Below are 54,437 nucleotides of genomic sequence, written 5' to 3'. Positions count from 1 at the left end.
CGCGCTTTGCAGTTCGGCAAACACCGTGGTGGCGCCGACGATCAACACCACCACGCTGATGGCCCCGGCAATCAGTCCGCGAGACGGCTCGTTGGCGCTCTTGACCAGGGCCTGCACCGCCTGCGCACCCTCCTGGCCGATCAGTCCCGACAGCTGCGCGGCAATCTGGCCTTGCACGGCCTCGGTGCCGAAGAGCGCGCCTGCCACGGCAATGACGATCACCAGCAAGGGCGCGAGCGAGAACATCGTGTAGTACGAGATCGCCGCGCCCATGCTGGGTGCGAAGTCGTCGACCCAGGCCATGGCCGCCTCTTTGCAAAGGCGGGGGAGTTGCTTGAGCTTGTTCATGGTGGGCATTCGCCGGGCCCCGATCAATGTCGATGTTGGATGCCAGGCGTGCCCTCGCCCGCCTGCAGGCTGAACGTGGCTCTTTCATGCAGGCTTTGTTGTAGGTAGACACCGCGTCGGTGTGCTGGCGCAGTCGCACTCCCGCAACTGCGCCAGCGCAGGCAGCAATGCCCGCCTCACCACTTCACGCGCACACCCACCGATGCATTGATCGAGCTCTTCACCCTGGTGTCGCCGCCCGAGGCCCACAGCTTGCCCACTTCGCCGTAGACGCTCGTCCTGTTGCCGAGCGCGAGGGTGAAGCCGCCGGCCAGCTCGGTGCTCGTGCCGCCGGTGGACGATGCGATGTCGGTGCGGCTCGCGCCGTTGACGAAGCGCGCAATGTCCGCGCCGCTCGAGCTCCGGTAGACGTTGAAGCGCCCGTATGGCTGGAGCGTGCCCAGGCCGGTGGCAACCGTGCCCTTGACCCGCACCCCTGCGCGCACGATCCAGCCGCTGTCGGCGTCCGGCTGCACGATTGCGCCGGCGATGACCGAGTTGTCCAGGTCCAGTTGCTGGTGCACCAGTTGCAGCTGCGGCTCGACGCTCCAGCCGCTGGCGCCCAGCGGAAAGGCTTGGCCCACTTCGATGGAGCCCAGCAGGCTGCGGCCCTTGCCTTCGACTCCCGCACCCAGCACCGGCTCCACCGTGTAGCGGTGCCGGCCCGACTGCACCACCGCGTCGGCATAGAAGCCGCCGTTGCCGGTGTAGGTGCCGTAAATGCCGAAGTACTGGCTGCGCAGGTCGTTGCGGCCCACGTGCTGGTTTTGCAGGCCGCTCGCAAAGCCGCTGACTCGCCCGTCGCCGTCGAGCTGGCCCACGTAGAGGCCGGCGCGCCAGTTGGTTGCGGCCATCAAATCTGTGCCGGCCTGGAAGCCCGTAAGGCGGCCCTTGCTGGAGGGCGAGACGGTGCCGCCCTGGCGAATGTCGATGTCGGTGGAGAGCACGCGGGCCCAGGCGCGGCGCTCCGAGCCCGCGGGGCTTGTCGAAGTTGCAGCGGCGCCTTTTGCATCGTCATCGCCTATGCGCTTGTGCAGGTCGCCGATCATCGCAAGGTTTCCCTGGCGCAGTTGGCTCGGCAGCGCCGCATACAGCGAGGCTTCGGCGCGGTAGGTGGGCACGATGATGCCGAGCACAGGTTCGGGGGCGGCAAGGCCCTCTCCGCTCGGTGCGGCAGCGCCCCCGCCTTCGGTCGGCGGGGTGCCGCCGCCGTCGCCCGGAGGAACGACGGTCGTGGTCGACCGCAAATACCAATTCTCCCCCGCCCCCGAGGCATCCCCCGCATGCAACCGGTACTCGTAGGCCCCCGCATCCACATGCCCGCCGGCCAGGCGGAACGCATCGCGCGTGGTCTGCGCCGTCGTCGTGGCCCCGTTCATCGCCGTCACCACCTCGATGCCGCTGCCCACCGTCAGCGCTCCCAGCCCGCCCAGGTTCGTCACCTGGATGTTCGTCGTGCCGCTGGCAATCGCCGTGCAGCCGCTCAAAATCAGCCGGTCGCTCAGGCTGCCGCTGCCCCCCCCAGCGCCGTACCCAGGCGCAGCGTGCCGCCGTTGCCCACCCAGGGCCCCTGCACCGTCAGCGTCGCCCCCGGCGAGCCGCTCAGCAGCGACACCGTGCCCGCGCTGGCCATGCCCGCAATGGTCTGGCTGTGCCCCGCCAGGTCCAGCACCGCCCCCGCGTCCACCGTGAACGCGCTCGCGCTGCTGAAGCTGCCCGCCGCCCCCGCGCGCAGGCTGCCCGCCGCCACCCGGGTGGCGCCCGTGTACGTGTTCGCCCCGCTCAGGGTCAATGTGCCCGCGCCCACCTTCACCAGCTCGCCCGCGCCCGAGACCGGGCCCGACCAGCCCAGCCCGTGGCCGTTGCTGTCGATCGTGCCCGTGCCGCCCAGCAGCAGCGCATTGCCCAGGTCCAGCCCGTCCGCGCCGGCCACGATGCGCGCGCTCGCGCCGCTGTCGATCGCCACCGCGCCCAGCAGCGTGCCGCCCGCGTTCAGCACCAGGCGGTTGCTGCTGCCGCCGGTGAAGGCCACCGCCGGCGCGCGTGTGAGCCCGTCGCCGCCCAGCCCGCCGGCCAGGGTGCCGCTGTTCTGCAGGTCCAGGTCGGCGCCCCTCACCCCGGCGCCGCCGGAACCCGGAAGACCTGCGGCCCCGCCGTTGCTGCTGGCTCCACCGGCACCCCCCGCCCCGCCGGCGATGGTGCCGCTGTTGATCACGATTGCACCCCCTGCGCCGACCGAGGCCAGCCCGGCCCCGCCGTCGCCGCCGTTGCCCGGCGTGCCGGTGCCGCCACCCCGCCGCCGCCGGCACCGCCCGCGCCCCCGGCGCCGCCCAGGAGCTGGCCGGTGTTGACCACTGTCACTGCCGCGCTGCCCGCGAGCGTGAGGCCCGCCCCGCCGGCGCCGCCGCCGCCGCCCGAGGCGTTGCTGCGCGCCGGCAGCGATTCGGATCCGCCCGCGCCGCCGGCGCCGCCCGCCGAGGTGCCGTCGTGGGTCAATGTGAGCCCCGGGGTGGCGCTGCGCAGCCACAGCCCGCTGCCGCCGCCGCTGCCGCCGCCGCCGGCCTGGGAGAAGGCATCGCCGCCCGCACCGCCGGCGCCGCCGGTGAAGACGCCGCTGGCGGTCACATCGGCCAGGGGGTCGAGCAGCGTGGCGCCATGGCCGCCCGCACCGCCGCCGCCCGCGGCCCAGTAGCCATGGCCGCCGGCGCCGCCGGCACCGCCGGTGGCGGAGAAGCCGGCCGCGGTGGTGGCCGGGCCCATGGCATTGCCGATCTGGCCGCCGCCGCCCCCGCCGCCGTAGCCGTTGCCGCTGGCGATGTCGCCGGTCTGGGACTGGCCGGCGGCACCCGCGTCGCCCTGCCACACGCCGGGCGAGACCTCTGTGGTGGCGGCACCAGCCGCACCGCCTGCGCCGGGGGTGGCGCCGCCGAAGCTGCCGATGTCGGCGGCGCTGCCGGCGCTGGGGCCGGCCTCGGTGGAGGCGCCGCCGTCGCCGCCGTGGGCGTTGACCGTCGTGTCGTTGATCCCGCCGGTGCCGCCCTGGCCGTCGCTGCCGCCGTCGCCGGCGCGCAGGGCGGTCTCGCCCACGGGCTGGCCGCCGCTGCCGCCGGCGGCGCCTGCGGGCAGGGCCAGGGCTGCGCCCAGAAGCAGCACGGACAGGGCGATGGCGTGCAGGCGGTGGTCGGCCACGGTGCCCACGATGTCGACCGGGGACTTGTCGATCGGAGAATTCCAAAAAACACGAATAGTCTTGTTCACAGCCTTTTCCTTAATGCTTAAGTTCTTTGCGACCGCATCCAGGCAGGCGTTTGAAAAGTTGCCTCCACTGACCCGGATCCCGTTCCGCAAGGTCAATGTAAACAGACGTACTAACTCGTGACATACCCCATCGGGTACCTCGTTTGAGGCAGGCCAGGGAGCGCGGGAACGCACCTTGTCGATCCATTCGACAAAGGCAACCGCACGCAAATTGCGCCGCGGCAACAGAAAAGACCCGGCCAAATACCCCACCTTGCGTCGAGATGTAATTAATGTTTCCTCAAGGAAAGCGATCGTTTGGCGGCGCCGCCAAAGAAGATGCCGGCGCGGCACCGATTGCGAAATCCCGTGCTGATTCACCGGCCCACTTCGGTTCGAACGGATCCACCGGCGCTCCTATGCTCATCGACGAACGGCATCTCTTGCCTTGTCCGCACCGATTGGAGCTATTCGCATGTCCCTGCAAGATTTCAAGGTTCTTACGTTCGACGTGGTCGGCACGTTGATCGACTTCGAGGGCGGCATGCTCGCCTACCTTCGCTCGGCGGTGCCCGATGCGCGCGTGAGCGACGAGGAATTTCTGGCCGCCTACCGAAAGGCCCGCGCCGACGGCAATGCCGGCTGGTACCCCGACGACCTGGAGCGCTGCTGGCATGCCATCGCACCCGCGCTGGGCCTGCCTGACAGCGATGCGCTGGCGCAAGGCCTGCGCGCTTCCGTTGCGCAGTGGCCCGCGTTCCCGGATTCAGTGGAAGCCCTCAAGCGGCTGCACAAGCGCTTCAAGCTCGTCACCATGACCAATGCGCAGCACTGGGCGCTCGCCCATTTCGACAAGACGCTGGGCTCGCCCTTCGACATGCTGCTGAGCTGCGACGATGCGCTGTGCGAGAAGCCCGATGCGCGCTACTTCGCCTACGCTCGCGGCCGCTTCGAAGGCGCCTGGGGCTACAAGCAGGCCGACAACCTGCACGTGGCGCAAAGCCAATACCACGACATCGGCATCTCGAAGGAACTGGGCATTGCCACCTGCTGGATCGAGCGGCGCCACGCGCAAAAAGGCTCCGGCGGAACCATCGAATCCAAGCGCACCGAACCCGACTACCACTTCCGCACGCTCGCCGAACTGGCCGATGCGGTAGACGCGGGGCGCTGACCGCGCTGCGCCACGAGATCGATCTCGATGCGCGCGCCCTTGGCCGGGCCGACGGCCAGAAGCCCGGGCAGCACAATGCCCAAGTGCGGCAGCGCGTTGTAGAACAAGATCAGCTGCAGCACCAGCGGCGTGCCGCGGAAGATCGACCGCATAGCCGCGGGGAACGCGGCCGAACCGCGACGAGGCCGGCGCAAGCCCCGGCCTTCTACACGCGATCAGCGCGGGTGTGGAAACAGCCGCTCGATCGGGCAATGCGTCTTGATGAACGGCGACTTGATGACGATGTAGCTGAAGTACTTCGAGATGCCGATGTTGCGCTCGAGCAGTTCCTCGATCACTTCCTGGTAGTGGTTCACCCCGCGCGTCAGGAAACGCAGCAGGTAGTCGTAGCCGCCGCTCACCAGGTGGCATTCGAGCACCTCGTCCACCTCGCGGATCGCGGCCTCGAAGCGCACGAAGTCTTCGCGGTGATGGTCTTGCAGCGTGACCTCGGTGAACACTGTGAGCGTGTCGCCGAGCTTTTCGAGCCGTAGATGCGCACCGTAGCCGGCGATGTAGCCGGCCTGTTCGAGCCGCTTCACGCGAATGAGGCAGGGGCTGGGCGACAGGCCGACGGCATCGGCCAGGTCGACGTTGGTCATGCGCCCGTTCTGTTGCAACTGGGCCAGGATGCGCAGGTCGAGTCGGTCGATTTTGAAAGCTTCAGACATGGCGGTCCTGAAAAAGCGGAGAAGTCCGATTCTGCTTTGCCGGCGGAGCCCTGAGGCAGTGCTTTCCCGGTCAGCCAGCCAGCGCTGCGCGCACTTCGGCGGCGTCCAGCACGTCGTCCAGCGTTTTCTTCAGGCGCACGAACATCTGCGTGAACTCGTCTTCGGTGAAGGTGAGCGCCGGCGCAAAGCCCAGGATGTTGTCGCCAAAGGCGCGGAACACGAGTCCGTTGCGGTAGCCCGCAGCAAAGACGCGGTCCGCCAGGCCGAGCGATGCATCGAAACCGCGCTTGCTCTGCTTGTCGCTCACCAGCTCCAGCGCGCCCAGCAGGCCGCGGTGCCGCGAATCGCCCACCAGCGGATGCGCGCGCAGCGCATCGAGCCCCGCCGCAAAGTCGGCCGCCACGCGCTGGCCGTTGGCAAGCACCCCGCCCTCTTCGTAGAGCCGCAGCACTTCGAGCGCGACCGCCGCGCTCACCGGGTGGGCCGAGTAGGTGGCGCCGTGGCCCACCAAAGCGCCGGCGGGCGCCCCGTCGGCAATGCCGGCATAGACCTTCTCGGACATCATGGTCGCGCCCATCGGCACGTAGCCCGATGTGAGGCCCTTGGCCATGGTCATCAGGTCGGGCTCCACGCCTTCGGCCTCGCAGGCAAACATGGGGCCGGTGCGGCCGAAGCCGGTAATGACTTCGTCGACGACAAAGAGAATGTCGAGCTCGCGTGCCGCATCGCGCATGGCCTTGAGCCAGCCCTTCGGCGGCACGATCACGCCGCCAGAGCCCTGGATCGGCTCGCAGAAGAATGCGGCCACGTTCTCGGCGCCGAGTTCGGCCACCTTGGCGCGCAGCGAGGCCACCGAGGCGGCGATCAGCGCCTGCGGGTCGGCCCCTTCGGCGTGGCGATACGGGTTGGGCGACGGAATGTAGTGCTGCGTGGGCAGCGGCAGGTCGAAGCCCCGGTGAAAAACCGGCAAGGCCGTGAGCCCCGCGCCGGTCGACGAAGAGCCGTGGTAGCCGCGCTCCAGCGCAATGAACTGCTTTTTCGACGGTTTGCCGATGGCGTTGTAGTACTGCACGATGAAGCGCACGGCCGCATCGACGGCTTCGGAGCCGCCGAGCGTCATGTACACGCGGGTCAGCGAAGCGGGCGTGATCTGCACCAGCTTTTCGGCCAGGCGAATGGCCGGCTCGCTGCTGAAGTGAAAGTAGCCGGTGGCATACGGCAGGCGCCGCATCTGTTCTGCCGCCGCCTGCACCACGCTTTCCTGGCCGTAGCCCACGTTCACGCACCAGAGGCCCGCAAACGCGTCGAGCAGTTCATGCCCGTTCGCATCGGTAAGCCATGCGCCGCGCGCCGAGGCCAGCACCGTAGGGCCGCGCTGCTCGTGCTTGCGCCATGGCGAGACGGGGTGGATGAGGTGGGCGCGGTCGAGGGCGTCGAGCGCGGCGAGTTGCGGCAATGCGGTGGGATGCGTCATGGCTGTGTGGGGTTAAGCGAGAGCGAAGGAAGCTTCCGAATGCCCTCAGCTTAGGCGGCGTGCCGCATGCCGTGGTGCTGCTTTGGGGGGTCTGCGCGAAGCACGCTGCGGTAATGCGCCTTGCCACAGCACATCATGCGGCGGGCTTTTCAATAGCCCTCAGTAGCCCTTGGCGCGGTCCACCCGGCCGACCATGGACTCGCCGGCTTCGAAGCGGCGCAGGTTGTCGAGCAAGGCTTGCGCGGCGCTCAGTGGCTGCGTCATGCTCGCGATGTGCGGAGTGAGTTGAATGCGCGGATGGCGCCAGAAGGCATGCTCAGCCGGCAGCGGTTCGGGGTCGGTCACGTCGAGCACGGCATCGCCGATGCGGCCGCTGGCGAGTGCCTCCAGAAAGTCATGTTCGACCAGATGCGGCCCGCGGCCCACGTGCACCAGCCCCGCGCCCATGGGCAACATGGAGAACAGCTTCGCTTCGAGAAAGCCGCGCGTCGAATCGGTGAGCGGCAGCAGGCACACGAGGATGTCGGTGCGCGCAAGAAACGCAGGCAACTCGTCGGCACCCGCATGGCACTGCACGCCCTGCACCTCATGCCGCGAGCGGCTCCAGCCGGCGCAGTCGAAACCCAAAGAGACAAGCTGCGCCAACACTGCCTGTCCGAGCGAGCCGAGTCCCAGCACACCTACGCGCCGTTCGCTCGCAGGTCGCACCGGCAGCGGCTTCCATTGGCCTTCCTGCTGCTGCCGGCGGTACTGGGGCATGTCGCGATGCAGGCCGAGCACCGCATGCGCCACGTACTCGACCATGCCGTTGACGATGCCAGGCTCGACCATGCGCACCACGGGCAATGTCGGAGGCAATGCGGTGAAGTCGAACTGGTCGACGCCCGCGCCAGAGGAGAACAAAACCTCCAGGTTCGGGAACAGTTCGGCAATGTCCTTCGGCGGCTCCCAGGCCGCGAGAAAGCGCACCTGCGCCGGGTCGCCTATGTCTGGCCAGATACGGAAGTCGATGTCGGGGCGGCGTTGGCTGAACACTTCGGCCCATTGGCGTCCGCGTACGGGGTCTGATTTGTAGAGGAAGGTGGTTTTCATGATTCAGGTGTGTTTTGTGTTTTTCACATTGCTGTTCAGGGCGGGCGCACAGGCCACCGGGTACTCCCCTCCGCGAATGTCCCCCGGGCTTCGCCCTCCTCCTTTATTTCGCTGCGCGGAGCACCCGATGCCCTGTGCACCTGGACACGCTGCTGGTGCACCGCTGATAAACCACCGCTCTTTGCAACGCACCCGCTGGCGGGGTGCCTTGCGCAGCGAAATAAAGGAGGAGGCCGCAGGCCGGGGACATTCGCGGAGCAAGGTACCCCGTCGGCGGGTGCGCACCACGAACCGAACAACCTAACCCACAGCCTGCGTAACGATGGCAAACAACGAAGGCGAGCCCACAGGCGCAGCAGCCGCCCCACCCCGCACCATCGTTGTCGGCGCATCCACGCGCAGCAGGCCGACGCTCTCCAGCCATTCAGCCAGGCCGCTGTCGAAGTCGATATCGATGCGCGTGAAATTGCCGGCATTCATGCCCGCAAGATGCGCAATCAGCGCCTTTGCACCCTCGACGTCGGGCGCGACCACCGGGCCGATGGAATGGCCGCGGCCAAAGCGCCGCAACATGGCGAAGCCCTTCGGCTCGTTGTCATGGTCGAGCACCACGCAGGCGTCGGCGGCTTGCAGCAGCTCGGCGACGAGGGCGTCGCGCGGCATGCCTCGAGCCGCCGCGTCGAGCGATTGAAGCGCGGGCAATTCGTTGAGGCCCGCGGGCCGCAGGCGCCAGCCGGGCTGCAGCGCAATCAGCGGTGCCGGCTGTGCAAGGCCCTGGTGCTGCCGCATCTCGCCGGTGCGCACAAAGCCGAGCCGCTCATAAAGCCCTCGCCCTTCCGCAGTGGCATGCAGCAGCACCGTGCGATCGTCCAGTCCATCGAGCAATGCACTCATGAGCCGGTGCCCGATGCGGCGGCCCTGGCAGGCGGGCGAGACGATCACGAGGCCGATGGTGGCGTGGGTCTTGCCCCAGAGCCAGCGCAGGCCTGTAGCAATGACTTCGCCGTCGCGCTCGGCCGCAACGCCTTCGGCATGCGAGAACATCTGCTCCCAGTCGGCGGGACGGTGCGGCCAACGCAGTTCGGCCGAAAGCGCATGCGCATGCGGAAGGTCGGCGGCCGTCATCGGTCTGAGCACCACGCCGTCCATGGCGGGTGCGTTCGAAGTGGGTTCAGGCATAGGGAAAACTCTCAGTTTCGGCGGAATGGCGCATCCATCTTGGACGACATTGCGGCGCCGCACCAGACCGAAATCGGCCCGTTTCGCAACTTGCAAGCTTCGGTTGCCGAGCACCCCGGTTTTGCAATTCGCTGCGGCGGAGCGGCTGCATACGCATACAAATGCTGGGCCATCGTGCCTAGGATCGACCGCCACTTCCTATGACCTTCGCCATGCACGCCCTTCAATCCGCCAAGCCAGCCTGCGCTTCAAAAGTGTGCTTGCAGACTTTGCCGCGATGCACCACGGTGCACGGCCGCACGTCCGCAGGGCACACCGCACGGCATGCCGTGGCCGGCACCGCAAACCGCAGCTTCGCTTCGCCAGGCGCCTTTTTTCCCTACATACCTCGAGCGAGGGCGTGCTGCAATCGCTTCGTAATGAGTTCGTCGCATTTGCCACCCTTTTGAACAGGAACCGAGACCATGACTTTCCGTCCCAAATACGTGACCTTCGACTGCTACGGCACCCTCACCCGGTTCCGCATGAAGGAGCTGACCGTCGACCTCTTTGCCGACCGCATCCGGCCCGAGCAGATGGAGCAGTTCGTCACCGACTTCACCGCCTACCGCTTCGATGAAGTGCTGGGTGCGTGGCAGCCCTACGAGGTGGTGCTGAAGAACGCGGTGCGCCGCCTGTGCAAGAAATGGAAGATCCAGTACTTCGACAGCGACGGGCAGAAGTACTACGACGCCGTGCCCACCTGGGGCCCTCATGACGACGTGGCCGCGGGCCTTGCCAAGGTGGCCAAGGAAATCCCGCTGGTCATTTTGTCGAACGCCTCGGACGACCAGATCCAGAAGAACGTGGCCATGCTCGGCGCGCCTTTCCACCGCGTCTACACCGCGCAGCAGGCCCAAGCCTACAAGCCGCGCCTGCAGGCCTTCGAATACATGCTCGACTCGCTCGGCTGCAACCCCGAAGACGTGCTGCACGTGTCCTCCAGCCTGCGCTACGACCTGATGTCGGCCGACGACATCGGCATCGTCAACAAGGTGTTCGTGAACCGCGGCCACGGCCCGGGCAACCCTGCCTACCGCTACACCGAGATCAAGGACATCGGCGGCCTGCCGGGCGTCGTCGGGCTCTGATTTTCCAGCTTGCAATGCCCCACGCCATGAAGCTCGACTCCTATTGGACCGATTCCGCGCCGGCCTTCGCTCCCGCGGTGCATGCACTGCCGGCGCAGGTCGATGTCGCGGTCGTGGGCGGCGGCTTCACAGGCCTTTCGGCAGCGCTGGCGCTGGCCAAGCGCGGTGCCAGGGTGGCGGTGCTGGAAGCCGGCACGCGCGTGGCCGCCGAAGCATCGGGGCGCAACGGCGGCCATGTGAACAACGGGCTGGCGGTGGACTATGCCGATGTGGCGGCCAAGGTCGGCATTGAAAAGGCCCGCGCCTGGTACCGCGCCTACGACGACGCGGTGGACACCGTCGCGCGGCTGGTGCGCGACGAAGCCATCGACTGCGACTTCATGCGCCACGGCAAGCTCAAGCTCGCCACGCGCGCCAACCAGATGGCGGCGCTTGAAAACAGCGCGCGTCGCCTCATAGGCGACGGCGTGGACACCGACGTCGAAGTCCTCGATGCGGCGCAGGTGCGCAGCGAAGTGCAGAGCGAGCGCTTCCACGGCGGCCTGCTCTACAAGCGCAGCGGCCAGATGCACATGGGCCGCTTTGCCCAGGGGCTGGCTTCGGCCGCGCAGCGCCACGGCGCGCAGATCCACACCGGCACACAGGTGAACCGCATCGAGCGGCTGGGCCAGGGCCATGCGCATCGCCTTCACACCGCCGGCGGCACCGTCACCGCGCAGCAGGTGCTGCTGGCCACGGGCGCCACGCGGCACGGCGGCTACGGCAGCTTCGGCTGGCTGCGCCGGCGCATCGTGCCCATCGGCAGCTTCATCGTGGTCACCGAGCCGCTGGGCGCCGAGCGCGCCCAGGCCCTGCTCGCGGCCCGGCGCACCTACACGACGGTCGCGAACATCCATCACTATTTCCGGCTCACGGCCGATCACCGGCTGGTGTTCGGCGGACGCGCGCGCTTCTCTGTGTCCAGCCCCCAATCGGATATGGCCAGCCGCGAGATCCTGCGCGCCGGGCTGGCCCAGACCTTCCCGCAGCTCGGCGCGGTGCGGCTCGACTATTGCTGGGGCGGCGTGGTCGACATGACGCAAGACCGGCTGCCTCATGCCGGCGAGCGCAACGGCCTCTACTACGCCATGGGCTACAGCGGACACGGCACGCAGATGTCGGTGCACATGGGCGAGCGCATGGCGGCCGTGATGAACGGCGACGCCGACGCCAACCCCTGGCAAGACCGCGACTGGCCAGCCATTCCCGGCCACATCGGCCCGCCCTGGTTCCTGCCGGCGGTCGGGCTCTATTACTCGCTCAAGGACAAGCTGGCCTGAGCGCCGCGGAGTCCGCCGTTTTCCGTTCCGTGTTTGTTCTTCAATCTTCAGTCACCGGCCCACAGGAGTCCCCCACCATGAACGACAGCAGCAACAAGAGGTTCGAAAACCTCGTCGGTCCCGACGAAAGCGTTCGCGTGATGGCGTCGCTGAAACGCGGCGCATCGCGGCGCGACATCCTGGCAATGCTGATGGCCGGCGGCATGCAGGCCACGCTCGCCGGCAGCCTTGCGGGCATGGCGGTGTCCGCCCATGCGCAAACGCCCAGGAAGGGCGGCCGGATCCGGGTGGCGGGCGCCACCGCCGCCGCCACCGACACGCTCGATCCGGCCAAGCAGTCGAACCAGACCGACTACTCGCGCTGCAACATGATCTACAACGGCCTGACCTCGCTGGACGGCAGCCTCACGCCGCAGCCCGCGCTGGCCGAATCGTTCACCACCAAGGACGCCAAGACCTGGGTCTTCACGCTGCGCAAGGGCGTGACCTTCCACGACGGCAAGGCGCTCACGCCGGCCGACGTGGTGTTCTCGGTGATGCGCCACAAGGAGCCGGCCACGGCCTCCAAGGCCAAGGTGCTGGCCGAGCAGATCGAAAGCGCCAAGGCCACCGGCCCGAACGAGATTACCTTCGTGCTCAGCGCGCCCAACGCCGACCTGCCGGTGATCCTGGGCACCTTCCACTTCCACATCGTCAAGGAAGGCACCACCGACTTTGCCGCGGGCATCGGCACCGGCCCCTACAAGCTCAAGGAGTTCAAGCCCGGCGTGCGTTCGCTGATGGTTCGCAACGACGCCTACTGGAAGCCCGGCAAGCCCTACCTCGACGAGATCGAATTCGTGGGCATTACCGACGAGAGTGCGCGCGTCAACGCGCTGCTGTCGGGCGGCATGGACCTGGTCGGCTCGGTCAACCCGCGCTCGGTGGAGCGCGTGAAGGGAACGCCCGGCTTCGGCATCCTGGTCACCCAGTCGGGCCAGTATTCCGACCTGGTGATGCGCAAGGACGTGGGCCCCGGCGCCAACCCCGACTTCGTGCTCGCCATGAAGCACCTGTTCGACCGCGAGCAGATGAAGAAGACGATTGCGCTCGACTACGCCGTGGTCGCCAACGACCAGCCCATCGACCCGACCAACCGCTTCTACTTCTCGGGCCTGCCGCAGCGCCCCTTCGACCTGGACAAGGCGAAGTTCCACCTGCAGAAGTCCGGTATCACCGGCAAGGTGCCGATGGTGGCCTCGCCCGCGGCGCTGTACTCCGTGGAGATGGCCCTGTTGCTGCAGCAGACGGCGCAGCGCGCGGGGCTGGAGATCGACATCAAGCGCATGCCGGCCGACGGCTACTGGTCGAACCACTGGCTCAACAGCCACGTGGGCTTCGGCAACGTCAACCCGCGTCCGAGCGCGGACGTGCTGCTGACGCAGTTCTTCCAGTCCGGCGCGGCGTGGAACGAGTCGCGCTGGAAGAGCGAGAAGTTCGACCAGCTGCTGCTGGCCTCGCGCGCCGAGACCGACCTGCCCAAGCGCAAGCAGATGTATGCCGACATGCAGACCATGATCCATCAGGACGCCGGCATCGGCATCCCGCTGTTCCTTTCGAGCCTGGACGGCCACACCTCCAAGCTCAAGGGTTTGTCGCCCATTCCGCTGGGCGGCCTCATGGGCTACAACTTCGCCGAGAACGTATGGCTGGACGTATAACGCGTCCGCGCCCGTTCGCCTCGTCTCCAGGAGCATCGACATGAACCATGTGATCCTGAAGCTTCTGGCCCAGCGCATCGCGCTGGCGCTGTTGTCGCTGCTGGCGGTGTCGGTGGTCGTGTTCTCGATCACCGCGGTACTGCCCGGCGATGCCGCGCAGGAGCAGCTCGGCCAGGACGCCACGCCCGAAGCCGTGGCTGCGTTGCGCGCGCAGATGGGCCTGGACGTGCCCGCGCCTGAACGCTATGCCAAGTGGCTCGTCGGCATGCTCAAGGGCGACCCCGGCCGCTCCGCGACCACGCAGATGCCGGTGGCCGAGCTGGTTGCCAGCCGCCTGCCCAACTCGCTCCTGCTGGCCGCCGTCACCGCGCTGTTCTCGGTTCCGATTGCGCTGACGCTCGGCATCGCCTCGGCGGTGTGGCGCGGCTCCTGGTTCGACCGCGCTGCATCGACCACTGCCGTGGGCGTGGTGTCGGTGCCGGAGTTCCTGGTGGCAACGCTGGCGGTGCTGGTGTTCGCGGTGCAGCTGCGCTGGTTGCCGGCGCTCTCTTTCGTCAGCGACATCGATTCACTGGGCCAGATGCTGCGCGCCTTCGCAATGCCGGTGCTGGTGCTGTGCTGCGTGATCGTGGCGCAAATGATGCGCATGACGCGCGCCGCGGTGATCGACCAGCTGGAGGCGCCCTACATCGAGATGGTGCGGCTCAAGGGCGCCTCGCCCATGCGCATGGTGCTGGCGCACGCGCTGCCCAATGCGGTGGGGCCGATCGCCAATGCCGTGGCGCTGAGCCTTTCGTACCTGCTGGGCGGCGTGATCATCGTCGAGACCATCTTCAACTATCCGGGCATTGCCAAGCTGATGGTCGATGGCGTCTCGCAGCGCGACATGCCGCTGGTGCAGACCTGCGCCATGATCTTCTGCTGCGCCTACCTGATCCTGGTGACGACCGCCGACATCTGCGGCATTCTCGCCAACCCGCGGCTGCGGCATCGCTGAAGGAAGGAAGCTTCATGGAAACCTCCACTTCTTCCACGGTCGCGGCCGCGGCCTTGCTGGCGCCGGTGCCGAAAAAGCGCCGGGGCGGACCGCTGCGCTGGCTTGCGGGCTTCGGCCCTTCAGGCCTGCTGGGCCTCGCGGTGCTGCTGTTCTGGGCGCTTGCGGCGCTGCTCGGCCCGTGGATGCTGTCGCACGGCACGGCGGCCGCGGGCACCTCGAACGTCTTCGAGCCGATCAGCGCGAAGCACTGGCTGGGCACCGACTACCTCGGCCGCGACATGCTGGCGCTGATCATCGAGGGCGCGCGCTACACCATCGGCGTTGCGCTCCTGGCCACGCTGCTGGCCAGCGGAACCGGCACCGTGCTGGCCCTGCTGGCCGCTGCCAGCGGCCGCTGGATCGACGCGGTGCTGAGCCGCGGGCTCGACACGCTCACCGCCATCCCGAGCAAGATGTTCGCGCTCATCATGGTGGCGGGCTTCGGCTCGGCGGTGCCGATGCTGGTGATCACGGCGGGCATCATCTACGTGCCGGGCGCCTATCGCATGGCGCGCTCGCTGGCCGTCAACATCAACGCGCTCGACTACGTGACAGTGGCCCGCACGCGCGGCGAAGGCACGCTCTACATCATGCTGCGCGAGATCCTGCCCAACATCCTGGGCCCGATGCTGGCGGATCTGGGGCTGCGCTTCGTCTACGTGGTGCTGCTGCTGGCGAGCCTGAGCTTCCTGGGCCTGGGCATCCAGCCGCCGGCGGCCGACTGGGGCTCCCTGGTGCGCGAGAACATCGGCGCGCTGGCCATGGGCGGCGCCTCGGTCATCGTGCCGGCACTGGCCATTGCGAGCCTGACCATCGCGGTCAATCTGGTGATCGACAACCTGCCCGGCCGTGCCGCGCGCGAACGAGGAGCACGCTGATGGGCGCACCACTCACTGTCCAGGGCCTGCACATCATGGCGGGCGCCAGCACGCTGGTCGACAACCTGAGCTTCTCGGTGCAGCCCGGCGAAGTGCTGGCGCTGATCGGCGAGTCGGGCTCCGGCAAGACCACCACCGCGCTCGCACTCATGGGCTATGCACGCAGCGGCTGCCGCATCTCGGCCGGCCGCGTGCAGATCGGCGACACCGACGTGCTGGCGCTCGACGCGGCACGCCAGCGCAGCCTGCGCGGCCGCACGGTTTCCTACATTGCGCAGAGCGCGGCTGCTTCGTTCAATCCCTCGCGCACGATCATGGACCAGGTGGTCGAGCCGACCGTCATCCATGGCCTGTGCAAGCGGGCCGAGGCCGAAGCCAAGGCGGTGCAGCTGTTCCGCGAGCTGGCGCTGCCCGATCCGGAAAACATCGGCGCGCGCTATCCGCACCAGGTTTCCGGCGGCCAGCTGCAGCGGCTGATGGCGGCCATGGCGCTGATCGGCGACCCCGACCTGGTGATCCTTGACGAGCCGACCACCGCGCTCGACGTGACCACGCAGATCGAGGTGCTGCGCGCCTTTCGCCGCGTGGTGCGCGAGCGCCGCGCCACCGCCGTGTACGTGAGCCATGACCTCGCCGTGGTGGCGCAGATGGCGGACCACATCCTGGTGCTGCGCAACGGCAAGATGAGCGAGTTGAACGCTACCGAGCAGATCCTCTCAACCCCGGTGGACGACTACACCAAGAGCCTGCTGGCGGCGGCGCGGCCCGCCGTACGCGCCTCGGGCCAGGCTTCGGGCGACTCGGCGCTGCTGCTGCACGTGAACGAGCTTTCGTGCGGCTACGGCGCTGTGGACTCCAAGGGCCAGCCGGCCAAGCTCATCCTCGAGGACATCAATCTCAAGCTCTACCACGGGCAGGCCATTGGCGTGATCGGCGAATCGGGCTCGGGCAAGACCACGCTGGCGCGGGCCGTTGCGGGCCTGCTCAAGCCCTGCCATGGCAGCATCATGTTCGACGGGCACGCGCTCAAGCCCACGCTGCAACAGCGCACCCCGGAAGAGCTGCGCCGCATCCAGATCGTGTTCCAGATGGCAGACACCGCGCTGAACCCGTCGCAGACCATATGGCGCATCCTGGCGCGGCCGCTGCAGTTCTACAAGGGCTTGCGCGGCGAGCCGCTCAGGCAGCGCATCTTCGATCTGCTCGACCTGGTGAAGCTGCCGCGCACGGTGGCCGACCGGCTGCCGGGCGGGCTCTCGGGCGGGCAGAAGCAGCGCGTGAACCTGGCGCGTGCGCTGGCGGCCGAGCCCGACCTCATCCTGTGCGACGAGGTGACCTCGGCACTGGACACCGTGGTGGCCGCGGCGGTGCTCGACCTCATGGCCGAGCTGCGGCGCGAACTGGGCGTGTCCTACCTCTTCATCAGCCACGACCTGCACACCGTGCGCTCGGTGTGCGACGAGATCGTGGTCATGCAGCATGGCCGCAAGCTCTCGCAAGTGGCGCGCGCCGACTACGACCGCGGCCCGCACCACCCCTACTACCAGCTGCTCGCGCGATCGGTGCCCGAACTGCGCCGCGGCTGGCTCGACGACATGGACCACGCGGCCGTGGCAGCGGCCCCCGTCACCAGGGAGGTACACGCATGATCCCCACGTTCCGGATTGCGCTGATTGCCGGCGACGGCATCGGCAAGGAAGTATTGCCCGAGGGCCTGCGCGTGGTGTTGGCCGCGGCCGAGCGCTTCGGCTTCGAGCTCGATTGCCGCACCATCGACTGGGCCAGCTGCGACTACTACGCCGAGCACGGCCAGATGATGCCGGACGACTGGAAAGAGCAGCTGCGCGGCGTGGACGCCCTGTACTTCGGCGCCGTCGGCTGGCCCGAGACGGTGCCCGACCATGTGTCGCTCTGGGGGTCGCTGCTCAAGTTTCGCCGCGAGTTCGACCAGTACGTGAACCTGCGCCCGGTGCGCCTGTTCGAGGGCGTGCCCTGCCCGCTGGCCGGCCGCAAGCCCGGCGACATCGACTACCTGGTGGTGCGCGAGAACACCGAAGGCGAATACACCTCGCTCGGCGGCGTGATGTACGAAGGCACCGAGCGCGAGATCGTGATCCAGGAATCGGTGTTTTCGCGCCACGGCACCGACCGCGTGCTGCGCTACGCCTGCGAACTGGCCAACAGCCGCACGCGCAAGCAGCTCACGGTGGCCACCAAGAGCAACGGCATCGCGATCAGCATGCCGTGGTGGGACAGCCGCGCGGACGCCATAGGCCGCGACTACCCCGAGGTGAAGCTCGACAAGCAGCACATCGACATTCTTTCGGCGCGCTTCGTGCTGCAGCCCACGCGCTTCGATGTGGTGGTGGCAAGCAACCTGTTCGGCGACATCCTCTCCGACCTGGGCCCGGCCACCACCGGCACCATCGGCCTGGCGCCGTCGGCCAACCTGAACCCGGACCGCAAGTTTCCGTCGCTCTTCGAACCGGTGCACGGCTCGGCGCCCGACATCTACGGGCAGAACATTGCCAACCCGATCGCGATGATCTGGTCGGGCGCGCTGATGCTCGACTTCCTCACGCAGGGACAAGGCGCCGGCCGCGCCGCGCACGACGCCATCGTCGGCGCCATCGAGGCGGTGCTGCGCGACGGGCCGCGCACCCGCGACCTGGGCGGCACCGCATCGACCACCGAGATCGGCATGGCGATTGCCGAACGTGTCGCCGCCGCCTGAGCCTCCACAACCCCATTCACGACCACTTTTCTCGAACATGACTCTGACACTTGAACGCCAGGACCTGCTGCCCGGCCGCCAGCTCATCGGCGGTGAATGGCGCGACGCCAGCGACGGCCGCCGCCTCGAGGTGACCGACCCCGCCATCGACGACGTCTTCGCGAGCGTGCCCGACGGCACGGCTGCCGATGCGCGTGCGGCGGTAGCTGCCGCGCACGCCGCCTTCCCCGCGTGGCGCGCGGTGCCGGCCAAGCAGCGCGCACAGATTCTCAAGCGCTGGAACGACCTGATGCTGTCGCACCAGGAAGACCTGGGCCGCCTCATCTCGCGCGAGCAAGGCAAGCCATTGGCCGAGGGCCGTGGCGAGGTGGCCTATGCGGCGAGCTACGTCGAATGGTTTGCCGAAGAGGCCACGCGCGCCAACGGCGACGTGATTCCCGCGCCGGTCACAGGCCGCCGCATGCTCGCGCTGAAGGAGCCCGTGGGCGTGGTCGCCGCGATCACGCCGTGGAACTTTCCGGCCGCGATGATCGCGCGCAAGATTGCACCCGCGCTGGCCGCGGGTTGCACCGTGGTGTGCAAGCCGGCCGAAGACACGCCCCTCACCTCGCTCGCGCTCGTGAAGCTGGCCGAGGAGGCCGGCGTGCCGCCGGGCGTGCTCAACATCGTGACCGCCTCGCGCGAGCGCACGCCCGAAGTGGTCGACGTGTGGCTGGCCGATTCGCGGGTGCGCAAGATCAGCTTCACCGGCTCCACGCCCGTGGGCAAGCACCTGGCGCGCGCCTCGGCCGACACGCTCAAGAAGCTGTCGCTCGAGCTCGGCGGCAATGCGCCTTTCATCGTGTTCGAAGACGCCGACATCGATGCCGCGGTCGAAGGCCTCATGGCCGCCAAGTTCCGCAACGGCGGCCAGACATGCGTGTGCCCGAACCGGGTGTTCGTGCAGTCCAGCGTGCACGACGCTTTCGTCGACAAGCTGGCGGCACGCGTGGGCGCGCTCAAGGTCGGCCCGGCCACCGAGCCCGATTCGCAGATCGGCCCGATGATCAACGCCCGCGCGGTCGAGAAGATCGAGCGCCATGTGCGCGACGCCGTGTCCCGCGGCGCGCGCATCGTGGTGGGCGGCGAGCGGCTGCGTTCGACGCGCTGCAACGGCCCCAACTACTACGCACCCACCGTGCTGGCGAATGCCGATTCGTCCATGGAGTGCAGCTGCGAAGAAACCTTCGGGCCCGTGGTGCCGGTCACCCGCTTCGAGACCGAAGCCGAAGTGGTTGCCGCCGCGAACGACACGCCCTTCGGCCTGGCCGCCTACTTCTATTCGACCGACGTGCGCCGCATCTGGCGCGTGGCCGAGGCGCTCGAATCCGGCATCGTCGGCATCAACGAAGGCGCGCTGGCGGCCGAGGCCGCGCCCTTCGGCGGCGTGAAGGAGTCGGGCTACGGCCGCGAGGGCTCGGTGCATGGGCTGGACGACTACATGCACACCAAGTACCTCTGCCAGGGCGGCCTTTGAGCGTGCTCCCGCGGGTGGCCTCGGCGCCCCCGCACAATTGATCCCAGGGGGCCTTCCGGCCCCGGCGATTCGGCCTTGTATTTTGAAGCACCGCTTCAAAAGGCATGCTGCATTGGCCACTATCTCTTTCAGACCCCCGTCTCTAAAGTCGCGCATCACACGATGAGCGCCGCAACACAAGGGGCCTGAAAGAAATGAACGAAGACCGGAAACCGCACCGCCGCTCTGGCCGCACCACCGCCATTCCGCGCGCCTTTCTGGCTTCGCTCGTGGCCGTGCCGTGCATTGCCGCTGGCATCGCCTGGCCCGCGCCCGCCGCGGCCAGCCAGGCGCTGGCCCAGAAATATTCATGCGTTGCATGCCACCAGGCCACGGCCAAGGTCGTGGGACCCTCCTGGAAAGACATCGGCGCGAAGTACGGCGACGGCAAGGGAACGGCCGCGCAGCTGGCGGCGAGCATCAAGGCCGGCAGCTCCGGAAAGTGGGCCCCGATGCCGATGCCCGCGCAAGCGCAGGTTCCCGATGCCGACGCACAGCTGCTCGCGCAATGGCTGCTCGACGGCGCCAAGTAGTCGCAAGAAATCACCACCCCCACCTGCGGAGAAAAGAACATGAGCGCGCTCCACATCAATGGCCGTGAACACACGGTCGACGCCGATCCCGGCACCCCCATCCTCTGGGCCCTGCGCGACACGCTGGGCATGACCGGCACCAAGTTCGGCTGCGGCGCCGCGCTGTGCGGCGCCTGCACCGTGCACCTGGACGGCCAGGCCATCCGCTCGTGCATCACGCCGATCTCGGCGGCCGAAGGCAAGAAGATCGTCACCATCGAAGCCGCCACCGACGGCAGCGACCGCGTAGGCGCGGCCGTGCACGCCGCGTGGGTCAAGCACGACGTGGCGCAATGCGGCTACTGCCAGAGCGGCCAGATCATGAGTGCCACGGCGTTCATCAAATCGCTCCCGCCCGGCAAGCAGCCGAGCACCGACGGGATCGACTCGGCCATGGCCGGCAACATCTGCCGCTGCGGCACCTATGCCCGCATTCGGGCCGCGGTGGCCGACGCCGCCAAGACCCTGGCCTGAAGGAGCACGCTACATGTTGCCCACCCATATCGTTCCGAGCGAACTGCCGCGCGCCCTGCAACGCCTGATGGCCGCAAGCCAGCCCGATGCAACCGCCGCCCTGCCCCGCCGCAGCTTCCTGAAGCTGGCCGGCGTCGGCGGTTTTGCAATCGGCGCGTTTCCCCACATGGCCATGGCGCAGGCCGACGGCGCGGCCAAGCCGGCCGGCGGACTCAAGCCTTCGCAGCAGCCGCTCGCCTTCGTGCAGATTGCCCCCGACGGCGAAGTCACCGTGACCCACAACCGGCTCGAATTCGGCCAAGGCGTGCAAACGGGCCTGCCGATGATCCTGGCTGAAGAGCTCGATGCCGACTGGAGCCTGGTGCGCAGCAAGAGCGGCACCAACGACCCCGCCTATCACGACCCCGTGTTCGGCATGCACCTGACTGGCGGCTCCAACTCCATCAAGAACAGCTTCACGCAATACCGCGAGCTCGGCGCGCGCGCACGGGCCATGCTGCTTTCGGCCGCCGCCGCGCGCTGGAAAGTCGACGTGGCCACGCTGCGCACGCAGGCCGGCACGGTGCTGGGCCCGGGCGGACGCAAGCTGGGCTACGGCGAACTGGCCGAAGCCGCCATGGCGCTGCCGGTACCCGAGAAGGTCACGCTGAAAGACTCGAAGGACTTCCGCATCATCGGCCGCCCCACCACGCGGCTGGATGCACGCGCCAAGAGCAGCGGCCGGCAAGACTTCGGCATCGACGTCAAGCAACCGGGGCAGCTCACCGCGGTGGTGGCCCATCCGCCGGTGTTCGGTGCGCGCCTGAAGTCGGTGGACGACGCCGCGGCGCGCGCCGTGAAGGGCGTGAAGGCGGTGCTGCGCGTTCCGCTCGATCGCGGCGCGGAGGGCGTGGCCGTGGTGGCCGACGGCTACTGGCCGGCCAAGATGGGCCGCGATGCGCTGAAGCTGCAGTGGGACACCTCCGCCGTCGAGAAGGTCGACAGCGAAAAGCAACTGGTGCAGTACCGCGAACTGGCCACCAAGCCCGGCCCGCGCAAGTTCGACGCCGACATGGCGCCGCTGGCCAGGGCGCCCAGGCAGCTCGAAGCCGAGTTCGTGTTTCCCTACCTGGCCCATGCGCCCATGGAGCCGCTGAACTGCACCGTGAAGCTGTCGGCCGACCGCGCCGAGCTCTGGGTCGGCACGCAGAGCGCCGGGCTGGACGCCGCTGCGGCGGCGCGCACGCTGGGCCTCAAGCCCGAGCAGGTGAGCGTGCATGTGCAAATGGCAGGCGGCGGCTTCGGCCGGCGGTTCGTGGGTTCGAGCGACTACGTGGTCGAGGCCTGTCAGATCGCCAAGGCCGCGCGCACCGCGGGCCTGGCTGGGCCGGTGCGCCTGCTGTGGAGCCGTGAGGACGACATCAAGGGTGGCTACTACCGCCCCATGCACCTGCACCGCGCACGCATCGGCTTCGACGAGCGCGGCAAGATCCTGGCGTGGGACCACGTCATCGTGGGCCAGTCGATCCTCACGGGAACGGTGTTCGAGCCGTTCCAGGTCAAGGATGGCATCGACGCATCGGCCACCGAAGGCATGCGCGAGCCGTATCCGCTTCCGATGCGCCTGACCGTGCACCATCCCAAGGTCAACGTGCCTGTGCTGTGGTGGCGCAGCGTGGGTTCCACGCACACCGCCTTCGTGATGGAAACGCTCATCGACGAAATCGCGCACAGCACAAAGCAGGACCCGGTGGCCTACCGCATGCAGCTCTTCGGCGACAAGCACCCGCGCCATCGCGCCGCGCTGCAGCTGGCGGTCGACAAGAGCGGCTACGGCAAGAAGCAGTTGGCGCAAGGCCGCGCCTGGGGCGTGGCGGTGCACGAGTCCTTCGAGTCGGTGGTGGCCTATGTGGTGGAGGCGTCGGTCAAGGACGGCCAGCCCGTGCTGCACCGGGCGACCGCCGGCGTGCATTGCAACCTGGCCGTCAATCCGCGCAGCGTGGAGGCGCAAGTGCAGGGCGCCGCGGTCATGGGCCTGTCGATGTGCCTGCCGGGCGGCGCCATCACGCTGAAGGACGGCGAAGTGCAGCAGAGCAATTTCGGCGACTTTGCCGTGGCCCGCATCACCAGCATGCCGGAGTTCGACGTGCACGTGGTGCCGAGCGCCGATGCGCCCACCGGCATCGGCGAGCCGGGCCTGCCGCCGCTGGCGCCGGCGTTCGCCAACGCCCTCGCGCGGCTCACGGGCAAGCCGCTGCGCCAGATGCCTTTCAACCTGGCGTGAGCGCCGCGGTGCAGGGAAAGGCTCAGTCCGCCTGCACGCCCGCTGCGCGGATCACCTTGCCCCACTTCTCGGTTTCGGCCGCGAGGTGGGTGCGCAGGGCTTCGGGCGTGACCTTGTCCATGGGCACGGCCTCGGTGCTCAGGTCGGCAAAGCGCTGCTTGACCGTTTCGTCCTGAAGCGCGGCACGCAGCGCCACATTGAGCTTTTGCATGACCGCAGGCGGCGTGCCCTTGGGCGCGTAGATGCCGTGCCACACCTTCACGTCGAAGCCCTTGAGGCCCTGCTCGTCCAGCGTCGGAACGTTGGGCATGCTGGACAGCCGCTTGGGCGTGGTCACGCCGAACACCTTGACGCGGTTGCCGTCCTTGATGACCGGGGCGGTCTGCGTGGTCTGGTCGCACACCAGGTCGACCTGCCCGCCCATCACATCGTTGAGCGCGGGGCCCGCGCCCTTGTAAGGCACGGTGGTGAGCTGCACGCCGATCTGGTGGGCAAAGAGCATGCCGCACAGCTGCGACACCGCGCCGACGCCGGCATTGGCGAGCGTGACCTTGTCCTTGTTGGCCTTCACATAGGCCAGCAGCTCTTGGAAGTTGTTGGCCGGAAAGTCCTTGCGCGAGAGCAGCGTCATCGGCACGTCCATCACCTGGCCGACGTATTCGAAGTCTTTCAGCGGGTCGTAGCTGAGCTTCTTGTAGAGCGCGGGCGCGGTCGCCATGCCCATGTGATGGATCAGGATGGTGTAGCCGTTGGGCGCCGCCTTGGCCACGCGCCCGGGCGCGATGGTGCCGCCCGCGCCGACGGTGTTCTCGACGACGACTGTCTGCCCGAGCGACTTGCCCATGGGAATGGCCAGCATGCGCGCCACCACGTCGGTGGGGCCGCCCGCCGAATACGGCACGACCATGGTGATGGGCTTGTCGGGCCAGGGTGCCTGCGCCGTGGCGGGCGTTTGAGCGGCCAGCAGGCAGGCGCCCAGCGATGCCGCGAGCACGGCCCGTGTCTTCCAGTTCTTTGTTGCTTTCACTTCGTTGTCTCCTTGAGGTTATTGGTCTGAAATGTCCGAAGCCCCGCCGCCTTCAGGGCGGAGCTTGCGATTCGAGTGCCAGCAGGCGCTCGGCGAGCCGCACCACGGGCGCGTCGACCATGCGCCCGTCGAGGCTGACGACGCCACCGCCCGCGGCATGGGTCGCATCGATCACGCGGCGCGCCCATGCGAGCTCATCGGGGTTTGGGCCAAGGGCGGCATGCACGGGCGCGACCTGGTCCGGGTGAATGCAAAGCTTGGCGCCGAAGCCACCGCGCCGGGCGCGTGCCGCGTCGTTGGCGAGCCGCGCCGCATCGCGCCAATCGGGCGTCACGCCGTCGATGGGCGCCGCAAGCCCGGCGCGGCGCGAGGCGAGCACCAATGCCAGGCGCACGGGCACCAGTTCGGCTTCGTTCGAGTCGCAGGCAAGCCCCAGGTCTGCCTGGAAATCGAGATTGCCGAATGCGAGCCGCAGCACCTGCGGCGCCGCCGCGATTTCGCGCGCGGCTTCCAGGCCTGCGGCCGATTCGATCAACGGCACGATCAGGCTCTTGGGCCCGAGGGCCGCACCGAGCTGCTGCAGGTCGGCCGCACGCTCGGCCTTCGGCAGCATCACGCCGGCGATCAAGCCTTGGGCCGCAAGTTCGCCGACCTCCGCGAGGTCACCGCCGTGCCACGGCGTTCCGCAGGCGTTGATGCGCACCAGCAGGCGCTGCCGTTCCACTGCACTCAAGGCAGAGAAAGAAGCTCTCAACTGTGCACGCGCCCCCTCCTTGCGATCGGGCGCCACGGCGTCTTCCAGGTCGACGATCACGCCGCCTGCGCCGCTGGCCAGCGCGCGCGCATGGCGCTCGGGCCGGTCCGCGGGCACGAACAGGAAGGTGCGCGCCAATTCCAGCGGCAGCGCCGCATGCGCCGTGCTCACACCGCCCCCGCCTCTCGCAGCGCGGCGATGTCCGCATCGCCTCGCCCCAGGCTGCGCAGAATGGCTTCGGTGTGCTCGCCGACGGCGGGCACCGGGTCCATGCGGTAGTCGAAAGCGCTCTGGCGACCCGCCGGCAGCAGCGCCGGAATAGCGCCGGCCGGCGAACCCACCTGCCGCCAGCGGTCCCGCGCCTGCAATTGCGGATGCGCCCACAGCCCGGCCATGTCGTTCATGCGCGCGTTGGCAATCTGCGCGGCATCGAGGCGCTCGAGCACCTGTGCAGTATCGAGAGCGCCAAAGGTCTCCACGATGATGGCGCGCAGCGCATCGCGGTTCTCGTTGCGGTGCGCGTTGCTGTCGAAGCGCGCGTCGGTGGCAAGCCCCGCCTGCAGCAGCACCTTTTCGCAGAACGCGCGCCATTCGCGCTCGTTCTGCAGGCCCAGCATCACGGTGCCGCCGTCGCCAGCGGGAAACGGCCCATACGGATAGATGGTTGCGTGCGAGGCGGCGCTGCGAGGCGGCGGAGGGGCACCCTCGTAGGCGTAGTACATCGGGTAGCCCATCCACTCGGCGAGCGATTCGAGCATCGACACGTCGATGTGCGAACCCTTGCCCGTCTTGCCGCGCTGCAGCAGCGCCGCGAGGATGCCGGTGTATGCGTACATGCCCGCCGCAATGTCGGCGATGGAGTTGCCGGACTTGCACGGATCGTCCGGCGTACCCGTCACCGACAGGAAGCCCGCTTCGCTCTGTATCAAGAGGTCGTACGCCTTCTTGTCGCGGTACGGGCCGTCTTCGCCATAGCCCGAGATGTCGCACACGATGAGCCGTGGGTGCCTGGCCTGCAGCGCTTCGGCACCCAGTCCCATGCGCGCGGCTGCTCCGGGCGCCAGGTTCTGCACCAGCACGTCGGCACCGGCCACCAGTTCTTGCAGAACGGCCAGAGCGGCCGGTTGCTTGAGGTCGAGCGTGAGGCTTTCCTTGGAGCGATTCACCCACACGAAGTGCGAGGCCTCGCCGCCCACGCGGGCGTCGTAGGCGCGCGCAAAGTCACCCACGCCGGGGCGCTCCACCTTGATGACGCGGGCGCCGAGGTCGGCCAGTTGCCGGGTGCAGAACGGTGCCGCAATCGCGTGCTCGAGCGAAACCACGGTAATGCCGTCGAGGGGTCTTGTCATGCGCTTGTTCTCCCTGTGTTCATGCGAGCACGGCCGTGGCCTGCATCGTGAGCCAGCCGTCGGCGTCTTCGCCCCACAGGCTGAAGGTCTTGCCGTCGGTGCTGCCTTCGGCCGGCTTGCCGTGCACGCGGAACGGCGCGATGTCGAAGGTCGGCCGCACCGCGCGGAATTCGAAGCGCGCGAGTTGTGCGCCCGGCACGTTGCGGCGCAGCAGGTCGACCAGCAGCGTGGCAATGAGCGGGCCGTGCACGATCAGGCCCGGATAGCCTTCGACCTGCGTCACGTAGCGGCGGTCGTAGTGAATGCGGTGGCCGTTGAAGGTGAGCGCCGAGTAGCGGAACAGCAGCACGTCGTCGGGCACGACCTCGCGGCTGAAGGCGGCGTCTTTGGGCGCGGGTGTGGGCGGCGGGGTTTTCTCGTCGGGCGCGGCCGCGGCACGGTAGACGATGTCGTGCTCCTCGGTGAGCGCAAGGCCGCGCGCGTTTCGTACTTCATGGCGCACGAGCACGAACACCAGCTCGCCGGTGCGGCCTGCCTTGTGCGTGACGGAGGCGATGGTCGAGGTGCGCTCGACCGCGTCGCCGACTTGCAGCGGATTGCCCTTCTCCCACACCAGCCGTCCGCCGGCCCACATGCGGCGCGGCAGCGGCACCGGCGGCAAGAAACCGCCGCGCTTTGCATGGCCGTCTTCGCCGATTTCGGATTGGCGATGGTGCGGCAGGAAGTAGAGCCAGTGCCAGAGCTCGGGCAGGCGCGTGCCGGCGGCGGGCAGCGGGTCGTCGCGGTCCAGCGTGGCCGAGAGCGCACGCACGGGCGCGGCGGTGATCTCGTCGGCCAGCGTTTCGCTGCGGCCCTGCCATGACTGGAGCTTTGCGAGTGTGTCGCCGCCGATCAGTGGAGAGGAATTTTCCGGCGCGTGATTGTTCATGGTTCTTTTTTTATGTCAGTCCATCAGTCCACAGCAGCGCCCGATGCCTTGACGATGCGCGCCCACTTGGCGAGGTCGTCCTGCAGCAGTTTCGAAAACTGCTCCGGCGTGGTGGGCGCTGCGATCTCGACGCCCTGCTGGTCGAGCTTGTCGCGCAGGTCCTTTGCGGCGAGCGCCTTGCGCGTGGCGTCTTGCAGCGTGGCGAGCACGTCGGCCGGCACGCCCGCAGGCGCGAACAGGCCGATCCACAGCGTGCCGTTGTAGCCCGGCACCGCCTCGGCAATGGTGGGCACGCCGGGCAGCACCGGCGAGCGCTTGTCGCCGCTCACGGCCAGCGCGCGCAGCTTGCCGGCCTTGATGTGCGAAAGCGCCGAAGGCAGGCTGGCGAACACGATGGGCAGTTGCCCGCCGAGCACGTCGTTCAGCGCAGGCGCCACGCCCTTGTACGGCACGTGCTGCAGGGAGATGCCGGCCATGCTGTTGAGCATTTCGCCAAGCAGGTGGTTGAGCGTGCCGTTGCCGGCGCAGGCGTACTGGTAGTTGGCGCCCTTCTCCCGCGCGAGCTTCAGGAACTCGTTGAAGTCCTTGGCCGGAAACGAAGGGTTGACCAGCAGCACGTTGGGCACCGCGCCGATCAGGCCGACGGGCTTGAAGTCCTTCACCGGGTCGAAAGCGGCGTTCTTGTAGAGCGCCGGGTTGATGGCCTGGCTGCTGCTGATGGTCACGAGCAGCGTGTAGCCGTCCTTCGGGCCCTTGGCGACGAGCTGCGTGCCGATGTTGCCGCCCGCGCCGGGCCGGTTGTCGACCACCACGCTGGCGTTCATCACCTCGCCGATCTTCTGGCCCACGAGGCGACCCACGATGTCGTTGGTGCCGCCCGCGGCCTGCGGCACGATGAGGGTGACGGGGCGCGAGGGGTAAGGCTGCGCGGTTGCAGGGCCTGCGGCAATCAATGCGGCGGCGAACGAAAGAAAGGCCAGTGCGCGAAATCTCATGTCTTTGTCTCCATGGCCGCATGGTGTTCCGCCCTACCCCTGCGCGCAATCTGCGATTTCGGAACCCAGCCTTCTGATTTACCGAAGGCTTGGGTACGATGGTCCATGCTCTTCGACCTGACCGACCTGCGCCTTTTCGTTGCCACGGCCGAACTCGGCAACCTCACGCGGGCCGCCGAGCGGCAGCACCTGTCGCTTGCGGCGGCCAGTGCGCGCATCAAGGCGCTCGAAACACAGGCGGGCTTGCAGCTGCTGCAGCGCGAAGCACGCGGCGTGCGCCTGCTGCCGCCGGGAGAAGCCTTTCTGCACCATGCCCGCCTGGTGCTGCATCAAACGGAGCAACTGCGCGCCGACCTGCTCGAATACGGCGGCGGCCTGCGCGGCCACCTGCGCGTGTTCGCCAACACCACGGCAGTGACCGATTTCCTGCCCGAAATATTGCCCGGCTTCCTTGCGCACAACCCGCGCATCAACGTCGACCTTCAGGAAAAACCGAATGCTCAGATCCCGCGCGGTGTGCTCGACGGCCGCGCCGACATCGGCATCGTGGCGGGGCGCGTCGATACGCTGGGCCTGGAAGCCATTCACTTCAGCACCGACCGGCTGGTGCTCGTCACATCCCGCAAGCACCGCTTCGCAAAGCGCCGGAAGATTTCATTTGCCGAGACGCTGGACGAAGACGCGATCGGCATGCAGCAAGGCAGCACGCTGCAGACTTTTCTCGCACAAATTACCGACAACCTCGGCAAGCGGCAGAAGCTGCGTATCCAGCTGAGCAGCTTTGATGCGATGTGCCGAATGATCGGCAGCGGCGTGGGCATTGGCGTGGTGCCCGAATCGGCCGCACGCCGCAACCAGGAGAGCATGCAGCTCGCGCTGATCGACCTGAGCGATGCGTGGTGTGTGCGGGAGCGGTACTTGCTGGTGCGAGACCGGGCGGCGTTGCCGATCTATGCGCAAGCGCTGGTCGAAACGCTGTGCCGGCACTATGCGGGTGAGCAGGCTGCCATTTGACTGAAACCCGGTGCCGCAGGCCAATAAAACAAGGACTTGCGAGCGAATTGTGAAGAAGCCGGTGCCGTCCCCATTTTCCGTGGACAACTTTGGGGATAACTGATGTGCTTCCTTGTAAACGCTATTTAAGTTGTTGTTTTACAAGGGAAATAATCAGTTTGCTGAAAATTTGGGCGGTGAACAAGGTGGCGTCTGCTATTCAGGGCTGCTGTTCAGGGCTGGTGCAAAGGCCACCGGGTACTCCCCTCCGCGAATGTCCCCCGGGGCTGCGCCCCTCCTCCTTTATTTCGCTGCGCGGAGCACCCGATGCCCTGTGCACTAGGGCACGCTGCCGGTGTACCGCTGATCAACCACCACTCTGTGTAACGCACCCGTCGATGGGGTGCCTTGCGCAGCGAAATAAAGGAGGAGGCCGAAGGCCGGGGGACATTCGCGGAGAAAGGTACCCCGTCGGCGGGTGCGCCGCCCTGAAGAACGGCAGCGCCCCGAAAGAAAGCTTAGCGCTCGATAGTCAGCGCCACGCCCATGCCGCCGCCGATGCACAGCGACGCAATGCCCTTCTTGGCGTTCTGCCGCTGCATTTCGTGCAGCAGCGTCACGAGAATGCGGCAACCCGACGCGCCGATGGGGTGACCGATGGCGATGGCGCCGCCATTCACGTTCACCTTGTTCACGTCCCAGCCCATTTCCTTGTTCACAGCGCAAGCCTGCGCGGCAAAGGCCTCGTTGATCTCGAGCAGGTCGAGGTCGGCGGCCTTCCAGCCGGCGCGCTGCAGCGCCTTGGTCGACGCGGGCACCGGACCCATGCCCATGATGGCCGGGTCGAGGCCTGCGGTGGCGTAGCTTGCAATGCGGCCCAGCGGCTTCAGTCCCAGGGCGGCGGCCTTCTTGGCCGTCATCACCATCACGGCGGCGGCGCCGTCGTTCAGGCCCGAGGCATTGCCCGCGGTCACGCCGCCGGCCTTGTCGAACGCGGGGCGCAGGCCCGCCAGGCCTTCGGCGCTCGTCTTGCGGTTGATGAACTCGTCCTTGTCGAAGACGAGCGGGTCGCCCTTCTTCTGCGGAATGCTCACCGGCACGATCTCGTCCTTGAACTTGCCGGCATCTTGCGCGGCCGCGGCCTTGGTCTGGCTGCCCAGGGCGAGCTCATCTTGCGCCGAGCGGTCGATGCCGAACTTCTTGGCCACGTTCTCGGCCGTGATGCCCATGTGGTACTGGTTGTACACGTCCCACAGGCCGTCGACGATCATGGTGTCGACCATTTTCCAGTCGCCCATGCGCTGGCCGTTGCGCGAGTTGGGCAGCACGTGCGGCGCCATGCTCATGTTCTCTTGGCCGCCGGCAATCACGATTTCGCTGTCGCCCGTAGCCACGGCCTGCGCCGCGAGCATGACCGCCTTCAGGCCCGAGCCGCACACCGCATTGATGGTGAGCGCCGGGGTTTCCTTGGCACCGCCGCTCTTCAGCCACGCCTGCCGCGCGGGGTTCTGGCCCGCGCCGGCGGCCAGCACCTGGCCCATGATGGCTTCACCGACCTGCTCGGCCGTGAGGTTCGCGCGTGCAATCACTTCCTTGATCACGAGGGCGCCCAGCTCCGTGGCCGCAATGCCGGCGAGCGAGCCGCCGAACTTGCCGACCGCCGTGCGTGCAGCCGAAACGATGACGATGTCTTCCATGAAATTCTCCGTTGAAGTGATTTGAATGAAGCGGGTGCGTGGGATTGTGTGTGCGGCTGTCGGCTGTTGCGTTGAGCTATGTCAGGCGCGGGCCTTGACGTAGCGCCCCGGTGCCGGCTCGATGGCCTTGTAAGCCTTGCCGTTGCCGTAGGTCTTGGGCGCGGGAACCTGCTTGCCCGCATGACCCTTGAGCCATTGGGCCCAGTCGGTCCACCAGCTGCCGGGGTGCTCCGTGGCGCCGGCCAGCCATTCGGCCTGCGTCTTCGGAAACTTGCCGTCCTCGCGGATCCAGTGGCTGCGCTTTTTCTTGGCGGGCGGGTTGATCACGCCGGCAATGTGGCCCGAAGCGCCCATGACGAAGCGCTTCTTGCCGGGCAGCAGCTGCGTGGACGCATAGGCGCCGCCAATCGGCACGATGTGGTCTTCGCGCGAGCCGTAGATATAGGCCGGGATGTCGATCTTGCCGAGGTCGACCTTCTGGCCGCACACCGAAAGCGCATTGGGCTTGGCGAGCTTGTTCTCGTGGTACGTGTTACGCAGGTACCAGGTGTAGAACGGGCCCGGCAGGTTGGTGGCGTCGCTGTTCCAGTAAAGCAGGTCGAACGGCGGCGGGGTTTCGCCCTTCAGGTAATTGCCGACCACGTAGTTCCACACCAGGTCGTTCGGGCGCAGAAAGCTGAAGGTGGAGGCCAGGTCGCCGCCCGGCAGCAGCCCGCCCTTGCCGAGCTGCATTTCGCGGTACTGCACCATCGGCTCGTCCACGAAGATGTCGAGAATGCCCGTGTCGCTGAAGTCGAGGAACGTGGTGAGCAGCGTGACCGACGCCGCCGGCTTTTCGCCGCGTGCCGCAAGCACGGCCAGCGCGGTGCTCAGGATGGTGCCGCCCACGCAGAAGCCCAGCGCATTGATCTGCTTGCTTCCGCTGATTTCCTGCACCGTGTGAATCGCCTTGATAGCGGCGTTCTCGATGTAGTCGTCCCACGTGGCGTTGGCCAGCGATTCGTCGGGGTTGCGCCAGCTCACCACAAACACGCGGTGGCCCTGCTCGTTGGCATAGCGGATCAGCGAGTTTTCGGGCTGCAGGTCGAGTATGTAGAACTTGTTGATGCAGGGCGGCACCAGCAGGAAGGGCCGCTCGTACACCTTGGCCGTGAGCGGCTTGTATTCGAGCAGCTGGAACAGCTCGTTCTCGAACACCACCGCGCCCTCGGTGGTGGCCACGTTGCGCCCCACTTCGAAGGCGCTCTCGTCGGTCATGCTGAGGTGGCCCTGCTTGATGTCGTGCAGCAGGTTCTGAATGCCCTTGGCAATGCTCTCGCCCTGGGTCTCGATGGCTTTTTTCTGCGCCTCGGCGTTCAGCGCCAGCGAATTGCTGGGCGACGACGCGGCCATCCACTGCTCCACGGCAAAGCGCAGGCGGGCCTTGGTTTTTTCGTCGGCGTCGATGGCCTCGGCCATGTTCAGCATGGTGCGGCCGTTGAGCAGGTACACGGCCGCCGAGAAGGCAGCGAGCGGATTGCCGCCCCAGGCGTCGGATGCAAAGCGCTTGTCGCCCTCGGGCTTGGCGGCGAAGCCCTGGCGCCAGAGCTCGGTCGCCTCGGCAACGTATTGCTGCTGGATCGATTGAAGCTTTTCGGGGTCGATGGAGATCTTGGGCAGCTCGGGCATCTTGGCTGCCTGCGGCATTTGCCACAGCGGCGTGCCGCCCACGAAGGCCGAGGCCCCCTGCGCGGCGGATTGCTGGAATGATTCCAGCGCCTTGTTCCATCCCTCTGACAGTGCCTGCTGGAAGGGCGCGAACGCATCGGCCCCCGTGGCTTGTTGCTTCATGGTGTCTCCTGGTCCTCGCCTGAGTCGGTACGGATGGCTGCTCGTGTTTTGAGTATGCTGCATTTCACAAGGCCTTCATAACGCCGCCCACCTACTTACCGACTGAAACCTGTTGTGTTCATCCACCTGATCGTGATCGGCTGGCTCTACGTCGCCGTGATGATGGCCGTCGCCGAAGCCACCAGCACCACGGGCACCGTGCTGGGTGCCATCTTCACATTTCTCATGTACGGATTGGCGCCCGTGGCCTTGGTGGTTTACCTGATGGGAACCCCGGGCCGCCGCCGCGCGATCAGGCAGCGCGAGGCCGAGGCGCAGGAGGCCGCGCGCCGCGCCGCGGCGGCCTCGGCCGAAGCAACAAGCAAGGATTCAGGCCTTCCAGACCAGGGCGGCGAAGCGGCCGCTGACGCCGTCCCGCCGGTGCGAAAAGAACCGTGACGGGTTGCCGACGGTGCACCAGCCGTCGCTGCCGTCGTTGCCATGCACCGCGTCCACGCCGGCCGCGCGCAAGCGCTGGCGTGCGAGCGCCGGCAGGTCGGCCAGCCATTTGCCGGCCGATTGCGAAGGCTGAAAGCACGACGCAGCCTCCGGCGCATGCGTCTCGAATGCGGCCTTGACCTCCGCACCCACCTCGAAGGCCTTGGGCCCGATGCAGGGGCCGAGCCATGCCAGCACCTTGCCAGGCTCGGCGGCGAAACGCCCGGCGGTTGCTTCAAGCACGCCGCCGGCAAGGCCGCGCCAACCTGCGTGCGCGGCGGCCACGCGGCGGCCTGCGGTATCGGTGAAAAGCACGGGCAGGCAATCGGCCACCATGATCGTGCAGGCCAGGCCGCTATCGGCCGTGGTGCAGGCATCGGCGGCGGCGCCATCGGGCAACGAATTGCCGGCGCCCTCGAGCACCACGACCTCGCTGCCATGCACCTGCTGCAAGAAGACCGGCCGCACGCCGATGGCTTGCCGCAGACGCGTGCGGTTGGCCGCGACATGCGCCGGCTCGTCGCCCACGTGGTCGCCGAGGTTCAGGCTTTCATAACGCCCGGCCGATACCCCGCCCGCGCGCGTGGTGCACAGCGCCCGCACTTTCTGCGGCGCCGGCCAGTCGGGCACGAGCCAGCGCGGGTCCATGCCGGGGTTCATACCGCTCAGGCTTCCGCGTCGGGCGCCTGCGAGGGCTGGGCGCGCTGGAATGCGTCGAGCGCCATGCAGGCCTCGAAGGCGGCCATGGTGCGCGGCAGCCCGCTGAAGTCGCAGTCGAAGCGCCTGCCGTTGAAGATCTGCGGCACCAGGCAGCAGTCGGCCAGCGTGGGCGTATTGCCGTAGCAGAAGGTGCTGCCGGGGTGCTGCGCGAGCTGCCGCTCGAAAGCCAGCATGCCGTCGCGCACCCAGTGGCGGTACCAGGTGTTCTTGGCGTCGTCGTCGAGCTTGAGCTCCTTCACGAGGTACTTGAGCACGCGCAGGTTGTTCAGCGGGTGGATCTCGCAGGCAATCGACTGCGCCAGCGCCCGCACATGCGCCCGGCCCACCGGGTCGTGCGGCAGCAACGGCGGCTCGGGGTGGGTTTCGTCCAGGTATTCGATGATCGCCATCGACTGCGAGAAGCGCTCGCCCTCGTCCTCGAGCAGCGGCACCAGCATGTCGGCCGAAATGGCCGAATAGGGGCCCGTGCGATGGTCGCCGCGGGCAATGTGCACCGGCACGTAGTCGTAGTCCAGGCCCTTCAGGTTGAGCGCAATGCGCACCCGGAAGGACGACGAGGAGCGGAAGTAGTTATGCAGCTTCATCATTGCGCAAGCATAGCGCTCGCGAACAACCCTGGTCTGCCTCTGGCACACTGCCGTTTTTCTCCGTTCCGCTGAAAAGGACAGACGCAATGGCTTCCGAGTTTGTTTTCGCCCCGCCCGCGACCGTTTCGGTTCCGGTGGTCGGGCAGCCCGCCCGTTTTCCGGTGCACCGCATCTATTGCGTGGGCCGCAACTATGAAGATCACGCCAAGGAAATGGGCTTTACCGGCCGCGAGCCGCCGTTCTTCTTCATGAAGCCGGCCGACGCGCTCGTGGTGGTCGATGCGGGCCAGACCGGCACCATGGCCTACCCCACGCTGACCAAGAACCTGCACCACGAGATCGAACTGGTGGTGGCCATCGGCACCGGCGGCAAGAACATCTTGGCGGCCGATGCACACAAGCACATCTACGGCTACGCCGTGGGCCTGGACATGACGCGCCGCGACCTGCAGGGCGAGATGAAGAAGCAAGGCCGCCCCTGGGACATCGGCAAGGGCTTCGAGCAGAGCGCGCCCATCGGCCCCATCGTGCCCGTGGCACAGGCCGGCGATGCCGAAAAGGCCGAAATCTCGCTGAAGGTGAACGGCACCGACCGCCAGCGCAGCACGGTAGCCAAGCTCATCTGGAACGTGGCCGAAACCATCGAGCATCTTTCGGCCGCCTGGGAGCTGCAGCCCGGCGACCTGATCTTCACCGGCACGCCCGAAGGCGTGGCGGCGGTGGTGGCGGGCGACACGCTGGTCGGCGAAGTGGCGGGCCTGCCAAAGCTGACCGTCAAGGTCGTCTAAGGGCCTGCGCCCCAACGCTCCATGATCCTGCGCGTACCCATCAAGCACTGCAAGAACTGCGGCACCGCGGTGGTCTACCGCATTCCGGACGACGGCGACACCAAGGAACGCGCCGTCTGCCCCGCCTGCAGCACCATCCACTACGAGAACCCGCTGAACGTGGTGGGCACCATTCCCGTGCTCGGCGACAAGGTGCTGCTGTGCAAGCGCAACATCGAGCCGCGCTGGGGCAAATGGACGCTGCCCGCGGGCTTCATGGAGCTTGGCGAAACCGCGGCCCAGGGCGCGGCACGCGAAACCGACGAAGAGGCCGGCGCCAACTACGAAATGCAGGGCCTCTTCGCGGTGATCAGCGTCGTGCGCGTGGGGCAGGTGCACCTGTTCTACCGCGCCCGCCTGCTGGACGACCGCTTCGACCCGGGCCACGAAACCATCGAGGCCCGGCTTTTCACCGAGGAAGAAATTCCCTGGGAAGAAATCGCGTTTCGTACCGTGCGCGAGGCGTTGGAACACTTCTTCGAGGACCGGCGGCGCGGCAGCTTCGACCGCGTGCACGAACTCAGCATCGTTTGAAACACATGACCATTCAGGCATTGCGGGCCACCGCCCTCTTCCGTGCGGCGCTCGCATCCACCGTTGTCGTTGGCCTGGGCCTTGCGCTGGCCCCGGCGGCGCAAGCGGAAATCGTGGGCGACGTCGACACCGCGTTCAAGCTCATCGGCCCGGATCACAAGATCGTGGTCGAGGCGTACGACGACCCCAAGGTCAGCGGCGTCACCTGTTACGTCTCGCGTGCCAAGACAGGCGGGCTGGCCGGCGCCTTCGGCGTTGCCGAAGACAAGTCGGAAGCCTCCATCGCCTGCCGCCAGGTCGGCCCCGTGAGCATCACGCAGCCGCTGCCCAAGCGCGAAGAGGTCTACACCGAGCGGCTGTCGATTCTTTTCAAGCGGCTGCGCGTGGTGCGCATGGTCGACGCCCGGCGCAATACGCTCATCTACCTTACCTACTCCGACCTGCTGATCGACGGCTCGCCGAAGAACAGCGTGACGGCGGTGCCGATCGACCGCGGCACGCCCATTCCGCTCAAGTAACAAAAGAGCGGGCACCGCCAGTCCCTTAGGCCCCCTTCTCCCAGGGTCCGGCACCTGCCGGCGCCCTGCGAGTTTGCTAGCATGCCGGCGGTAACTCGCCCGGCGTGCCGAGCCGAAGGAACCCTCAGCAACGAATTCGTTCCAAAGAGAACCATGCAGCACCTTCAGACTTTTGTTTCCCGTACCGGCGCCGCGCTACTCGTGGCGGCCGGCCTTGCAGCCTGCACCACGCCCGCACCGCCTCCCCGGGCCGGCGTGAACGTGCCACCACCCGTTCAGCAGCCCCAAGCCATGTTCATCCGGCCCGCCAGCGGCACCACCATTGCCCGCTTCGACGGCGTGCGCAACAAGGGCCTGGACATCGCGGGCAACCTTGGCGACCCGGTCGTGGCTTCGGCAGACGGCCGCGTGGTGTACGTGGGCGGCGAACTGCGCGGCTACGGCAACATGGTCATCGTCAAGCACAACGACACCTTCCTCACCGCATACGCCCACGCTGAAAACATCGTCGTCAAGGAAAACGCGGTGGTGCGCCAGGGCCAGAAAATTGCCGAAATGGGCAAGAGCGGCACCGACCGCGTGAAGGTGCATTTCGAAATCCGCAAGAACGGCACCGCCGTCGATCCCGAGCCCTACCTGAGCGGGCGCCTGCAGCACTAGGCCCCCGGTGGCGGCGCACGCACGCCGCTAGAGCAGGCTCTCGGGCACCAGCGGAGCGAACAGCTCCAGCTTCCAGCGCGACCAGAAATCGGTTTCCGGCTCCACGTGCAGGATGGTGTCGGCGCCGTCGCCCGAGGCCGGGCTCACCCATTCGATGCCGCCGCGCGGCCCCAGCTGCAGCTGGTAGGCACCGTCGAGCCGCATGAAGCCGATCAGGCTGGTGAGCTGCTGCGCGATCTGCGGGCTGAAGATGAAAATGCCGACCTCGGTGTTGTGCAGCATCGAGCGCGGATCGAAGTTCATCGAGCCGATGAAGACGATGTTGCGGTCGATCACGGCCGACTTTCCGTGCAGCCTTCCGCTCGCCGAACCGTAGATGCCGAAGCGCTTGGTTTCTTCCACGCGCTTGGGGCTCAGTTCGTAGAGCGCCACCCCCAGCCGCAGCATCTCGGGCCGGTAGCGGCGGTAGCCGATGTGCACCAGTGATTCGTCGGTGGCCGCGAGCGAATTGGTCACGATGGTGTAGCTCACGCCCTTTTGCCGCACGGTGCGCATCGACTCCATGCCACCGCGCCCCGGAATCAGATATGGCGTGGTTTGCAGGATCTCGTGCTCCGCGCCGCGTATGTAGCGCCGCACGTTGTAGAGCACGCTGTCGGTCGACTCGTCGGCCGGTAGGCCGCGGGCCTCTTCCGTGGGGCCCAGCGCCTTGGCAGGCGCGTCGGCGTAGGCTTCGGCTCGCGCCCACACGAGCGAGAGCGCGCCTTCGTCCAGGTCCTTGGCCAGCGCGTTGTTGCCCAGCAGGTCGGTTGAAGCAAGCGGATCGGGGTGCAGCGTGTCCGGCCCGCCGGTCAATTGCTCGAAGCGGTCACGCAACTGCTGCGGCGTGGCCCAGCCGGTCGACACCAGCGACTCCACGGGGTACACATAGGGGCTGTTCCAGTACATGTCGAACAGCGACGAAAGCCGCGGCACCACGGTACCGGCCACCAGCGTGTCGATGTCGATGAAGTTGGAACCGCCGTCCCGCAGGAAGTATTCGTTGGCGATGTTTCGCCCGCCCATGACCGCCATCACGTTGTCGACCACGAAGAGCTTGTTGTGCATGCGGCGGTGCACGCGGTCGAAGTCGAGCAGCGACGAAGCCCAGCGCGTGCCCAGGCGCTCCCTCCCGGCCGGAAACGGATTGAACATCCGCACCTCGGCATTGGGATGCGCCGCCAGGCCCGCGAACAGCGGATCGGCGCCCGCGGTGTAGAGGTCGTCCACCAAAAGGCGCACGCGCACGCCGCGCTCCGCCGCGTCGCGCAATGTGCGAAGCAGGTAGCGGCCGGTTTCGTCGTTCTGCACCAGGTAGTACTGAACGTCTATGGAGCGCTGCGCGCGCTTCGCCAGTTCGATGCGCGCATGCAGCGAAAACTGCGCCATGGGCAGCAGCCGAAATCCGCTCAAGCCCTGCCCCGGCGGTGAAGCCGCCGTGACAAGGCGCCCCAGCGTCGTGTCGGTGCCGTTGGTGATGGCCATTGACGGCTTGCGTTCCACGCCCGACGGCAGGCCCGCGCAGCCGCCCAAAAGCAGCAACGCCACGCCCAGCACCAGCCAAAGCGGCCAGGCGGTGCGGGCTATTTCTTCGGAAATTCCGGAAATTCTCGGGTTGGAGTTTTCTGCCATCGGACGGTGCGATGCGCGACGCGCGCAGGGTGGCCGGTTTCTACCATGAGCCAGCAAAAACGACCGTTTATGGAGTCCTCCTACACCTTCGGCAAAGGCAAGCTGACGCGTGGACGCAACTGGTGGCACCACATTTTTGAACACGAACGGAAAACCAGGCAGCAGACAGCCCGGCGGCCAGCGCCGGTGCCACTCAGCGAGGTTGCGGATGACCAAGAAGAATGAATTGCTGGCGCGGTTCGACGGCAGGCTCACCATGATCGGCTTCGGCTCCATCGGGCAGGCGCTGCTGCCGTTGCTGTTGCGCCATTTCGGCCTGAAGGTCTCCGACATCAAGATCGTGAAGCCGGGCGAGGACCGCAGCGGCGTTGCCAAGGAACTGGGCGTCGAGGTCATTCCTGCGCGGCTCGAAGAAGGCAATTTGGCCGCCGTGCTCGAGCCGTTGCTGTCCAAGGGCGATTTCCTGGTCAACCTGTCGGTCGATGTTTCGAGCCTTGCGCTCATCAAGCTCTGCCGCGAACGCGGCGCCTTCTACCTGGACACCTGCAATGAGCCATGGCCTGGGCGCTACGACGACCCCGGCGTGCCGCCTTCCCGCCGCTCGAACTACAGCCTGCGCGAAGAGGTGCTGGCCTGGCGCCTCGACAAGCGCAGCGGGCCCACGGCCGTGATCACCCAAGGCGCCAATCCGGGGCTGGTGTCCGCGTTGCTCAAGCAGGCGCTGCTGAACATTGCGGCCGACACTCATGCGCAGCTCGAATCGATGCCCGCGAGCTACGAGGACTGGGCCGCACTTGCGCGGCAGCTGGAAATCAAGGTCATTCACATTGCCGAGCGCGACACCCAGGCGGCAAGGCAGCGCAAGCAGCGCAACGAATTCGTCAACACCTGGTCGGTGCAGGGCTTCGTCGACGAGGGCCTGCAGCCGGCCGAACTCGGATGGGGCACGCACGAGCAGCACTGGCCAGCCGATGCGGCGCGGCACGGCTTCGGCAGCGATGCGGCCATCTACCTCGGCCGGCCCGGCATCGGCACGCGGGTGCGCAGTTGGACGCCGCTCGAAGGGCCCTACCACGGCTTTCTGGTGACGCATGCCGAATCGATTTCCATTGCCGACCACCTGACGCTGCGCAAGGACGGCGAGGTGGTGTACCGCCCCACGGTGCACTACGCCTACCACCCGTGCGACGACGCCGTGCTCTCGCTGCACGAGGTGGCCGGAAAGAACTGGCGCCTGCAGCACCGCCAGAAAATCATCCGCGACGAAATCGCCGAAGGCATGGACGAGCTCGGCGTGCTGTTGATGGGCAATCCCAAGGGCGTCTACTGGTACGGCTCCCGACTCACCATCGAGCAGGCGCGCGAACTGGCGCCCGCCAACAGCGCCACCAGCCTGCAGGTGGTGGCCGGCATCCTGGGCGGCATGCTGTGGGCGCTGCGCAACCCCGACGCCGGGCTGGTGGAGCCCGACGACCTCGATCACCGCGTGGTCCTGGAAGCCGCAATGCCCTACCTGGGAGAGGTGGCGGGCGTGTACGGCGACTGGACGCCGCTCAAAGACCGCAGCCCGCTCTTCAATGAAGAAAAGGATGAAGAAGACCCCTGGCAGTTTCTCAACTTCCGGGTGACCTGATTGCTGCTGCGGAAAGAACTCGGCGTCGTCGAGAACTCCTACTACGAAGCGAGCGTGCAGCGCGCCGAGCGGTTCGAAGCTGCGCGCCCGCTCGAAGGCATTGCCACCGCCGACGTCTGCGTGGTGGGCGGCGGCCTCGCGGGCCTTTCCGCGGCGCTGGAGCTGGCTTCGCGCGGCTACGCGGTGGTGCTGCTCGAGGCGCAGCGCGTCGGCTGGGGAGCCTCGGGCCGCAATGGCGGGCAGGCCATTGTCGGCTTCGGCTCCGACGGCGAAGACGCCATCGAGAAGCAATTCACACCCGAAGACGCTCGCCGCGCCTGGAATGTCTCCGTCGAAGGGCTGAACCTGCTGCGCGACCGCATGGCCCGCCATGCCATCGACTGCGACTGGCAGCCCGGTTACCTGAACCTTTCGGTCAAGCCCTCGAAGTCGCGCGCGCTCCGGCGATGGATGGAGCACGTGGGCCGCATCCACGGCTACCCGCTGCAATGGCTGGGCTCCGGGGAAATTGCGCAATGGGTCGACAGCAAGCGCTTCGACGCCGGCACCTTCGACGCGTTTTCGGGCCACCTGCATCCGCTCAAGTATTCGCTGGGCCTGGCTTCCGCAGCGCGGGCCGCCGGCGCGCAGCTGCACGAGAACTCTGCGGCCCAGGTCATCGAGCGCGGCACGCGGCCGGTGGTGAAGACCGCGCAGGGCGAGGTGTGGTGCAGCTTCGTGGTGCTGGCGGGCAACGTCTACCTTGCGGAATACGGCGACGACGTGGCGCCCGAAGTGTCATCGCGCATCATGCCCGTGGGCACCTACATGATCGCGACCGAGCCAATGGACAAGGCCCGCGCGGATGCGCTCATGCGCGGCCGGCCGGCCGCTTCGGACACGAACTTCGTGCTCGACTATTTCCGCCTGAGCGCCGACCACCGGCTGCTGTTCGGTTCCGGCGACAGCTACAGCGCCCGCACCCCGCGCAACCTGATCGAGAAAATCCGCAAAAGCATGCTCATGGTGTTTCCGCAGCTGTCGGACCTCGGCATCGACCACGCCTGGGGCGGCTTCGTCGACATCACCATGAACAAGGCGCCTGATTTTGGGCGCATCGGCAGCAACATCTATTACCTGCAAGGCTTCTCCGGCCATGGCCTGGCGCTGACTGGCATGGCGGGCAAGCTGGCGGCAGAGGCCATTGCGGGGCAGGCGGAGCGCTTCGACCTGTTCGCCCGCATCAGGCACCTTGCCTTTCCCGGCGGCACCCTGCTTCGCACCCCCGCACTCGTGCTGGGGATGATGTACTACCGGCTACGCGACATGCTGTAGCCCCGCCCGGCTACGAACCTTCGCGCTTGCGCGGAACCTTGCCCTCCGCGGCGAGTTGCATTACGCCTTCGGCGAACTTCATGAGTTCGTCCGACAGCGGTGCCCCCGGCGCAAGCACTCCCACGCGCTCGGCCAGCACCTGGAATGCAGCGCGCGAAGATTCGGGCGCGGACGGCAACGGAATGTTGGTGTCTTCGGGCATGAAGCCGCCCCCTCCAGGTCAGGCGCGTGCATGCCGGCGCAGGTGGCCGGACCGCCGTGCCAGCAGAAGCCCCGCCGCGGCCAGCCCGACCATGGCAATGGCCGCTGTGTTGCCCGAGGCGGCGCGCCCCATGTCGAGAGCGATTTCGCCCGTGCGCGGCCCCGCGAGCTGCAGCCGGCGCTTGGTCATTTGCGCGCCCAGGTCGCCCAGCTTGTCCGCCAAGTGCTTTTCAGCCGCCGGCAGCAAGATGGTTTCCTCGTCGGCCACGTGATGCATCACGTCGCGCATGAGCGCCGACAGGGTTTCGTCATAGTCGCGCGCCTCGGGCTCCATGGTGCGAAGCAGGCCGATGAGCCGGCGCATTTCGGAGTGTTCGTCGATCGCCTCCGCGATGCGTTCATCGTCGATCTTGCGCATCTCGGGGTAGAAGATTTCTTCTTCGAGCTGCGCGTGAATTTCGAGTGCCGTGCAGATGGTGTTGACCAGTCCCTTTTTCACGCGGCTCGGCGCGCTCGCCTTGTACTGGTGAAAGGTGGAAAGCACGTGCGTATGGTCCAGGCGAATCATGTTGGTCGCCGTGGGAAAAAGCCGGGAGACGATATTTGTCATGGTGACCTCCAAGGCCGATGAAAAGCGTGGCACCCGGCCGGCGGGCGGCCGGGTGCCGTGGGGTGAATAGGCTGCGTGAGACCCAGGCGGGCTCAGGCGGCCACGCCGGTGAGTTCTTCCATCAGCTCTTCCTTGCGGGCCGCGAGCTGCTCGCGCATGGCCATCAGGTCGAGCCCCTTGGCGGCGCGCGCCTTGACGAAGATCTCGTTGCGCTCTTCCTTCACGTGATGGTCGATGTATTCACCCAGCACGATGACCTTGGCGTCGAATTTTTCGTCCACGTCGGTAGCGGATTCGATCTGTGCGATCAGTTCCTTGGCACTGGCATGCTCGACCTCGGCTTCGTCCAGGAGATCGGTTTCGCTGAGCGCCTCGCGCAGCGCGGGGTAGAAGATTTCTTCCTCGATTTGCGCATGCACCGTCAGTTCGGTGCAGATCTGGGTCGCGAGTTCGCGCTTCTTCTGCTGCGCGCTGGCAGCTCGCGAATGGGTCAGTTCCTCGTACTCCTTGAACAACTTCTTGACGTTGCGGTGGTCGGAATCGAGAAGGCTGCATGCATCGGGTGCTGCTCGCTTGGTAGAGGTGGGCATCGTGGGGCTCCGAATAAGGTTGGTGGAAGCTGAACGATGGGGGGACTCGAAACACCGCGGCGTAGGAAAGCTGCCTGTGTGCGCGTAGCAGCGCCCACTACTCGCGCCCGCGCTGCGCGAGCAGGCATCCGGCCGCCATGCCCAGGGCGAAGAAGCCGTAGACCACGGCCATGGAGCCTTTGGAAAGATGATGCTCGAAACCCGGCGTGAGCCGGCGCGGCGTGATCGTGTAGTCGATCGTGCAGGCCACCGCCGTTGCGGCGCCGGCACTGGCGAGCGCGGCAGGCACCGATTGCGGCGGGCGCCGCTCGGTATGCAGCCAGGCGTAGAGCAGCGCCCAGAAAATCGCGCTCGCATGGTGGGTGGCATAGCCCAGGGCCGTGTGCCGCAGCGTGGGCCGGTAGACCTGCAGCGCCTGCTCGCCCCATAGCCAATGGCTGGTGGCGTTGGTCGGCGCGACCGCGCTGCCGGCCTCGCGCCGGCCGCACAGCATGAGCGCGGCCGTCGAGGCAAAGCTGGCCAATGTTCCGGCGATCAGGCCGGTTCGTAGCACCGGCGCAAGTCGTTTGCTTGTGTTCATGTGGAAACCTCTATGCGGGGCTTTCGGAAACGGCCCGCGTCATGGCGCCGGTGGCCCTGGCGCCGAGTGTCATTTCCGTCATCCAGGACACCAGGAGCTGCCCATAGGCTTGGCGGGACGACTGCTTCGACAAGGCGTGGTCGGCGCCCGAAATGACGCGGTAGGTGGCGGAACGAACGCGCTTGAACGCGCCCAGATAGTTCTCGATGACCGGGTGCGGCACGATCTGGTCGTGCTCCGATTCGACGATCAGCACGTCGCCGGTGAAGGCTTCGCAGGCGGCCAGCGCGCGGTTGTCGCGCGGGCCCACCAGGGTGCGGCGGTAGGCCACCAGGTCGGACCTGCTCAGTTGGCCCTTGGGCGCCAGCCATTCGCGGTCGCGGTAAAGCGCCGGCGCGCGCAGTGCGAGCCAGCGCACCGGGCGCATGGCACTGACCAGCGCCGCCAGGTACCCGCCGTAGCTGCTGCCGACGATGGCAATCGCGTTCGGATCGACCGTGGGGTGGCTCACCAGCGTGTCGTAGGCCGCGAGCACGTCGCGCAGGTTGTCTTCCCGCGTGACTTCCTTGCGCAGCGCCGCATGGCGCGCGTGGCCGCGCAGGTCGAAGGTGAGGCATACGCAGCCGAGCGCGGCAATGTCGTGCGCGCGCGCAATGTATTGCTCCTGGCTGCCATCCCAGCCGTGCACGAGCAGGACACCGGGCACCATCGTCGAAGCGGCGACCAGCGTTCCGGCAATGTGCTGGCCGTCTACGGGAATATCGATGACGTTATGTCGTGTCGCTGGCATACGGTTGGATCAATGCGTACTTGGTCAGGGGCCCCATCCGATTGTCGATGCCGCGGTAGTGCACCGCCGCCTTCGCCGGAATGGGCGCCGCCGCGCCATAGGTCTCGAAGCAGGAGACGCGCAGGCGCTCCAGCGCCGGGTCGCGCCAGAAGCTCTCGAGCGCCATCATCTCGGCGCCGGTTGCGCCCCCCACGCGCCACGACTGCTCCAGCACGCCCGAGCGCCATGCACCACCCGCACCCACGCCCTGCGCCACGTCGTAGTTCACGCGCGACGCAAGAAAGCCGGGAAAGCAGTCGATCACCGCCTGGTGGTACCGCCGCGCCTGTTCGATGGCGAGGCACAGCGCCGGGCTCGGGCTGGTCTTGGCAAGCAGCGCGTCGAAGTTGCCGCGCACCAGCGTCAGGTCGGAACCACCGTACACGCTCTGGCCCGCGTTGTCGGTCGTCATGCGCTGGCGGCCGAAGTAGCTCACGATCATGTGGTCGACCATCACCTGCCCCACGCTGAAGGTGTCGGGCCGCTCCAGGTTCTCTTCGATCACCACGCCGTGCAGCGCAATCTCGCTCTCGTCCATTGCGGCCAGGCTGCGGTCCAGCGCATCGGCGTCGGTGACCATGGTCTGGCCCCGCCCGCCGGTGGCGCACACCGGCTTCACCCGCACCGGGCCGTTTTCGAGCAGGCGGCGCCCGGCCCATCGCGCATCCTCGGCGGAGAAGGCCGAGAACCCGTCGAGCGCCGCATGCGAAATGTCGGCCGCAAATGCGGACGCCCACCCTTCAGGACAGGCGGCGGCCCGTCCGACCAGCGGATGCGTGATGGCCTTGGTGGCCACGAAAGGGTACGGAACCACGCCCCCGAACAGGTCATGCAGCGTCGAGATGCCGAGCGAACGCGCCAGCTGCGTGCTGGGCACGGTGTCGCTCGGCACAAAGTACAGCGGCGTGTTCTCGTGCGCCCGCGAGGCGTCGTATTCGCCGGCAAAGCGAAACTGCTTCAGCGCCGCAAGGCGCTCGGCAAAGTTGCTGCGCGTGGCGCGTTCGTGTTCGCTGCCGTAGGCCTGCGGATCGGCGCTCCACACCACCACGCTGCCGCCGGTGCTCTTGAGGACGGTGTCCACGAGGGCGACTCCCGAGCTGAAAGAAGTGTCCATGGCACGCGCTCCCGGCCTAGCGTGGGTCCGCCGTTCCGGGTTCGGCCATCCTGCGGTGCTGCTTGGCCAGCAACGCCGATGGCGTGACGTTGGCAACAGCGACCTGGAGCTTGTTCTTCCAGCCCGCGACCACGTCGCCTTCGCCATTCATCATGGCTTCGAAGCCGATCTTCGCCACCTTGGCCGGGTCGGCCTTCTTGTCGTCCTGGCCCACCTTGGTGTCGAGCATGTCGGCGCGGTCGAAAAACTCGGTGTCGGTCGGCCCCGGCATCAGGCAGCTCACCGTCACGCCGCTATCCTTCAGCTCTTCGCGCAGCGCAAAGGAGAAAGAATCCAGGAAGGCCTTGGTGCCGTTGTACACCGCCTGGAAGCTGCCGGGCATGAAGCCCGCAATGGAGCCGGTGATCAGAATGCGCCCCTGCCCGCGCGCGCGCATTGCGCCGCCTATGGCATGGATCAGATACACCGTGCCGGTGATGTTGGTGTCGAGCACGTGCCGCGCGTCTGCAAAGTTCTGGTCGAGAAAGGCGTGGCCGAGACCGCGCCCGGCATTGGCGAGAAGCGCGTTGACCGGGCGCTGGCCAGCGGCCGCCAGCAGGCGGTCGACCCCCTCTGTGGTGGAAAGGTCGGCAAGCACGGGCTGCACCTCCACGCCCAGGCCGCGCAATTGAACCGCGGCGTCCTCGATCTCGGGCTCATCGGCCGCAATCAACAGATCGAAGCCCTCATTGGCGCAGCAGCGCGCCAGCTCCAGCCCTATGCCGGACGAAGCGCCCGTCACGATGGCGAAGGGCCGGGTGAAACCGGAAGTACTCATCGGGGAAGTGTTCATCGGAATGACTCCTTGTGAACGATTGGCGGGGGCGCACGGCGGCGAACCGTGCATTTCGACAGCTCCCGCCCATGGTCGAACACCTCGCGCTCCGGCAGAGCGGGATAACGCGCGTCGTTGTGAAAGAGGCCTCCTACGCGCCGCCCAGGCACCAGAGGACTCGGCGGCGGCTTTCGCGGCCACGCGCAGCTTTCCTACGGGCCCGGCCAGGCGCTTTGGGAATCGTGAGGCCTGCGCTGACTGGACTGACTGGAGCTTTGCCGGCCCATGGCCTCATCTTCTTCCTCCCCGCCCCCTGCCCTCGCCCCCCACGCCCGCCGCCGGCCACACCGCCTTGCTGATCATCGACATGATCAGCTGCTGGGATTTTCCCGATGCGGAAAAATTATTGCCCGGTGCGCATGCCATTGCCGGACGCATTGCGGCCCTGAAGGCGCGATGCACCCGCGCCGGGGTGCCCACCATCTACGTCAACGACAACCGCGGACGCTGGCGCTCCGACTTTCCAAAGCTGGTGGAGATGTCCCTCGCCTCCGGTGGCGCCGGCGCCGAGATCACTTCAGCGCTACTGCCGGGCGAGAAAGACTACTTTGTGCTCAAACCCAAGCAGTCCGCCTTCTTCGCGACCCCGCTCGAGCTGCTGCTCGCCTACCTGAAGGCAAGCCGGCTGATCGTGACGGGCGTGGCCAGCGACCAGTGCATCTGGGCCACGCTGGCCGATGCGGGCATGCGCGACCTGGAAGCCATTGCCCCGCGCGATTGCGTGGCTTCGCAAACGCCCGAGCGCAACGAACGATTCTTGCGCCAGGCGGAAGAAGCGCTGCTGGTTCGCACCACGCCCGGCCCGCGCATCCGCCTGCCTGCAAGGCGCTGAGCCGGCCGGCACCAGGAACTCAAGACGCGCCGCCGCCGCTGGGCCCGCTTGCGGCGGACTGCTTCGAGCGGTCCGGCTCGGCCGGCTGCGAAATGATGTTGAGCGTGTCGCCCGCCTTGCCGATGTCGCCCTTGGCGGCCGTGTCGCCGAGCGACAGCATGCCCACGAGCCGCCGGTCGCGGTCGACCACCGGCATGCGGCGTACCTGGTAGCCGGCCATTTCATTCATCACCGTTTCGACGTTGTCGGTTTCGGTGCACCACTTGACGTCCTTCGTCATCACCTCCGACAGCGAAGTGTCGAGCGGGCGTTTCTGCGCCACCACGCGCAGCACGATGTCGCGGTCGGTCACCATGCCCAGCAGGCGCTGGCCGTCGCACACCGGAATGGCGCCGATGTCCAGCTCGTCCATTGCCTGGGCGGCCAGCGCCACCGGGTCCGCGGGCGCGAGGGTTCGTACGCCGCGAGTCATCAATTCAGAAACTCGAGTCATTGCGGATCTCCTTGATTGCCGGGGTCAGCCGCTGCGGTGCTCAGCATTGCGCTTACGCGTCGCGGCGGCCTTCTTGGCGGATGCGGAACGTTCGGCGGCAGTGCGCGATGCCGCGGCGGCGCCGCCCTTGTGGCCGCCCTTGCGAGATGGCGCGTGATTCTCGGCCTTGCCGCGGCCGCTGCCGCTCTTCTTGCCGCCGCCGGTCTCTGCGTTGACGGTGGCCCAAGCGCGCTTTTCGGCTTCGGCCTTGCCGACACCGCGGTGCTCGTAGCTTTCCTCGATGTGTTCGGCCTTGCGTTTCTGCTTGTCCGTGTAGGACGACTTGTCACCTCTTGGCATTGCTTTCTCCTGAAATGGTGAAGATGCCTTGCATCCTGCGCCTGCCCCCCGCCCCGTGGGTCGGAGGACGCAGGACCTGCGCGTGGGAGCAGTCTGGCGGCGGCGCAACGCTGCGGGGCACTCTCGCGCTGTGGGATTGCGCCGACGCCTCCTGGGGCGGATCGCACGACACCCGCCGTCCGCGGACCGCGGAACATCGCGCAACGTGGACGCCCTTCGCCGCCGAAGGACGCTTCATCCGCAACCGATGGCAACCGCCGGCGCGTCCGGCACATGGAGTTTCAATGAAGCAGACAGTCAGCGATTTCGTGGTGCAACGCCTGTACGACTGGGGCGTGCGGCGCATTTACGGCTACCCCGGTGACGGCATCAACGGCCTGATGGGCGCGCTCGACCGCGCCGACGGCTCCATCGAATTCGTTCAAAGCCGCCATGAGGAGCTGGCCGCCTTCATGGCCTGCGCGCACGCCAAGTTCTCGGGCGAGGTGGGGGTGTGCCTGGCCACATCGGGCCCCGGCGCAATCCACCTCCTGAACGGCCTCTACGACGCGAAGCTGGACCACCAGCCCGTGGTCGCCATCGTCGGCCAGCAGAAACGCAGCGCCCTGGGTGGCGACTACCAGCAGGAGGTGGACCTTGTCTCCCTGTTCAAGGACGTGGCGCATGAGTTCGTGCAGATGGCCTCCAGTGCGGAGCAGGCCCGCCACCTAATCGACCGCGCGATGCGCATCGCACGCGACCGCCGCGCCGTGACCTGCGTGATCTTTCCCAACGACGTGCAGGACCTGCCCGCCGTGCCGGTGCCGCCACGCGAGCACGGCACCGTTCACAGCGGCATTGGCGTCACCGCCACCGCGGTGGTGCCCGAGTTGCCCGCGTTGCAGCGCGCGGCGGAAATCATCAATGCCGGAAGCAAGGTCGCCATCCTCGCGGGTGCGGGTGCCCTGCACGCCACCGACGAATTGATCCACGTGGCCGAACGGCTTGGCGCGGGCGTTGCCAAGGCTTTGCTGGGCAAGGCCGCGGTGCCGGACGACCTCCCCTTCGTGACCGGCGCCATCGGCGTCCTGGGCACGCGGCCGAGCTCGCGCATGATGGAAGACTGCGACACGCTGCTGATGGTGGGCTCGTCGTTTCCGTATGCGGAGTTTCTGCCGCCCGAGGGCCGGGCGCGCTGCGTGCAGATCGACACCGACCCTCGCGCCATCGGCCTGCGCTACCCCGCGGAGCTGGGCCTGGTCGGCGACAGCCGCGCCACGCTGGCCGCCCTGCTGCCGCTGCTGGAGCACAAGGAACACGGCCCGTGGCGCCGCGGCATCGAAGCCGAGGTGGCCAAATGGTGGCGGGTGCTCGAGGCACGCGCCCACGTGGAAGCATCGCCGGTCAACCCGCAGCGCGTGTTCTGGGAACTCTCCCCGCGGCTGCCCGAACAGGCGGTGCTGACGTGCGACAGCGGCACGGCTGCCAACTGGTATGCCCGCGACGTCAAGCTGCGCCGCGGCATGAAGGCCAGTCTCTCCGGCGGCCTGGCCACCATGGGCCCCGCCGTTCCCTACGCCATTGCTGCCAAGCTGGCCCACCCGGACCGGCCCGTGGTCGCGATGCTGGGCGACGGCGCCATGCAGATGAACGGCCTGAACGCGCTCATCACCCTCGCGCGCATGTGGCGCGACTGGGCCGACCCGCGCCTGGTGGTGATGGTGCTCAACAACCGCGACCTCAACCTCGTGACCTGGGAGCAGCGCGTGCTCGGCGGCGATCCGAAGTTCGAGGCCTCGCAGGTGCTGCCTGATTTTCCGTATGCGCGCTTCGCAGAAATGCTGGGCCTTGGCGCCTTGCGCGTCGACACGCCCGAAGCGATCGGGCCCGCATGGGACGCCGCCTTTTCAGCCGACCGCCCCATGCTGCTTGAAATGGTCACCGATGCCGCCGTGCCGCCGCTGCCGCCCGATGTGTCGCTTGCGCAGGGCAAGGCCTACCTCTCGGCCCTTTGGCATGGCGACCCTGAGGCGATGCGCACCATCAAGGCCGCCGCGCGGGAATACTGGGCCAGCGCAACGGCCTGAGCACTGGGCGCGCCGCTACCCGCCGGTCCGGATGCCCGCCCTCGCCTTCGATTCTTCTTCGCTGGCGCGGGAGAGGCATGCGGCCTTGTCGCCGCCCTGCCGCTGGTTGCACTTCTCCCTGGCCACTTCGTAGTTCACCGCCACCCTGGTTTCGGCGAGGCGGCGGGCACTCGCATCGCTGGGGCTGCGCTGATGGTGGAGCTCGGCCGTTGCAACCTTCTCGCGGCCCTGGGCTTCCTTGACGCAGACGGTTCGTGCGGGTTCGGCCTGCGTCTCGCACTGCCCCAGCGCAGCCTCGAGGTTCGCGCCGATGCGCTCGCGCGCGGCGCCGTATTCGACCATGGCCGGATCGATCTCGGCCGGGTGCGGCCGGGTGTCTTGCGCACTTGCCGGGACTACGGCGGCCCACAGGACTTGCGCCCAAGCCGGGAGCGTCAGCATGTGCTTACGGAGGCTTCGCGACGCGTCCTACCGATGCCGCGTGGGCGACTTCTATATTGACTTCAGACGCCGAATCCTTCCTTGCAGAACAACCACCGGCGTCAAGGAGATCATCATGAAGAAGCTGTTAATGATTTGCGCAGCGGCATCGTGCCTCGGAATGGTCCAGGTGCATGCGCAAGTGAACACCACTCCATCGGCGGCCACCGATCCTGCCATGGCCGAGCTCAAGGCGGCCCGCGACAAGATCTCGGCCGACTACAAGGCCGACAAGGCCGCCTGCGACGCCATGAAGGACAACGCCAAGGACGTCTGCATGGAGCAAGCCAAGGGCAAGGAAAAAATCGCCAAGGCCGAACTCGACCAGAAGCAGAAGCCCGGCGACGGCAATGCCCGCAAGGTGGCCGAAGCCAAGGTGGAAGTAGCCTACGCCGTTGCCAAGGAAAAGTGCGATGACCAGAAGGGCGACGCCAAGGACGCTTGCGTGAAGCAAGCCAAGGCCGACCAGGAAAAGGGCAAGGCCGAAATCAAGGCCATGAAGAAGTGACAGCCACGTGATGGCGGGAGTCATTCCACACGCCTGCGCCGGGACGACGAAGCGGTGAAGCGGTGAAGCCCGTGCAAACGCTCGCCATTTCCGAGACCCTGCGCACGCAGTTGTCCGCCGAAAACCTCCTGGCCATCAATTCGCATGGCCAGGAGGTTCTTCATGGGCTGGACTTCGACGAGTCGCAGCTCCTGGTGGAGTGCAGGGAGCAACCGCCGGCGGATGCCTCCATGCAGGAGCGATGCGCCGAGCTCGTCATCAAGCACGAGCGCGCGCGGTTGCGCATCGCCACGGTCGACGACGAACGCACCGCCGCGAAGTTCTAGCCCAGGCAATCCTCCTCAACGCACGGTTGCAAGGTACGCGGCGATGTCGCGCGCGTCCTGTTCGGTCACGCCCAGCTCCGGCATGGCCGTCATCGGATCGACCTCTCGTGTATGCCGCAGCCAGCGCACCATGTTGTCGGGCGTGTTGGCGAGCTTTCCGGCAATGAGGGTGCGCCCTGCTATTCCCGCCAGCGGCGGACCGACGTGCGGCGACGAGCTCGTGACGCCCGGAATGGTGTGGCAGGCACTGCAGGCGTACTGGTGAAGCGCCCGCTTGCCCCGGTCGACGTCACCCGAGCGAACCGCTGCGCTGTCCGGAGCGGCCCCGCATGCCGGCCCTGTGGGCGCGCCCTGCACGCCGGTCGCTTCGACGCGCGTGGCTTCGGCATATTGCTGCGGCGTCAGGTCGGGCAGCCGGGCCAGGAACGCCACCACCGACCACAGCTCTTCCTCCGACAACCGGTACTCCCACGCCGGCATGCCGCTCATCTTGATGCCGTGCTTGGTGAGCCAGTACAGCTCGCGCGGCTCCCAGTGGTGCCGCGCGTCCACCAGCGGCCCGGGCAGCGGCTGCATGCTTTTTCCGATGTCGCCCTGCGCCACGCCGGGCGCGCCGTGGCACTGAACGCACTTGTCGCGAAAGCATGCCGCGCCGCGCATCACCATCCGCTCGTTGTCGAGTTTCGGTGTTTCGATGTTGCGGGCTCGCAGCTTCACCGATTGGTGCATGGCGGTTTCCAGCAGCGAATACACGGGCTGCGTGTGCTGCACCGCGGCGGCCACGTTGTAGAGGCCGCCGTAAACCACCAGCGCGCCCGCCGCCGCGCCTGCAAGGCCCAGCGCGGCAACGGTAAGAAGAACGGTCTTGGGTGCACCCATCGGCAACATTCAATTGGCGGCATTGTCCGACGCGCTCCGGCGCCGCCGTGTCGGCGCAAGCCGCGTTCCCGTCCGCACAATTGCGGCATGTTGGCCGCCCTGCCGTATCGCGCCGTATTGCCGTTCGCCGTGCTGACGCTGGCGTTGCTCTTCGGCGGGTGCATGCCGCAAGACATCCCCCCTCCGTTCGATCGTGCGCCGCATGCGCAGGTAGAAAGAGGAAGGCAACTGCTCGCGCAATACCAGTGCGGCAGCTGCCACGCCATTCCAGACGTGCAGGCGGCCCGCGGGCGCATGGGCCCCACGCTGGCCGCGTTCGGCCGCCGCAGCTACATCGCGGGGCATGTGCCGAACGGGCCCGAGCACCTCGAGCGCTGGATCGTGGCGCCCGGCTCGCTGGTGCCCGGCACCCTCATGCCGGCCATGGGCGTTTCACCCGACGATGCCCGCGCCATGGCGGCCTACCTGCTCTCACTCGAATGAGCGAAGGCCCGCCGCAATCCGCACTCCGGGCCGCAGGGCCGGTCGCCCATACGCTGCTCGAGGTGAGCACTGTGCTTGCGGTCGGCGGCACGCTCATCTTTGCCGGGGTCATGCTGCTGCTGGTGCTGGCAATGCGCCGCCGCAACGGCACCGTGAACCCGCGCTGGTGGCTCATTGGCGGCGGCCTGGTGTTTCCGACGGTGGTGCTGGTCGCGCTTTTCTTCTACAGCGAATGGCACCGGCCGCCATGGCGCCCCATTCCGCCGCCCGACGCGCTGATCGTCGGCGTGACGGGCCACATGTGGTGGTGGGAGGTGCGCTACCGCGACCCCGCCACCGGCGCCGAGGTGGTCACCGCGAACGAAATCCGCATTCCCGTCGGGCGGCCCGTCTACTTCGGGCTTGGCAGCGCCGACGTGATCCACAGCTTCTGGGTGCCTTCGCTCGGCGGCAAGATGGACATGCTGCCGGGCCGCGTGCAACACCTGCAGCTGCAGGCGGACCGGCCCGGCACTTGGCGCGGCCAGTGCGCCGAATACTGCGGCGAGCAGCACGCGCGCATGGCTCTGCATGTGGTGGCTGAGGAACCCGAGGCCTTCGACGCCTGGCTTGCGGCACAGGCAAAGCCGGCGGCCACCGCGGCCACCTCACCCGCGTTGCCGCGCGACGTCGAGCGTGGCCGCGAAGCCTTTCTTGCGCACCGCTGCAACGCCTGCCACACCGTGCGCGGCGTGAGCGAAGAAAGCCGCCTCGGCCCCGACCTCACCCACGTGGGCAGCCGGCTGCACCTGGGCGCCGGCACCGTGCCCAATGAACCCGCCCAACTGGCCGCGTGGGTTGCCCACACGCAGCAGCTCAAGCCGGGTGCACGCATGCCTTCGTCCGCCGAGCGCATCGGCGAGGCCGACCTTCAACTGATCGCGGCCTGGCTCGCGCAACTGAAATGACCCACGCTGCGAACGACGTTGCAAACCTGCCGCCTCGCCCCGAGAGGGAGCGCGAGGCGCTGGAGCGTGCCTGGAAGCCGCCCACTGGCTGGCGGCAGCTCTCGGCGGTCAACAACACGCGCATCGGCGTGTTCTACATTGCCGCGGCCATGCTGTTCTTTGTGCTGGCCGGCATCCTGGCGCTCCTGATGCGTACGCAGCTGGCAGTGCCCGGCAACAGCCTGATCGACGCCAACACCTACAACCAGCTCTTCACGATGCACGGCACCGTGATGATGTTCCTGTTTGCGGTTCCCATCGTCGAGGCCGTGGCCATCTATTTGCTACCCGGCATGCTCGGTGCGCGCGACCTGCCGTTTCCGCTGCTCTCCGCCTATGCGTTCTGGGCCTACTTCATCGGCGGCCTGGCCTTCTTCTGCACCATTTTTTTCGGCGAGTCTCCGGACGGCGGCTGGTTCATGTATCCGCCGCTCACCGGCAAGGAGTTTTCTCCCGGGCGCGGCGCCGACTGGTGGCTGTTGGGCATCGGTTTCATCGAGATCTCGGCCATTGCAGGCGCCATCGAATTGATCGTGGGCATTCTGTTCACGCGCGCGCCGGGCATGAAGCTGATGCGCATGCCCATCTTTGCCTGGGCCATGCTGGTGAGCGCGCTGATGATCGTCATCGCGTTTCCGGCCGTGATTGCCGCCACCATGCTGCTGGAGCTGGAGCGCGCTTTCGACTGGCCCTTTTTCATTCCCGCGCGCGGCGGCGATCCGCTGCTGTGGCAGCACCTGTTCTGGTTCTTCGGCCACCCGGAGGTCTACATCATCTTCCTGCCGGCGGCGGGCATGGTCTCGATGATGGTGGCCACGC

General features: G+C 67.4%; 55 protein-coding genes and 1 pseudogene (2 of these 56 only partly in view). 28 read left to right on the top strand and 28 right to left on the bottom strand.

Annotated elements, in window-relative coordinates; all coding sequences use genetic code 11:
• Together GOQ09_RS10535 and GOQ09_RS26600 are read right to left on the bottom strand one after the other, a co-directional pair.
• Positions 1-348, bottom strand: partial view of a YihY/virulence factor BrkB family protein gene (locus GOQ09_RS10535; protein WP_242631066.1) — the beginning only. It extends 789 nt beyond the left edge of the window; 348 of the gene's 1,137 nt are visible here — the first part of the coding sequence; its start codon is at positions 346-348; its stop codon lies beyond the left edge, outside the window.
• A 176-nt stretch (positions 349-524) separates the two neighbouring features.
• Positions 525-3,645 (bottom strand): annotated as a pseudogene (locus GOQ09_RS26600) (autotransporter outer membrane beta-barrel domain-containing protein).
• Positions 3,646-4,099: 454 nt separating this feature from the next.
• On the opposite strand from GOQ09_RS26600, the gene GOQ09_RS10515 reads away from it, so the two are divergent.
• The gene (locus GOQ09_RS10515) at positions 4,100-4,798 is read left to right on the top strand and encodes an HAD-IA family hydrolase (RefSeq protein ID WP_157613375.1); all 699 of its coding nucleotides are present in this window, start codon (positions 4,100-4,102) and stop codon (positions 4,796-4,798) included.
• Here GOQ09_RS10515 and GOQ09_RS10510 read toward each other — a convergent pair.
• The 5 genes from GOQ09_RS10510 to GOQ09_RS10490 all read right to left on the bottom strand — a co-directional run bounded on the left by GOQ09_RS10510 (position 4,744) and on the right by GOQ09_RS10490 (position 9,253).
• The gene (locus GOQ09_RS10510) at positions 4,744-4,950 is read right to left on the bottom strand and encodes a hypothetical protein (RefSeq protein ID WP_157613374.1); all 207 of its coding nucleotides are present in this window, start codon (positions 4,948-4,950) and stop codon (positions 4,744-4,746) included. The two genes, GOQ09_RS10515 and GOQ09_RS10510, sit on opposite strands and share 55 nt — an antisense overlap.
• A gap of 63 nt (positions 4,951-5,013) precedes the next feature.
• A complete protein-coding gene (locus GOQ09_RS10505) occupies positions 5,014-5,508 on the bottom strand; it encodes an Lrp/AsnC family transcriptional regulator (RefSeq protein ID WP_015865681.1) in 495 nt (164 codons plus the stop codon).
• A 70-nt stretch (positions 5,509-5,578) separates the two neighbouring features.
• Positions 5,579-6,982, bottom strand: coding sequence for an aspartate aminotransferase family protein (locus tag GOQ09_RS10500; RefSeq protein WP_157613373.1), 1,404 nt, complete (start codon positions 6,980-6,982; stop codon positions 5,579-5,581).
• A gap of 159 nt (positions 6,983-7,141) precedes the next feature.
• Positions 7,142-8,074, bottom strand: coding sequence for a 2-hydroxyacid dehydrogenase (locus GOQ09_RS10495; RefSeq protein ID WP_157613372.1), 933 nt, complete (start codon positions 8,072-8,074; stop codon positions 7,142-7,144).
• Between the two features lie 300 nt (positions 8,075-8,374).
• On the bottom strand, positions 8,375-9,253 hold the full coding sequence (locus tag GOQ09_RS10490; protein ID WP_157613371.1) for a GNAT family N-acetyltransferase: 879 nt from the start codon (positions 9,251-9,253) through the stop codon (positions 8,375-8,377).
• 464 nt (positions 9,254-9,717) lie between these two features.
• Here GOQ09_RS10490 and GOQ09_RS10485 point away from each other — a divergent pair, with 464 nt between their 5' ends.
• From GOQ09_RS10485 to GOQ09_RS10435, 11 genes are all read left to right on the top strand, one after another.
• Positions 9,718-10,383, top strand: a complete 666-nt coding sequence (locus tag GOQ09_RS10485) for a haloacid dehalogenase type II (protein ID WP_157613370.1) — start codon at positions 9,718-9,720, stop codon at positions 10,381-10,383.
• A 26-nt stretch (positions 10,384-10,409) separates the two neighbouring features.
• Entirely contained in the window at positions 10,410-11,702 is a 1,293-nt protein-coding gene (locus GOQ09_RS10480) for an NAD(P)/FAD-dependent oxidoreductase (protein ID WP_157613369.1), read from the top strand.
• Between the two features lie 77 nt (positions 11,703-11,779).
• Entirely contained in the window at positions 11,780-13,402 is a 1,623-nt protein-coding gene (locus GOQ09_RS10475; RefSeq protein WP_157613368.1) for an ABC transporter substrate-binding protein, read from the top strand.
• A 40-nt stretch (positions 13,403-13,442) separates the two neighbouring features.
• Positions 13,443-14,399 (top strand): ABC transporter permease, encoded by a 957-nt coding sequence (locus GOQ09_RS10470; protein WP_157613367.1) that lies wholly within the window; start codon positions 13,443-13,445, stop codon positions 14,397-14,399.
• Between the two features lie 14 nt (positions 14,400-14,413).
• A complete protein-coding gene (locus GOQ09_RS10465) occupies positions 14,414-15,316 on the top strand; it encodes an ABC transporter permease (RefSeq protein WP_157613366.1) in 903 nt (300 codons plus the stop codon).
• The gene (locus tag GOQ09_RS10460) at positions 15,316-16,965 is read left to right on the top strand and encodes an ABC transporter ATP-binding protein (protein ID WP_157613365.1); all 1,650 of its coding nucleotides are present in this window, start codon (positions 15,316-15,318) and stop codon (positions 16,963-16,965) included. Before GOQ09_RS10465 ends, GOQ09_RS10460 begins: the two co-directional genes overlap by 1 nt.
• Positions 16,962-18,050 carry a tartrate dehydrogenase gene (locus tag GOQ09_RS10455; protein ID WP_157613364.1) on the top strand — a complete coding sequence of 363 codons (1,089 nt, stop codon included), beginning with the start codon at positions 16,962-16,964 and terminating at the stop codon, positions 18,048-18,050. Before GOQ09_RS10460 ends, GOQ09_RS10455 begins: the two co-directional genes overlap by 4 nt.
• A 37-nt stretch (positions 18,051-18,087) precedes the next feature.
• Positions 18,088-19,566, top strand: a complete 1,479-nt coding sequence (locus GOQ09_RS10450; protein WP_157613363.1) for an NAD-dependent succinate-semialdehyde dehydrogenase — start codon at positions 18,088-18,090, stop codon at positions 19,564-19,566.
• Positions 19,567-19,760: 194 nt separating this feature from the next.
• Positions 19,761-20,138, top strand: a complete 378-nt coding sequence (locus GOQ09_RS10445; protein WP_157613362.1) for a c-type cytochrome — start codon at positions 19,761-19,763, stop codon at positions 20,136-20,138.
• Positions 20,139-20,177: 39 nt separating this feature from the next.
• Positions 20,178-20,651, top strand: coding sequence for a (2Fe-2S)-binding protein (locus GOQ09_RS10440; RefSeq protein ID WP_157613361.1), 474 nt, complete (start codon positions 20,178-20,180; stop codon positions 20,649-20,651).
• 13 nt (positions 20,652-20,664) lie between these two features.
• A complete protein-coding gene (locus GOQ09_RS10435; RefSeq protein WP_157613360.1) occupies positions 20,665-22,914 on the top strand; it encodes a xanthine dehydrogenase family protein molybdopterin-binding subunit in 2,250 nt (749 codons plus the stop codon).
• A gap of 22 nt (positions 22,915-22,936) precedes the next feature.
• On the opposite strand, the gene GOQ09_RS10430 is transcribed toward GOQ09_RS10435, so the two are convergent.
• The 5 genes from GOQ09_RS10430 to GOQ09_RS10410 are packed head-to-tail and all read right to left on the bottom strand — an operon-like array spanning position 22,937 to position 27,967.
• Positions 22,937-23,941 carry a tripartite tricarboxylate transporter substrate-binding protein gene (locus GOQ09_RS10430; RefSeq protein WP_157613359.1) on the bottom strand — a complete coding sequence of 335 codons (1,005 nt, stop codon included), beginning with the start codon at positions 23,939-23,941 and terminating at the stop codon, positions 22,937-22,939.
• Between the two features lie 52 nt (positions 23,942-23,993).
• Positions 23,994-24,866 (bottom strand): HpcH/HpaI aldolase/citrate lyase family protein, encoded by an 873-nt coding sequence (locus GOQ09_RS10425; protein WP_207309944.1) that lies wholly within the window; start codon positions 24,864-24,866, stop codon positions 23,994-23,996.
• Complete coding sequence (locus GOQ09_RS10420; protein ID WP_157613358.1) at positions 24,863-26,044, bottom strand: CaiB/BaiF CoA transferase family protein; 1,182 nt, start codon at positions 26,042-26,044, stop codon at positions 24,863-24,865. The genes GOQ09_RS10425 and GOQ09_RS10420 overlap by 4 nt, the downstream gene beginning before the upstream one ends.
• Positions 26,045-26,063: 19 nt before the next feature.
• Positions 26,064-26,972: an FAS1-like dehydratase domain-containing protein gene (locus tag GOQ09_RS10415; protein ID WP_157613357.1), complete on the bottom strand. Its 909-nt coding sequence runs from the start codon at positions 26,970-26,972 to the stop codon at positions 26,064-26,066.
• A gap of 23 nt (positions 26,973-26,995) precedes the next feature.
• On the bottom strand, positions 26,996-27,967 hold the full coding sequence (locus GOQ09_RS10410; RefSeq protein WP_157613356.1) for a tripartite tricarboxylate transporter substrate binding protein: 972 nt from the start codon (positions 27,965-27,967) through the stop codon (positions 26,996-26,998).
• Between the two features lie 105 nt (positions 27,968-28,072).
• On the opposite strand from GOQ09_RS10410, the gene GOQ09_RS10405 reads away from it, so the two are divergent.
• Complete coding sequence (locus GOQ09_RS10405; RefSeq protein ID WP_157613355.1) at positions 28,073-28,981, top strand: LysR family transcriptional regulator; 909 nt, start codon at positions 28,073-28,075, stop codon at positions 28,979-28,981.
• A 497-nt stretch (positions 28,982-29,478) separates the two neighbouring features.
• On the opposite strand, the gene GOQ09_RS10400 is transcribed toward GOQ09_RS10405, so the two are convergent.
• Together GOQ09_RS10400 and phaC are read right to left on the bottom strand one after the other, a co-directional pair.
• Positions 29,479-30,657 (bottom strand): acetyl-CoA C-acetyltransferase, encoded by a 1,179-nt coding sequence (locus tag GOQ09_RS10400; RefSeq protein WP_157613354.1) that lies wholly within the window; start codon positions 30,655-30,657, stop codon positions 29,479-29,481.
• Positions 30,658-30,738: 81 nt separating this feature from the next.
• Entirely contained in the window at positions 30,739-32,487 is a 1,749-nt protein-coding gene (phaC, locus tag GOQ09_RS10395; protein ID WP_157613353.1) for a class I poly(R)-hydroxyalkanoic acid synthase, read from the bottom strand.
• Between the two features lie 114 nt (positions 32,488-32,601).
• On the opposite strand from phaC, the gene GOQ09_RS10390 reads away from it, so the two are divergent.
• Positions 32,602-32,925, top strand: a complete 324-nt coding sequence (locus GOQ09_RS10390; protein WP_157613352.1) for a hypothetical protein — start codon at positions 32,602-32,604, stop codon at positions 32,923-32,925.
• Here GOQ09_RS10390 and pgeF read toward each other — a convergent pair.
• Together pgeF and maiA are read right to left on the bottom strand one after the other, a co-directional pair.
• Positions 32,857-33,612, bottom strand: a complete 756-nt coding sequence (gene pgeF / locus GOQ09_RS10385; protein WP_157616651.1) for a peptidoglycan editing factor PgeF — start codon at positions 33,610-33,612, stop codon at positions 32,857-32,859. The genes GOQ09_RS10390 and pgeF overlap by 69 nt on opposite strands.
• A gap of 17 nt (positions 33,613-33,629) precedes the next feature.
• Positions 33,630-34,268: a maleylacetoacetate isomerase gene (maiA, locus tag GOQ09_RS10380; RefSeq protein WP_157616650.1), complete on the bottom strand. Its 639-nt coding sequence runs from the start codon at positions 34,266-34,268 to the stop codon at positions 33,630-33,632.
• Between the two features lie 89 nt (positions 34,269-34,357).
• On the opposite strand from maiA, the gene GOQ09_RS10375 reads away from it, so the two are divergent.
• The 4 genes from GOQ09_RS10375 (at position 34,358) to GOQ09_RS10360 (ending at position 36,810) form a co-directional block, all read left to right on the top strand.
• Positions 34,358-35,059, top strand: a complete 702-nt coding sequence (locus GOQ09_RS10375) for a fumarylacetoacetate hydrolase family protein (RefSeq protein ID WP_157613351.1) — start codon at positions 34,358-34,360, stop codon at positions 35,057-35,059.
• Positions 35,060-35,080: 21 nt separating this feature from the next.
• Positions 35,081-35,632 (top strand): NUDIX hydrolase, encoded by a 552-nt coding sequence (locus GOQ09_RS10370; RefSeq protein ID WP_126748626.1) that lies wholly within the window; start codon positions 35,081-35,083, stop codon positions 35,630-35,632.
• A gap of 5 nt (positions 35,633-35,637) precedes the next feature.
• A complete protein-coding gene (locus GOQ09_RS10365) occupies positions 35,638-36,150 on the top strand; it encodes a CreA family protein (protein ID WP_165442075.1) in 513 nt (170 codons plus the stop codon).
• A 153-nt stretch (positions 36,151-36,303) separates the two neighbouring features.
• Entirely contained in the window at positions 36,304-36,810 is a 507-nt protein-coding gene (locus tag GOQ09_RS10360) for a murein hydrolase activator EnvC family protein (protein ID WP_157613350.1), read from the top strand.
• 27 nt (positions 36,811-36,837) lie between these two features.
• Here GOQ09_RS10360 and GOQ09_RS10355 read toward each other — a convergent pair whose 3' ends face one another.
• A complete protein-coding gene (locus GOQ09_RS10355) occupies positions 36,838-38,481 on the bottom strand; it encodes a phospholipase D family protein (RefSeq protein ID WP_157613349.1) in 1,644 nt (547 codons plus the stop codon).
• A gap of 45 nt (positions 38,482-38,526) precedes the next feature.
• Here GOQ09_RS10355 and GOQ09_RS10350 point away from each other — a divergent pair, with 45 nt between their 5' ends.
• The 3 genes from GOQ09_RS10350 to GOQ09_RS10340 are packed head-to-tail and all read left to right on the top strand — an operon-like array spanning position 38,527 to position 41,428.
• Complete coding sequence (locus GOQ09_RS10350) at positions 38,527-38,706, top strand: hypothetical protein (RefSeq protein ID WP_157613348.1); 180 nt, start codon at positions 38,527-38,529, stop codon at positions 38,704-38,706.
• Complete coding sequence (locus GOQ09_RS10345) at positions 38,690-40,114, top strand: homospermidine synthase (protein WP_157613347.1); 1,425 nt, start codon at positions 38,690-38,692, stop codon at positions 40,112-40,114. The genes GOQ09_RS10350 and GOQ09_RS10345 overlap by 17 nt, the downstream gene beginning before the upstream one ends.
• Positions 40,115-41,428 carry an NAD(P)/FAD-dependent oxidoreductase gene (locus GOQ09_RS10340; protein WP_157613346.1) on the top strand — a complete coding sequence of 438 codons (1,314 nt, stop codon included), beginning with the start codon at positions 40,115-40,117 and terminating at the stop codon, positions 41,426-41,428.
• 10 nt (positions 41,429-41,438) lie between these two features.
• On the opposite strand, the gene GOQ09_RS10335 is transcribed toward GOQ09_RS10340, so the two are convergent.
• The 7 genes from GOQ09_RS10335 to GOQ09_RS10305 form a co-directional block, all read right to left on the bottom strand.
• Positions 41,439-41,630, bottom strand: a complete 192-nt coding sequence (locus GOQ09_RS10335; RefSeq protein WP_157613345.1) for an aminoglycoside phosphotransferase — start codon at positions 41,628-41,630, stop codon at positions 41,439-41,441.
• An 18-nt stretch (positions 41,631-41,648) separates the two neighbouring features.
• The gene (locus GOQ09_RS10330) at positions 41,649-42,239 is read right to left on the bottom strand and encodes a hemerythrin domain-containing protein (protein WP_157613344.1); all 591 of its coding nucleotides are present in this window, start codon (positions 42,237-42,239) and stop codon (positions 41,649-41,651) included.
• 92 nt (positions 42,240-42,331) lie between these two features.
• Positions 42,332-42,829 (bottom strand): hemerythrin domain-containing protein, encoded by a 498-nt coding sequence (locus GOQ09_RS10325; protein WP_157613343.1) that lies wholly within the window; start codon positions 42,827-42,829, stop codon positions 42,332-42,334.
• A gap of 97 nt (positions 42,830-42,926) precedes the next feature.
• Positions 42,927-43,409, bottom strand: a complete 483-nt coding sequence (locus GOQ09_RS10320; protein ID WP_157613342.1) for a hypothetical protein — start codon at positions 43,407-43,409, stop codon at positions 42,927-42,929.
• 10 nt (positions 43,410-43,419) lie between these two features.
• Entirely contained in the window at positions 43,420-44,199 is a 780-nt protein-coding gene (locus GOQ09_RS10315) for an alpha/beta hydrolase family protein (protein WP_157613341.1), read from the bottom strand.
• On the bottom strand, positions 44,180-45,352 hold the full coding sequence (locus GOQ09_RS10310) for a DUF3182 family protein (protein WP_157613340.1): 1,173 nt from the start codon (positions 45,350-45,352) through the stop codon (positions 44,180-44,182). The genes GOQ09_RS10315 and GOQ09_RS10310 overlap by 20 nt, the downstream gene beginning before the upstream one ends.
• Positions 45,353-45,368: 16 nt before the next feature.
• Positions 45,369-46,184 (bottom strand): SDR family NAD(P)-dependent oxidoreductase, encoded by an 816-nt coding sequence (locus GOQ09_RS10305; RefSeq protein ID WP_242631065.1) that lies wholly within the window; start codon positions 46,182-46,184, stop codon positions 45,369-45,371.
• Between the two features lie 334 nt (positions 46,185-46,518).
• Between GOQ09_RS10305 and GOQ09_RS10300 the strand changes: the two genes are divergently transcribed.
• The gene (locus GOQ09_RS10300; RefSeq protein WP_242631064.1) at positions 46,519-47,058 is read left to right on the top strand and encodes an isochorismatase family cysteine hydrolase; all 540 of its coding nucleotides are present in this window, start codon (positions 46,519-46,521) and stop codon (positions 47,056-47,058) included.
• Positions 47,059-47,077: 19 nt separating this feature from the next.
• On the opposite strand, the gene GOQ09_RS10295 is transcribed toward GOQ09_RS10300, so the two are convergent.
• A complete protein-coding gene (locus GOQ09_RS10295) occupies positions 47,078-47,551 on the bottom strand; it encodes a CBS domain-containing protein (RefSeq protein ID WP_157613338.1) in 474 nt (157 codons plus the stop codon).
• 24 nt (positions 47,552-47,575) lie between these two features.
• Positions 47,576-47,890 carry a plasmid stabilization protein gene (locus tag GOQ09_RS10290; protein ID WP_157613337.1) on the bottom strand — a complete coding sequence of 105 codons (315 nt, stop codon included), beginning with the start codon at positions 47,888-47,890 and terminating at the stop codon, positions 47,576-47,578.
• Between the two features lie 284 nt (positions 47,891-48,174).
• On the opposite strand from GOQ09_RS10290, the gene GOQ09_RS10285 reads away from it, so the two are divergent.
• On the top strand, positions 48,175-49,956 hold the full coding sequence (locus tag GOQ09_RS10285; RefSeq protein ID WP_157613336.1) for a thiamine pyrophosphate-requiring protein: 1,782 nt from the start codon (positions 48,175-48,177) through the stop codon (positions 49,954-49,956).
• A 15-nt stretch (positions 49,957-49,971) separates the two neighbouring features.
• On the opposite strand, the gene GOQ09_RS10280 is transcribed toward GOQ09_RS10285, so the two are convergent.
• On the bottom strand, positions 49,972-50,397 hold the full coding sequence (locus GOQ09_RS10280; RefSeq protein WP_157613335.1) for a hypothetical protein: 426 nt from the start codon (positions 50,395-50,397) through the stop codon (positions 49,972-49,974).
• 115 nt (positions 50,398-50,512) lie between these two features.
• Between GOQ09_RS10280 and GOQ09_RS10275 the strand changes: the two genes are divergently transcribed.
• Together GOQ09_RS10275 and GOQ09_RS10270 are read left to right on the top strand one after the other, a co-directional pair.
• Positions 50,513-50,944 carry a hypothetical protein gene (locus tag GOQ09_RS10275; protein WP_157613334.1) on the top strand — a complete coding sequence of 144 codons (432 nt, stop codon included), beginning with the start codon at positions 50,513-50,515 and terminating at the stop codon, positions 50,942-50,944.
• Positions 50,945-51,006: 62 nt separating this feature from the next.
• Complete coding sequence (locus tag GOQ09_RS10270; protein WP_157613333.1) at positions 51,007-51,270, top strand: hypothetical protein; 264 nt, start codon at positions 51,007-51,009, stop codon at positions 51,268-51,270.
• Between the two features lie 15 nt (positions 51,271-51,285).
• On the opposite strand, the gene GOQ09_RS10265 is transcribed toward GOQ09_RS10270, so the two are convergent.
• Positions 51,286-52,158, bottom strand: coding sequence for a c-type cytochrome (locus GOQ09_RS10265; protein ID WP_157613332.1), 873 nt, complete (start codon positions 52,156-52,158; stop codon positions 51,286-51,288).
• A 78-nt stretch (positions 52,159-52,236) separates the two neighbouring features.
• Between GOQ09_RS10265 and GOQ09_RS10260 the strand changes: the two genes are divergently transcribed.
• The 3 genes in view from GOQ09_RS10260 to ctaD are tightly spaced (each overlapping or abutting the next) and all read left to right on the top strand, a layout consistent with a single transcriptional unit that may run on beyond the window.
• Complete coding sequence (locus tag GOQ09_RS10260; protein WP_157613331.1) at positions 52,237-52,632, top strand: c-type cytochrome; 396 nt, start codon at positions 52,237-52,239, stop codon at positions 52,630-52,632.
• Positions 52,629-53,579 carry a cytochrome c oxidase subunit II gene (locus tag GOQ09_RS10255; RefSeq protein WP_157613330.1) on the top strand — a complete coding sequence of 317 codons (951 nt, stop codon included), beginning with the start codon at positions 52,629-52,631 and terminating at the stop codon, positions 53,577-53,579. Before GOQ09_RS10260 ends, GOQ09_RS10255 begins: the two co-directional genes overlap by 4 nt.
• Positions 53,576-54,437, top strand: partial view of a cytochrome c oxidase subunit I gene (gene ctaD / locus GOQ09_RS10250; RefSeq protein ID WP_157613329.1) — the beginning only. It continues 1,667 nt past the right edge of the window; 862 of the gene's 2,529 nt are visible here — the first part of the coding sequence; its start codon is at positions 53,576-53,578; its stop codon lies off the right edge, out of view. Before GOQ09_RS10255 ends, ctaD begins: the two co-directional genes overlap by 4 nt.

It is taken from the genome of Variovorax paradoxus, assembly GCF_009755665.1.
Taxonomy (GTDB): Bacteria; Pseudomonadota; Gammaproteobacteria; order Burkholderiales; family Burkholderiaceae_C; genus Variovorax; species Variovorax paradoxus_G.
This window is presented reverse-complemented; position numbering and strand designations above follow the sequence as displayed.

Excerpts from the sequence above, each read along its gene's own strand:
- GOQ09_RS10515 (WP_157613375.1), top strand. The coding sequence starts at position 4,100 with ATGTCCCTGCAAGATTTCAAGGTTCTTACGTTCGACGTGGTCGGCACG.
- GOQ09_RS10510 (WP_157613374.1), bottom strand. The coding sequence starts at position 4,950 with ATGCGGTCGATCTTCCGCGGCACGCCGCTGGTGCTGCAGCTGATCTTG.
- GOQ09_RS10505 (WP_015865681.1), bottom strand. The coding sequence starts at position 5,508 with ATGTCTGAAGCTTTCAAAATCGACCGACTCGACCTGCGCATCCTGGCC.
- GOQ09_RS10500 (WP_157613373.1), bottom strand. The coding sequence starts at position 6,982 with ATGACGCATCCCACCGCATTGCCGCAACTCGCCGCGCTCGACGCCCTC.
- GOQ09_RS10495 (WP_157613372.1), bottom strand. The coding sequence starts at position 8,074 with ATGAAAACCACCTTCCTCTACAAATCAGACCCCGTACGCGGACGCCAA.
- GOQ09_RS10490 (WP_157613371.1), bottom strand. The coding sequence starts at position 9,253 with ATGCCTGAACCCACTTCGAACGCACCCGCCATGGACGGCGTGGTGCTC.
- GOQ09_RS10485 (WP_157613370.1), top strand. The coding sequence starts at position 9,718 with ATGACTTTCCGTCCCAAATACGTGACCTTCGACTGCTACGGCACCCTC.
- GOQ09_RS10480 (WP_157613369.1), top strand. The coding sequence starts at position 10,410 with ATGAAGCTCGACTCCTATTGGACCGATTCCGCGCCGGCCTTCGCTCCC.
- GOQ09_RS10475 (WP_157613368.1), top strand. The coding sequence starts at position 11,780 with ATGAACGACAGCAGCAACAAGAGGTTCGAAAACCTCGTCGGTCCCGAC.
- GOQ09_RS10470 (WP_157613367.1), top strand. The coding sequence starts at position 13,443 with ATGAACCATGTGATCCTGAAGCTTCTGGCCCAGCGCATCGCGCTGGCG.
- GOQ09_RS10465 (WP_157613366.1), top strand. The coding sequence starts at position 14,414 with ATGGAAACCTCCACTTCTTCCACGGTCGCGGCCGCGGCCTTGCTGGCG.
- GOQ09_RS10460 (WP_157613365.1), top strand. The coding sequence starts at position 15,316 with ATGGGCGCACCACTCACTGTCCAGGGCCTGCACATCATGGCGGGCGCC.
- GOQ09_RS10455 (WP_157613364.1), top strand. The coding sequence starts at position 16,962 with ATGATCCCCACGTTCCGGATTGCGCTGATTGCCGGCGACGGCATCGGC.
- GOQ09_RS10450 (WP_157613363.1), top strand. The coding sequence starts at position 18,088 with ATGACTCTGACACTTGAACGCCAGGACCTGCTGCCCGGCCGCCAGCTC.
- GOQ09_RS10445 (WP_157613362.1), top strand. The coding sequence starts at position 19,761 with ATGAACGAAGACCGGAAACCGCACCGCCGCTCTGGCCGCACCACCGCC.
- GOQ09_RS10440 (WP_157613361.1), top strand. The coding sequence starts at position 20,178 with ATGAGCGCGCTCCACATCAATGGCCGTGAACACACGGTCGACGCCGAT.
- GOQ09_RS10435 (WP_157613360.1), top strand. The coding sequence starts at position 20,665 with ATGTTGCCCACCCATATCGTTCCGAGCGAACTGCCGCGCGCCCTGCAA.
- GOQ09_RS10420 (WP_157613358.1), bottom strand. The coding sequence starts at position 26,044 with ATGACAAGACCCCTCGACGGCATTACCGTGGTTTCGCTCGAGCACGCG.
- GOQ09_RS10415 (WP_157613357.1), bottom strand. The coding sequence starts at position 26,972 with ATGAACAATCACGCGCCGGAAAATTCCTCTCCACTGATCGGCGGCGAC.
- GOQ09_RS10410 (WP_157613356.1), bottom strand. The coding sequence starts at position 27,967 with ATGAGATTTCGCGCACTGGCCTTTCTTTCGTTCGCCGCCGCATTGATT.
- GOQ09_RS10405 (WP_157613355.1), top strand. The coding sequence starts at position 28,073 with ATGCTCTTCGACCTGACCGACCTGCGCCTTTTCGTTGCCACGGCCGAA.
- GOQ09_RS10400 (WP_157613354.1), bottom strand. The coding sequence starts at position 30,657 with ATGGAAGACATCGTCATCGTTTCGGCTGCACGCACGGCGGTCGGCAAG.
- phaC (WP_157613353.1), bottom strand. The coding sequence starts at position 32,487 with ATGAAGCAACAAGCCACGGGGGCCGATGCGTTCGCGCCCTTCCAGCAG.
- pgeF (WP_157616651.1), bottom strand. The coding sequence starts at position 33,612 with ATGGACCCGCGCTGGCTCGTGCCCGACTGGCCGGCGCCGCAGAAAGTG.
- maiA (WP_157616650.1), bottom strand. The coding sequence starts at position 34,268 with ATGAAGCTGCATAACTACTTCCGCTCCTCGTCGTCCTTCCGGGTGCGC.
- GOQ09_RS10375 (WP_157613351.1), top strand. The coding sequence starts at position 34,358 with ATGGCTTCCGAGTTTGTTTTCGCCCCGCCCGCGACCGTTTCGGTTCCG.
- GOQ09_RS10370 (WP_126748626.1), top strand. The coding sequence starts at position 35,081 with ATGATCCTGCGCGTACCCATCAAGCACTGCAAGAACTGCGGCACCGCG.
- GOQ09_RS10365 (WP_165442075.1), top strand. The coding sequence starts at position 35,638 with ATGACCATTCAGGCATTGCGGGCCACCGCCCTCTTCCGTGCGGCGCTC.
- GOQ09_RS10360 (WP_157613350.1), top strand. The coding sequence starts at position 36,304 with ATGCAGCACCTTCAGACTTTTGTTTCCCGTACCGGCGCCGCGCTACTC.
- GOQ09_RS10355 (WP_157613349.1), bottom strand. The coding sequence starts at position 38,481 with ATGGCAGAAAACTCCAACCCGAGAATTTCCGGAATTTCCGAAGAAATA.
- GOQ09_RS10350 (WP_157613348.1), top strand. The coding sequence starts at position 38,527 with ATGAGCCAGCAAAAACGACCGTTTATGGAGTCCTCCTACACCTTCGGC.
- GOQ09_RS10345 (WP_157613347.1), top strand. The coding sequence starts at position 38,690 with ATGACCAAGAAGAATGAATTGCTGGCGCGGTTCGACGGCAGGCTCACC.
- GOQ09_RS10335 (WP_157613345.1), bottom strand. The coding sequence starts at position 41,630 with ATGCCCGAAGACACCAACATTCCGTTGCCGTCCGCGCCCGAATCTTCG.
- GOQ09_RS10330 (WP_157613344.1), bottom strand. The coding sequence starts at position 42,239 with ATGACAAATATCGTCTCCCGGCTTTTTCCCACGGCGACCAACATGATT.
- GOQ09_RS10325 (WP_157613343.1), bottom strand. The coding sequence starts at position 42,829 with ATGCCCACCTCTACCAAGCGAGCAGCACCCGATGCATGCAGCCTTCTC.
- GOQ09_RS10320 (WP_157613342.1), bottom strand. The coding sequence starts at position 43,409 with ATGAACACAAGCAAACGACTTGCGCCGGTGCTACGAACCGGCCTGATC.
- GOQ09_RS10315 (WP_157613341.1), bottom strand. The coding sequence starts at position 44,199 with ATGCCAGCGACACGACATAACGTCATCGATATTCCCGTAGACGGCCAG.
- GOQ09_RS10310 (WP_157613340.1), bottom strand. The coding sequence starts at position 45,352 with ATGGACACTTCTTTCAGCTCGGGAGTCGCCCTCGTGGACACCGTCCTC.
- GOQ09_RS10305 (WP_242631065.1), bottom strand. The coding sequence starts at position 46,184 with ATGAACACTTCCCCGATGAGTACTTCCGGTTTCACCCGGCCCTTCGCC.
- GOQ09_RS10295 (WP_157613338.1), bottom strand. The coding sequence starts at position 47,551 with ATGACTCGAGTTTCTGAATTGATGACTCGCGGCGTACGAACCCTCGCG.
- GOQ09_RS10290 (WP_157613337.1), bottom strand. The coding sequence starts at position 47,890 with ATGCCAAGAGGTGACAAGTCGTCCTACACGGACAAGCAGAAACGCAAG.
- GOQ09_RS10285 (WP_157613336.1), top strand. The coding sequence starts at position 48,175 with ATGAAGCAGACAGTCAGCGATTTCGTGGTGCAACGCCTGTACGACTGG.
- GOQ09_RS10280 (WP_157613335.1), bottom strand. The coding sequence starts at position 50,397 with ATGCTGACGCTCCCGGCTTGGGCGCAAGTCCTGTGGGCCGCCGTAGTC.
- GOQ09_RS10275 (WP_157613334.1), top strand. The coding sequence starts at position 50,513 with ATGAAGAAGCTGTTAATGATTTGCGCAGCGGCATCGTGCCTCGGAATG.
- GOQ09_RS10265 (WP_157613332.1), bottom strand. The coding sequence starts at position 52,158 with ATGTTGCCGATGGGTGCACCCAAGACCGTTCTTCTTACCGTTGCCGCG.
- GOQ09_RS10260 (WP_157613331.1), top strand. The coding sequence starts at position 52,237 with ATGTTGGCCGCCCTGCCGTATCGCGCCGTATTGCCGTTCGCCGTGCTG.
- GOQ09_RS10255 (WP_157613330.1), top strand. The coding sequence starts at position 52,629 with ATGAGCGAAGGCCCGCCGCAATCCGCACTCCGGGCCGCAGGGCCGGTC.